This is a genomic window from Rhizobium laguerreae, from assembly GCF_019778565.1.
Lineage (GTDB): Bacteria > Pseudomonadota > Alphaproteobacteria > Rhizobiales > Rhizobiaceae > Rhizobium > Rhizobium laguerreae.
Map to the genome: position 1 here is coordinate 225580 of NZ_JAAXQT010000002.1, position 55845 is coordinate 281424.

56 protein-coding genes (2 of these 56 cut by a window edge) are annotated in these 55845 nt (G+C 60.9%); 26 read left to right on the forward strand and 30 right to left on the reverse strand.

Annotated features, from left to right (window positions below):
* Positions 1–582, forward strand: the 3' portion of a protein-coding gene (locus HFO71_RS08015) for a zinc-dependent alcohol dehydrogenase family protein (RefSeq protein WP_221987793.1). It extends 429 nt beyond the left edge of the window; the window shows 582 of its 1011 coding nt (coding positions 430–1011); the start codon falls outside the window, past its left edge; its stop codon occupies positions 580–582.
* 15 nt (positions 583–597) lie between these two features.
* Here HFO71_RS08015 and HFO71_RS08020 read toward each other — a convergent pair whose 3' ends face one another.
* The 11 genes from HFO71_RS08020 to HFO71_RS08070 all read right to left on the reverse strand — a co-directional run bounded on the left by HFO71_RS08020 (position 598) and on the right by HFO71_RS08070 (position 10169).
* A complete protein-coding gene (locus HFO71_RS08020; protein ID WP_221987794.1) occupies positions 598–1620 on the reverse strand; it encodes a LacI family DNA-binding transcriptional regulator in 1023 nt (340 codons plus the stop codon).
* A 176-nt stretch (positions 1621–1796) separates the two neighbouring features.
* Positions 1797–2657, reverse strand: a complete 861-nt coding sequence (locus HFO71_RS08025; RefSeq protein WP_221987796.1) for a Pnap_2097 family protein — start codon at positions 2655–2657, stop codon at positions 1797–1799.
* Between the two features lie 2 nt (positions 2658–2659).
* Complete coding sequence (locus HFO71_RS08030; protein WP_221987798.1) at positions 2660–3934, reverse strand: MSMEG_0569 family flavin-dependent oxidoreductase; 1275 nt, start codon at positions 3932–3934, stop codon at positions 2660–2662.
* An 11-nt stretch (positions 3935–3945) separates the two neighbouring features.
* Positions 3946–4233 (reverse strand): MSMEG_0570 family nitrogen starvation response protein, encoded by a 288-nt coding sequence (locus HFO71_RS08035; RefSeq protein ID WP_221987800.1) that lies wholly within the window; start codon positions 4231–4233, stop codon positions 3946–3948.
* Positions 4226–5395, reverse strand: coding sequence for an MSMEG_0565 family glycosyltransferase (locus HFO71_RS08040; RefSeq protein WP_221987801.1), 1170 nt, complete (start codon positions 5393–5395; stop codon positions 4226–4228). The genes HFO71_RS08035 and HFO71_RS08040 overlap by 8 nt, the downstream gene beginning before the upstream one ends.
* Entirely contained in the window at positions 5392–6366 is a 975-nt protein-coding gene (locus tag HFO71_RS08045; RefSeq protein WP_221987803.1) for a sll0787 family AIR synthase-like protein, read from the reverse strand. Before HFO71_RS08045 ends, HFO71_RS08040 begins: the two co-directional genes overlap by 4 nt.
* 2 nt (positions 6367–6368) lie before the next feature.
* A complete protein-coding gene (locus HFO71_RS08050; protein ID WP_221987805.1) occupies positions 6369–6911 on the reverse strand; it encodes an MSMEG_0567/Sll0786 family nitrogen starvation N-acetyltransferase in 543 nt (180 codons plus the stop codon).
* Positions 6908–8026: an MSMEG_0568 family radical SAM protein gene (locus HFO71_RS08055; RefSeq protein ID WP_221987807.1), complete on the reverse strand. Its 1119-nt coding sequence runs from the start codon at positions 8024–8026 to the stop codon at positions 6908–6910. The genes HFO71_RS08050 and HFO71_RS08055 overlap by 4 nt, the downstream gene beginning before the upstream one ends.
* Positions 7953–8999, reverse strand: coding sequence for a Nit6803 family nitrilase (locus tag HFO71_RS08060; RefSeq protein WP_221987808.1), 1047 nt, complete (start codon positions 8997–8999; stop codon positions 7953–7955). The genes HFO71_RS08055 and HFO71_RS08060 overlap by 74 nt, the downstream gene beginning before the upstream one ends.
* Before the next feature lie 77 nt (positions 9000–9076).
* The gene (locus HFO71_RS08065) at positions 9077–9559 is read right to left on the reverse strand and encodes an MSMEG_0572/Sll0783 family nitrogen starvation response protein (RefSeq protein ID WP_168256627.1); all 483 of its coding nucleotides are present in this window, start codon (positions 9557–9559) and stop codon (positions 9077–9079) included.
* Positions 9560–9953: 394 nt separating this feature from the next.
* Positions 9954–10169, reverse strand: coding sequence for a hypothetical protein (locus tag HFO71_RS08070; protein WP_221987810.1), 216 nt, complete (start codon positions 10167–10169; stop codon positions 9954–9956).
* Positions 10170–10243: 74 nt separating this feature from the next.
* On the opposite strand from HFO71_RS08070, the gene HFO71_RS08075 reads away from it, so the two are divergent.
* Together HFO71_RS08075 and HFO71_RS08080 are read left to right on the forward strand one after the other, a co-directional pair.
* Positions 10244–10894, forward strand: coding sequence for an esterase/lipase family protein (locus HFO71_RS08075; RefSeq protein WP_221987813.1), 651 nt, complete (start codon positions 10244–10246; stop codon positions 10892–10894).
* 74 nt (positions 10895–10968) lie between these two features.
* A complete protein-coding gene (locus HFO71_RS08080) occupies positions 10969–12114 on the forward strand; it encodes a right-handed parallel beta-helix repeat-containing protein (RefSeq protein ID WP_221953996.1) in 1146 nt (381 codons plus the stop codon).
* A gap of 44 nt (positions 12115–12158) precedes the next feature.
* Here the strand turns inward: HFO71_RS08080 and HFO71_RS08085 are convergent, their stop codons facing one another.
* The gene (locus HFO71_RS08085; RefSeq protein WP_221953995.1) at positions 12159–13493 is read right to left on the reverse strand and encodes an O-antigen ligase family protein; all 1335 of its coding nucleotides are present in this window, start codon (positions 13491–13493) and stop codon (positions 12159–12161) included.
* A 535-nt stretch (positions 13494–14028) separates the two neighbouring features.
* On the opposite strand from HFO71_RS08085, the gene ku (HFO71_RS08090) reads away from it, so the two are divergent.
* Complete coding sequence (ku, locus tag HFO71_RS08090; RefSeq protein WP_221987816.1) at positions 14029–14835, forward strand: non-homologous end joining protein Ku; 807 nt, start codon at positions 14029–14031, stop codon at positions 14833–14835.
* 178 nt (positions 14836–15013) lie between these two features.
* On the opposite strand, the gene ku (HFO71_RS08095) is transcribed toward ku (HFO71_RS08090), so the two are convergent.
* Genes ku (HFO71_RS08095) through HFO71_RS08105 form a run of 3 tightly spaced genes read right to left on the reverse strand, consistent with a single transcriptional unit; the run spans position 15014 to position 16424 of the window.
* On the reverse strand, positions 15014–15868 hold the full coding sequence (gene ku, locus HFO71_RS08095; RefSeq protein WP_221953993.1) for a non-homologous end joining protein Ku: 855 nt from the start codon (positions 15866–15868) through the stop codon (positions 15014–15016).
* A gap of 18 nt (positions 15869–15886) precedes the next feature.
* Positions 15887–16117 (reverse strand): DUF2188 domain-containing protein, encoded by a 231-nt coding sequence (locus tag HFO71_RS08100; protein WP_077977567.1) that lies wholly within the window; start codon positions 16115–16117, stop codon positions 15887–15889.
* Positions 16118–16163: 46 nt separating this feature from the next.
* A complete protein-coding gene (locus HFO71_RS08105; protein ID WP_168259427.1) occupies positions 16164–16424 on the reverse strand; it encodes a hypothetical protein in 261 nt (86 codons plus the stop codon).
* A gap of 141 nt (positions 16425–16565) precedes the next feature.
* Between HFO71_RS08105 and HFO71_RS08110 the strand changes: the two genes are divergently transcribed.
* From HFO71_RS08110 to HFO71_RS08120, 3 genes are all read left to right on the forward strand, one after another.
* Complete coding sequence (locus HFO71_RS08110) at positions 16566–16994, forward strand: OsmC family protein (RefSeq protein ID WP_077977570.1); 429 nt, start codon at positions 16566–16568, stop codon at positions 16992–16994.
* Between the two features lie 87 nt (positions 16995–17081).
* Entirely contained in the window at positions 17082–18533 is a 1452-nt protein-coding gene (locus HFO71_RS08115; RefSeq protein WP_221953992.1) for an FAD/NAD(P)-binding protein, read from the forward strand.
* A gap of 212 nt (positions 18534–18745) precedes the next feature.
* Positions 18746–19651, forward strand: coding sequence for a DMT family transporter (locus HFO71_RS08120; RefSeq protein WP_131642135.1), 906 nt, complete (start codon positions 18746–18748; stop codon positions 19649–19651).
* Here the strand turns inward: HFO71_RS08120 and HFO71_RS08125 are convergent.
* From HFO71_RS08125 to HFO71_RS08140, 4 genes are read right to left on the reverse strand one after another with little or no spacing between them, the layout of a single operon-like run.
* Positions 19617–21299 carry a VOC family protein gene (locus HFO71_RS08125; protein WP_245006887.1) on the reverse strand — a complete coding sequence of 561 codons (1683 nt, stop codon included), beginning with the start codon at positions 21297–21299 and terminating at the stop codon, positions 19617–19619. The genes HFO71_RS08120 and HFO71_RS08125 overlap by 35 nt on opposite strands.
* 21 nt (positions 21300–21320) lie before the next feature.
* Positions 21321–22916 carry a response regulator gene (locus HFO71_RS08130; protein ID WP_221953990.1) on the reverse strand — a complete coding sequence of 532 codons (1596 nt, stop codon included), beginning with the start codon at positions 22914–22916 and terminating at the stop codon, positions 21321–21323.
* A gap of 4 nt (positions 22917–22920) precedes the next feature.
* Positions 22921–23346, reverse strand: a complete 426-nt coding sequence (locus HFO71_RS08135; RefSeq protein ID WP_017958959.1) for a response regulator — start codon at positions 23344–23346, stop codon at positions 22921–22923.
* On the reverse strand, positions 23333–25639 hold the full coding sequence (locus tag HFO71_RS08140) for a sensor histidine kinase (RefSeq protein WP_221987818.1): 2307 nt from the start codon (positions 25637–25639) through the stop codon (positions 23333–23335). Before HFO71_RS08140 ends, HFO71_RS08135 begins: the two co-directional genes overlap by 14 nt.
* 28 nt (positions 25640–25667) lie before the next feature.
* Between HFO71_RS08140 and HFO71_RS08145 the strand changes: the two genes are divergently transcribed.
* The 3 genes from HFO71_RS08145 (at position 25668) to HFO71_RS08155 (ending at position 27697) form a co-directional block, all read left to right on the forward strand.
* A complete protein-coding gene (locus HFO71_RS08145; protein ID WP_168283523.1) occupies positions 25668–26045 on the forward strand; it encodes a response regulator in 378 nt (125 codons plus the stop codon).
* Positions 26046–26525: 480 nt separating this feature from the next.
* A complete protein-coding gene (locus tag HFO71_RS08150; protein WP_025393134.1) occupies positions 26526–27230 on the forward strand; it encodes a response regulator transcription factor in 705 nt (234 codons plus the stop codon).
* A 29-nt stretch (positions 27231–27259) separates the two neighbouring features.
* Positions 27260–27697 carry a response regulator gene (locus HFO71_RS08155; protein WP_025393135.1) on the forward strand — a complete coding sequence of 146 codons (438 nt, stop codon included), beginning with the start codon at positions 27260–27262 and terminating at the stop codon, positions 27695–27697.
* 106 nt (positions 27698–27803) lie between these two features.
* Here HFO71_RS08155 and HFO71_RS08160 read toward each other — a convergent pair whose 3' ends face one another.
* The 4 genes from HFO71_RS08160 to ybaL form a co-directional block, all read right to left on the reverse strand.
* Positions 27804–28511 (reverse strand): sensor histidine kinase, encoded by a 708-nt coding sequence (locus HFO71_RS08160; protein ID WP_221953988.1) that lies wholly within the window; start codon positions 28509–28511, stop codon positions 27804–27806.
* A gap of 157 nt (positions 28512–28668) precedes the next feature.
* Complete coding sequence (gene secD, locus HFO71_RS08165; RefSeq protein ID WP_221987820.1) at positions 28669–31218, reverse strand: protein translocase subunit SecD; 2550 nt, start codon at positions 31216–31218, stop codon at positions 28669–28671.
* 83 nt (positions 31219–31301) lie between these two features.
* Positions 31302–31682 (reverse strand): hypothetical protein, encoded by a 381-nt coding sequence (locus HFO71_RS08170; RefSeq protein ID WP_131642133.1) that lies wholly within the window; start codon positions 31680–31682, stop codon positions 31302–31304.
* A gap of 54 nt (positions 31683–31736) precedes the next feature.
* Positions 31737–33557, reverse strand: a complete 1821-nt coding sequence (ybaL, locus tag HFO71_RS08175) for a YbaL family putative K(+) efflux transporter (RefSeq protein WP_131642132.1) — start codon at positions 33555–33557, stop codon at positions 31737–31739.
* A gap of 34 nt (positions 33558–33591) precedes the next feature.
* Here ybaL and HFO71_RS08180 point away from each other — a divergent pair, with 34 nt between their 5' ends.
* Positions 33592–33891, forward strand: a complete 300-nt coding sequence (locus HFO71_RS08180) for a helix-turn-helix transcriptional regulator (protein WP_168256637.1) — start codon at positions 33592–33594, stop codon at positions 33889–33891.
* A gap of 82 nt (positions 33892–33973) precedes the next feature.
* On the opposite strand, the gene HFO71_RS08185 is transcribed toward HFO71_RS08180, so the two are convergent.
* On the reverse strand, positions 33974–35395 hold the full coding sequence (locus tag HFO71_RS08185) for an ArnT family glycosyltransferase (RefSeq protein WP_221987822.1): 1422 nt from the start codon (positions 35393–35395) through the stop codon (positions 33974–33976).
* A gap of 637 nt (positions 35396–36032) precedes the next feature.
* Here HFO71_RS08185 and HFO71_RS08190 point away from each other — a divergent pair.
* The 13 genes from HFO71_RS08190 (at position 36033) to visR (ending at position 48296) form a co-directional block, all read left to right on the forward strand.
* A complete protein-coding gene (locus HFO71_RS08190; protein ID WP_131642129.1) occupies positions 36033–37667 on the forward strand; it encodes a globin-coupled sensor protein in 1635 nt (544 codons plus the stop codon).
* 61 nt (positions 37668–37728) lie between these two features.
* Positions 37729–38025: an STAS domain-containing protein gene (locus HFO71_RS08195; RefSeq protein ID WP_003545491.1), complete on the forward strand. Its 297-nt coding sequence runs from the start codon at positions 37729–37731 to the stop codon at positions 38023–38025.
* On the forward strand, positions 38022–38387 hold the full coding sequence (gene cheY1, locus HFO71_RS08200; protein WP_017958972.1) for a chemotaxis response regulator CheY1: 366 nt from the start codon (positions 38022–38024) through the stop codon (positions 38385–38387). Before HFO71_RS08195 ends, cheY1 begins: the two co-directional genes overlap by 4 nt.
* A 17-nt stretch (positions 38388–38404) precedes the next feature.
* Positions 38405–40684: a chemotaxis protein CheA gene (locus HFO71_RS08205; protein ID WP_221987823.1), complete on the forward strand. Its 2280-nt coding sequence runs from the start codon at positions 38405–38407 to the stop codon at positions 40682–40684.
* 4 nt (positions 40685–40688) lie between these two features.
* Positions 40689–41156, forward strand: coding sequence for a chemotaxis protein CheW (locus HFO71_RS08210; protein ID WP_020048469.1), 468 nt, complete (start codon positions 40689–40691; stop codon positions 41154–41156).
* Entirely contained in the window at positions 41153–42061 is a 909-nt protein-coding gene (gene cheR, locus HFO71_RS08215) for a protein-glutamate O-methyltransferase (RefSeq protein WP_221967621.1), read from the forward strand. The genes HFO71_RS08210 and cheR overlap by 4 nt, the downstream gene beginning before the upstream one ends.
* Positions 42058–43101, forward strand: a complete 1044-nt coding sequence (gene cheB / locus HFO71_RS08220; RefSeq protein ID WP_017958976.1) for a protein-glutamate O-methylesterase CheB — start codon at positions 42058–42060, stop codon at positions 43099–43101. The genes cheR and cheB overlap by 4 nt, the downstream gene beginning before the upstream one ends.
* Positions 43102–43491, forward strand: a complete 390-nt coding sequence (locus tag HFO71_RS08225; RefSeq protein WP_003545503.1) for a response regulator — start codon at positions 43102–43104, stop codon at positions 43489–43491.
* Positions 43488–44042, forward strand: a complete 555-nt coding sequence (gene cheD, locus HFO71_RS08230; RefSeq protein ID WP_077977589.1) for a chemoreceptor glutamine deamidase CheD — start codon at positions 43488–43490, stop codon at positions 44040–44042. The genes HFO71_RS08225 and cheD overlap by 4 nt, the downstream gene beginning before the upstream one ends.
* A 16-nt stretch (positions 44043–44058) precedes the next feature.
* Positions 44059–44448, forward strand: a complete 390-nt coding sequence (gene cheT, locus HFO71_RS08235; RefSeq protein WP_017958978.1) for a chemotaxis protein CheT — start codon at positions 44059–44061, stop codon at positions 44446–44448.
* Between the two features lie 207 nt (positions 44449–44655).
* Positions 44656–46347, forward strand: coding sequence for a flagellar basal-body MS-ring/collar protein FliF (fliF, locus tag HFO71_RS08240; RefSeq protein ID WP_077977590.1), 1692 nt, complete (start codon positions 44656–44658; stop codon positions 46345–46347).
* A 447-nt stretch (positions 46348–46794) separates the two neighbouring features.
* Positions 46795–47541: a transcriptional regulator VisN gene (gene visN, locus HFO71_RS08245; RefSeq protein ID WP_026154436.1), complete on the forward strand. Its 747-nt coding sequence runs from the start codon at positions 46795–46797 to the stop codon at positions 47539–47541.
* Positions 47542–47549: 8 nt separating this feature from the next.
* Positions 47550–48296, forward strand: a complete 747-nt coding sequence (visR, locus tag HFO71_RS08250; RefSeq protein WP_028740340.1) for a transcriptional regulator VisR — start codon at positions 47550–47552, stop codon at positions 48294–48296.
* 89 nt (positions 48297–48385) lie between these two features.
* Here visR and HFO71_RS08255 read toward each other — a convergent pair whose 3' ends face one another.
* The 6 genes from HFO71_RS08255 to motA form a co-directional block, all read right to left on the reverse strand.
* Entirely contained in the window at positions 48386–48829 is a 444-nt protein-coding gene (locus tag HFO71_RS08255) for a hypothetical protein (RefSeq protein ID WP_017958982.1), read from the reverse strand.
* A gap of 5 nt (positions 48830–48834) precedes the next feature.
* Positions 48835–49914: a flagellar biosynthesis protein FlhB gene (gene flhB, locus HFO71_RS08260; protein ID WP_026264917.1), complete on the reverse strand. Its 1080-nt coding sequence runs from the start codon at positions 49912–49914 to the stop codon at positions 48835–48837.
* A 233-nt stretch (positions 49915–50147) separates the two neighbouring features.
* Positions 50148–51188: a flagellar motor switch protein FliG gene (fliG, locus tag HFO71_RS08265; protein WP_077977591.1), complete on the reverse strand. Its 1041-nt coding sequence runs from the start codon at positions 51186–51188 to the stop codon at positions 50148–50150.
* A gap of 28 nt (positions 51189–51216) precedes the next feature.
* Entirely contained in the window at positions 51217–51804 is a 588-nt protein-coding gene (fliN, locus tag HFO71_RS08270) for a flagellar motor switch protein FliN (RefSeq protein ID WP_077977593.1), read from the reverse strand.
* Between the two features lie 65 nt (positions 51805–51869).
* The gene (locus tag HFO71_RS08275) at positions 51870–52820 is read right to left on the reverse strand and encodes a FliM/FliN family flagellar motor switch protein (RefSeq protein WP_131642127.1); all 951 of its coding nucleotides are present in this window, start codon (positions 52818–52820) and stop codon (positions 51870–51872) included.
* The gene (gene motA, locus HFO71_RS08280; protein WP_011650470.1) at positions 52821–53693 is read right to left on the reverse strand and encodes a flagellar motor stator protein MotA; all 873 of its coding nucleotides are present in this window, start codon (positions 53691–53693) and stop codon (positions 52821–52823) included.
* 254 nt (positions 53694–53947) lie between these two features.
* On the opposite strand from motA, the gene flgF reads away from it, so the two are divergent.
* Positions 53948–54682 (forward strand): flagellar basal-body rod protein FlgF, encoded by a 735-nt coding sequence (gene flgF / locus HFO71_RS08285; protein ID WP_077977596.1) that lies wholly within the window; start codon positions 53948–53950, stop codon positions 54680–54682.
* 115 nt (positions 54683–54797) lie between these two features.
* Positions 54798–55845 carry the 5' portion of a flagellar protein export ATPase FliI gene (fliI, locus tag HFO71_RS08290; protein WP_168256642.1) on the forward strand. 353 nt of this gene lie beyond the right edge of the window, so only the first 1048 of its 1401 coding nucleotides appear in the window; the start codon lies at positions 54798–54800; the stop codon falls past the right edge of the window.

Genomic DNA, 55845 nt, shown 5'->3' on the forward strand with positions numbered 1-55845 from the left:
CCGCTGGCCTGCTGTATCCACGCCATCGACAAGGCAAAGATCCGTCCGGGCGACAGCGTCGCTATCCTCGGCGGGGGAGTGATCGGCCTGCTCATGGTGCAACTGGCCCGCCTGGCTGGGGCAGGCGAGATTATTTTGATCACGCGGCAGCAATCGAGACGCCAAACCGCTCTGCGCCTGGGGGCGACGCACGCCTTCGACCCGGCCGGTTCAGACACAATCGCTTCCGTTCGAGAGGTCACCAAAGGCGGTGCCGACGTGGTCATCGAGTGCGCCGGCGTCAGCGACACGCTTCAAAACGGGCTGAAAATGGCGCGGCGCGGTGGCACTTTTGTGCTTTTCGGGGTGACGCCGGCGGGTGTCGAGGTGCCGGTTCTGCCCTTCGATCTGCTGGTCAACGAAGTCGATATCAGGCCGGCCTACCTCAACCCTTTCACTCATTCGCGTGCTGCGGCAATGGTCGCGAGCGGGGTGTTGGAACTGGACGCATTGGTCACCAAAACCATAGGTCTCGAGGAGGTCGCCGAGGTGGTGGGCAGCGCGCCATTGCCAGGCGAGATCAAGGTCATCGTCCGGCCCTAGCTTCGGGGTCCGACCTCAGTTGCGGACGAGACCGGTGGAATCGCGCTCGATCAGCGTGACCGGCACTTTTACGATCGCGCCTTGCCGAGATTCGTCTCCCGTGTGGTGCTCGTCGATCAGCGCTTCCAGCAGCCGTGCTGCCTGCCGCCCGACGTCGCGGATCGGCTGTGCGACCGTTGTCAGCCGTGGAAAGACGTAGGCTGCCTCCGGCAGGTCGTCGAAGCCTACGACCGAATAGTCGCTCGGAACGGAAAATCCGCGATCCAGGATGGCATGGATTGCCGCAATCGCCGAAACGTCGGTCGTGCCGATGATCGCGGTGACCTCAGGTCGAGACGCCAGCAGCTCCCGCGCCAGCCGGTAGGTCTCTGCAAAGCTGTGCTCTTCGGCCATCGCCACGATGGCGGGCGCGATGGCGTCTTTCGCCATCTCGGCCGTGATGCCTTGCAGGCGAAGCTGGATCGGCTGGCTGTGGGCCGGCGCGCCGACGATGGCGATTGCCCGATGGCCGAGATCGATCAGATGGCGCGCCATCAGCCGTCCGCCTTCCTCGTGATCGGCCATGACAGCATCGTCGGCAATGCCGCTCAGCTCGCGGTCAATGGCGATGATCGGAATGCGAGCGTCCCGTAGCACCCCGAAATGCTCGATGCTGCCGAAGGCGCTTGCCACGATAACGCCATCGACGCGCTGGGCGAGCAGCATGGAAATATAGCGCACCTCATGGTCCATATTTTCCGCCGTGCTGCAGATCAGCGTCTGATAGCCGTGCTGGAACAATTCCTGTTCGATCGCATGGGCCAGGATGCCGAAGAAAGGCACTTCAATCGACGGCAGCATCAGTCCGATCATCCGGCTTGGTGCGCCGCGCAGCATACGGGCACCCTTGCTCGGCGTGTAGTTCAGCGTTCGGATAGCCGCCTCGACGCGATCCCTGAGCTCAGGCGAGGCGTAACCGCTGTTGTTGAGCACGCGCGAGACCGAAGAGACTGACGTTCCTGCAAGTTTAGCGATATGTCGGATGCTGGTCACGTGCACGCATTTCTTTCTCTACAGCGCCGCGCGTCTGTTCAAAGGCGCAAAGGGCACTAGCACAGGAGCGGTCGAACATTCATGAGACGGGCTGCTGAAGTTCACCTTCATTTCATCGTCCAATAGATCACTAGCGGGACGCCGCATCAAGCGCGCCGCTGGTGCGGACTCCCGTCCATGCCTTAGCGAAGACACGTCCACATACCGAATACTTTGGCGATCACCTTCCCATTTTCGCGTCGTAGTTGCCCATGGGCAGCTTGTTGTTCGTCAGAAAAATCAAGGAGGTCGAAGAAAACGCTTTCATTTCGTTCGATATTTCCGAGGAAGAAAACGTCTTTTCGGACGACTGGCCCTTTGCGGGGAAACCAATTTTCCAGGGCGCGATCGGCCAATGCCTGATACTCGGCAAAGTAAAACAGGCCTGCGCCGTTGAACTCCTGCGAGGCGCTGGGATTAAACTGAAAGGTTCTGAGCGCTTTGTTGGCGAGGACCGGAAACCCGAAATGCGTTCCCAACCGCCCATTCCGAATGTCTGCAGCCTTCTCAGCCAGACGGCTGGGCTGGAAACGCTCTCCCTGCGGTCCAGGCAACGTCACACGGGCTATCGAGTGATTGTTGTCTTTGATCGTTCTGTGAACGAAGGTTGAGATGAGTTCGACCGCGCCGACGCTTCCTCCGTGGACGGACAACTCGTGTCGGGTCGACGTCCGGGTTCGCGAGACTGCGGACAGTATCGAGTGGATGCTCAAAATGTCGTTCGCCTGCACCACGTCGAAACCTGCATCCGTCAGCGACGTTGTACAGATCGCGGCATAGGCCTCCTCTCCATCGGCCGTTCTGAAATCCGCATTGTCGAGCCCGAGATGACAGGCAAGCATCAGCCAGTGACGATGGCCGAGTTCCTTCATCAGCCAGGTCTCGGACAGCCCGTTTCCATTCAAATGCGGCATGCCCAGCAGTATATGCGGATTAAGGGCACGTTCCATCAGGTCGCGTGCCGAAAGTCCTGCGGGCGGAAAATCGAGAAGGGCCGCGCTCATGATCAGGCGCTGACCGATTGCTTGAGAGACGATGTCTGTGCCGAACGTCGAGCCGCAAGATGCCCGACCACATGTTCGGCATCCCTGCCGACGCCGAGGAACCGGCCCGAGCCCCAGGTCCAGAGCCAGGGAAGTCCCAGCACGTAGACGCCGTCGACGGCAGTGACGCCGCGGCGATGAACGGGATAGGCATTGCCGTCGAAGATCGGCAGACCGACGAAGGACCAATCCGGGTTGAATCCCGTGGCCCAGATGACCGAGGTGATCCCCTCCGCCTTCAGGTCGAGTTCGGCAATCTCCGCCTCGGGCTCCCAGACAGGGACATAGGGGGATCCAGCCGGAGCATCGATGCCTTTTTCGGCGATATGCCGGTCAATCAGGGCATTGATGCCGTTATAGACACGGTCGGCGCCGTCGAGATTGGCCTTCAGGTTCGGCTCGAACAGCATCCGGCCGGCGGCGATGCCGGACATGCGGCCGTATAGCGCCATGCCCTCCAGTGCGAACTTGCGCAGATCGATATCGCGTCCGCCGTCGCGTCCTGTCAAGTAATGGTTGGTGTCGTGCTTCTTCTTCGTCATGCCATCATGTTCGACCGTGATGTCGTATTGGCCGATATCGGAAAGCCAGTCGACCACATCGCGGCCGCGATAGAACCGGGCGCAACGCGGCGCGTTGCCGGTGACGAGATGCACCTTGCGGCCGGCAAGATGCAGATCCTCTGCAATCTGGCAGCCGGACTGGCCGGAGCCGACCACGATGACGCCGCCATCCGGCAGTTGATCGGCATTGCGATAGGCGGCGGTGTGGATCTGCATGATGTCCTCGGGCAGGCGCTCGGCAGCACGCGGAATGGCCGGACCCGCATAGAGGCTGGTGGCGATCACCACGGCATCGGCGGTCACTGCACCAGCCGAGGTCTCGAGCCGGAAGAGGCCGCCATGCTTTTCGAGCGACGTCACGCTGGTTTGCTCGAGGACCGGCGCCTCGACCTTCTTCACGAAGCGATCGACATAGGCGAGAATCTCGTCCTTGACCATGAAGCTGTGCGGATCCGTGCCGTCATAAGGATGGTCGGGAAGCTGGCATTGCCAGTTCGGCGTCACCAGGCAGAAGGCGTCCCAGCGTTCGTTCTTCCACTTATGCGCAACGGTCTTCTTCTCGAAGACCACGTGATCGATGCCCTGCCTCTTCAGATAGTGAGAGGCCGAGAGCCCGGCCTGGCCGCCGCCGACGACAACCGCACTGTAATGGCTCTTGAGGGATGGTGTGGTCATGATGGGTCCTTTCAAAGGATGAAGCTTTCGCAGCGGACTTCGGCCTCTGCGTCGGTGAGATAGGGAGTGGCGGCCTGTTCGATGCGCGACAGCTGGCCGAGCGCCAGCGAGCAGGGATAGCCGTATTTCGCCTTGACCCTGTCGCTGGCGATGGTCAGTGCCGTGCGGCTGCGATCGAGAAAGTCGGACAACGGATAGTTTTGGCCCTCGGCGAAATAGTCCTTGATGACCAGGGAGGGCGAGTAACAGGTCTCCCTGCGGCCATCCGGCCAGGCAATGACGAACCGCATTTCAGGCATGGTCGGGCTCCAGCAGCGTGTGATAGCGGGCAAGATGGGCTGTTGCGGTTTGCTGCCAGCCATGGCGGGCTGCCACCGCGAGACCACGGGGAATGATCTGCTCGCGGATCGGTGCGACCAGCGCCAGCGCCATGCCTTCGGCAATCGAGACCGGATGATGCGGATCGCACCAGATCGCATCGCCGGGACCCAGGTATTCGGTGAAGGGCGCAATCGAGGATGTCACGACCGGAATGCCGCTGGCCATGGCTTCCAGAACGACGAGGCCGAAGCCTTCCTTGAGCGAAGGGAACACCAGCGCATCCGCCAGCCGGTAGAGGCTCGGCATGTCGGCATCCGCGATCGCGCCGGTGATATGCACCGCCGCGGCGTCCCGCCCGAGGCAGGCGAGGCAAGAACGGAACTCCTCCTGATAGTCGCCATGGTCCAGGAGAGAGACGCCGCCGGCAATGACAAGCTGGGCATCCGGCCGAATGGCGCGGACCTGGCGAAAGGCTTCGAGAATACCAAGGGTGTTCTTTCGCGCCTCGATGCCGCCAATACTGAGGAAGATCGGCCCGCTTCCGAGCTGCAGTCTGTCGCGCAGAGCGACCTGTTCCCCGCTCCAGGCAGGCGAGAAGCGGTTGGTGTCGACGCCATTGCCGACCACTGTCGCCTCGATGCCGCGCCCGTCTCTCAGCCTGCCCTGCCAGAGGCGGCTGACGGCGAAGAAGATATCGGCGGCATCGATCGCGCGATCCTGCAAAGCCATCAGGCGCGGATCGGCGAACTGGTCGATGTGGTGGACAGTGCGGGCAAAATTCGGGATCAGGCCCTCCAGCTTGAGCGTCGCCAGCGCATTGCCGGAAATGCCGTCATGGGCGTGAAAGAGGTCGAAGCCATCGGTTCCCCTTCTCCGGAAATAGTCGACATAATCTGCAATCCGCTGCTCGACCATTTGCGTCATGTCGGCGGGTGCCGGCGGCACGGCAATGCAGGCCGTGCCGCAGGAGGGTTGGCGAAAGAAGCCCGTCCCTTTGGCATCCGGCGCGTGCAGGACCACTTCATGGCCAAGCGAGGTCAGCGCTTCCGAAAGCTGCATGGCATGAACCACGCCGCCACGCGGATTGGTGGAATGGGTCAGCATGGCAATGCGGAGCGTTCGGTGCGGCGGGAGGCTCATGCTGCGACATCCTGTCGGCCGAGCTGCAGCAGGGGTGTTTCGGCATGATTGCGCACCACTGCACGGCTCTCGCCGTCGACCAGCGCGACTTCGGCGCCGGCTACGACCGCGCCGATGACCGCAGCGCTGATGCCGCGCGCGGTGAAGCGGCTGACGACATCGGCCACATGTTGCGGCGCGACGGAGAGCAGGTAGCCGAAGCTCGGAAAGCTGACGAGCCAGCGATCGAGGCTGACACCGGCGGGCAGGGGAATGGCGGTGACGTCGATATCGATGCCGACATGCGAACATTCGGCCAGCATGATGGCCGTGCCGACGATGCCGCCTTGGCTGATATCCTTCGCAGACTGAGCCAGCGCGGCCTCGGCGATCTCGGGCAGCAATTCGAGGTCGCCGCGCAGGCGTGCCGGCGCGGCATCGGTGGCGGCTTCCCAGTTATTGAAAGGTTCGTGGTATCGGCCGCGATGGTCGATGGCTGCAACCAGCACATCGCCGGGTTTCGCGTCGAAGCTCGTCAGCAGCTTGTTGGCGCGACCGAGAATGGCGACCGACAACTGGCCGCGGTCGCTGCGGATATTGGTATGGCCGCCGACGATCGGTACGCCAAAGGCGCTGGATGCCGCCCGCATGCCTTCCAGAATGGGTGTCGCGCCTGCCTCGCCATTGGCCCAGACGGCATCGACCACGGCGATCGGCCGGCCGCCCATGGCAACGACGTCGGAGATATTGACCATGACGCCGCACCAGCCGGCGAACCAGGGGTCGGCGGCGACGAACTCGTTCATGAAGCCTTCAATGGCAAAGAGCAGATAGCCGTCGCCGTCGGGCAGCGCGGCGCAATCGTCGCCGACGGCAATCTGCTGCCCCTGAAGGCCGAGCCTTGCCGCGATCGTGCCGATATCTTGCTTGGCGGCGATGCCGCTGCTGGTCGAGAGTTTTGCCGCCAGGGCCTTGATGTCGATCGCCGCCATTCTCACGCCGCCTTTCTGGAAAGGGCGGTGAAGCCTGCCTCGGGTGTGGCGCAGGGCGGATAGTAGGCAAGGTCGGCCTTCATCCTGAGATGCGGCTTGCCATAGACCTCGAACTCCTCGATCACATCCCAGTGCAGCCTGCGGAACAGCAGACCGTTCTGCACCTGCACATTGGCGAGGAATGTGTGGCATCCGATCGCATTGGCGGAGGACACGGCAAGCTTGATCAGGGTCGCCCCCAGGGCGCCGATCTTGCGGAAATCCTGATGGACCGCCAGCCGCGAGCCCCACCAGAGGCCGGGTTCGGCCTGATGGATGCGCACCGTTCCGACCAGCTGGTCGGCGGCAATGCCGAGCATGGAGAGAGCAACGATCGGGATGGCGTGATCGTCGATCGCGTCGCGATCATCGCCCTCGAAGATCTGCTGTTCCTCGCAGAAGACGGCACGGCGCAGCGCGTGCGCTTGGCTGCGTTCCCAGGCGGAGGTCGCGAACTTCACCTGGAACTCGCTCGAGCGATAGGGAGCAAAGGTTTCGAACATCATTTGGTGAGCATCCTTTCATAGGTGGAAAGGGCGGAGCAGGCGCCGCATTTGCCGCAGCCGGCCTTGATGTCGACGGCCTTCAAGCCGCTGGTGACCAGCATCCTGGACAAGGGCCCGAGGATCGAGTGCATGAAGTCGGGCCTCGGTGCCGGATGGCTTTCGAGCGGCGTGCCGGAGATCGGCACGAAGGGCACGACGAAGGGATAGACGCCGAGCGTAACCAGCTTTTCGCAGATGTCCAGAATGGCTTCACGGCTGTCGCCGAGCCCCGCCAGGATATAGGTCGAGACCTGGCCGCGCCCGAAGACCTCCACTGCGGCCTTGAATGAGGCCATGTATTTGGCGATCGAGACCTGCGCCTTGCCCGGCATGATGCGGGCACGCACCTCCGGCGTAACGGCCTCCAGATGCATGCCGAGGGCATCGACGCCGGCCTCCTTCATGCGGGTGAACCATATATCGTCTTCCGGCGGCTCGCATTGCGCCTGGATGGGAATGTTGACGGCCGCCTTGATGGCGCGGGCGCTGTCGGCGAGGATCGCAGCGCCGCGGTCGTCGCCCTTCGGCGTGCCGGTGGTCATCACCATATGCTTGACGCCGTCCAGTTCGACGGCGGCCTTGGCGACTTCCGCGAGCTGCTTTGGCGTCTTGTGGGCGATGGTGCGGCCGGCGGCCAGCGATTGGCCGATGGCGCAGAACTGACAGGTCTTGGTGCGGCTCTGATAGCGGATGCAGGTCTGCAGCACGGTCGTGGCCAGCACGTCCTTGCCGTGCAGAACGGCGATCTGCGAATAAGGAATGCCGTCGGCGGTCGAGCGCTCGTAGAAGCGTGGGCGCAGGGGAAAGGAGACCTCGCCCAGCACCGTGCCATCCCGGCTGATACGGCTGCGGCCCATATCGTCCGGCTTTTCCACCAGATAGGGGCTCTCGAACGCCGGTGCGGTGTGAACCGGCACCATCACCGTCATGCCGTCAATGGTCAGTGCCTTATGGTCGGAAGGTCCGGCACCACCGCGGCGGCTTTCATGTCCGGCCTTGGGATCAATGAGCCGGGCTCCGTAGGACTGCAATTCGTTGATCAGAATCTCGGTCGGCAGACGTGTCGTATTCTCCATCGGAAAGGGTCCTTGCTTCGGCTGTGGGGAGGGATGGCTGGGTGGGGGTGACCATCGGCGCAGTGGCGCGGCCATCCATGACAAGATGCAGCAGCTCGGGTCGGGCATAATGGCCGACCGAATCCATCATCCGCTTGCGTTTGATAATCAGGCTCATGTCGAGATCGGCGATCAGGATGCCTTCGCCTTCCGTCAGCGGCGGCACGACGTGTTTGCCTTCGGGTGAGATGATCGCGGTCATGCAGCCGCCGCGCAGGGCCTTCTGCAGGCCCGCGTCGGAGGTGATGGAGGCGATCTGCCCGTCGGTCAGCCAGCCTGTGGCATTGACCACGAAGCAACCGCTTTCCAGCGCATGGTGGCGGATGGTGACTTCCATCTGGTCGGCAAAAATCGGCCCGACCATCGAGCCTGGAAACTGGGCGATATGAATGTCCTCGTGCTGCGCCATCAGGGCGTAGCGGGCCAGAGGATTGTAATGCTCCCAGCAGGCCAGCGCCCCAAGGCGTCCGACGGCGCTGTCGACCACCTTCAGGCCGGAGGCGTCGCCCTGGCCCCAGATCATCCGCTCGTGAAAGGTCGGGGTGATCTTGCGACGCTTGAGGATGAGCGTGCCATCGGCATCAAACAGCAGCTGGGCATTATAGAGCGATCCGTGGTCACGCTCGTTGACGCCAAGCGCCACGACGATGCCATGCTCGCGGGCGGCTGCCGAGACGGCATCGGTGGCAGCGCTCGGCACCGTGACGGCTTCGTCGTAAAGTCGCACGTGCTCCTTGCCGGAGAGAACAGGCGGCAGCACGAAAGAAAAATAGGGGTACCAGGGGACGAAGGTTTCGGGAAAGACGATCAGCTCGGCGCCTTTGGCCGACGCTTCGCGAATTGCATCCAGCACGCGGGCCAGTGTTTTCTCGCGCGAGGTCAGATCCGGCGCGATCTGCGCGGCGGCAACCCGGACGCTCGGTTTTTTCTCCATGACGAAATCCTCGATTGACGGGTGGGGAGGCGGAGCGCCAAGGCTCCGCCCCTTATTCTTCGGAGCGCGCCTGGTGCTTAGAGCGTCCACGTATCAAGGATGAAGGCGCCGTCGCGGCGATGGATCAGGATCAGGTCGAGAACGTCGAGCGGACTGATCGGCGTGATGCCGGGTATCAGCGCGCCTTCGCCATGGCCGTAAAGCGCCTGAAGGGCAAAACGGCAGGCATAGACCTTGCCGCCCTCCTCCATGAACTTGACGATCTGGTTGTTGAAATTCAGATGGCCGGGAAAGGCCTCCGCGCCGAGCGTCGGAAAACCGCGCTGGACGCCGAGCGTCACGCCTGGGCCGTAGAGAAGGATCGAGGTCTCGAAACCCTTCCGCTTCAGGCGCGTCGCCTGCAACAGGTTGACAAATCCGATCGATCCTTCGAAGGCCACGGTATGGAAGGTGACGAGGGCTTTTTCGCCTTCGCCGGCCTGCACGTCCTCGAAAACCTTGTCCTCGTAATCGACAAGAAAGTCGCCTTTTTGATTGGCTGGCTTGGTCACTGGGGGCATGGATGGCTCCTTGATTGAAATCCGATCCCCTTCCGGGGAGCATCCATCCAATTGCAAGCGTCATGCCACATTGATTATGCATAAATAGCAGTCAAATCTACCAATAATGCATTCAATTATGCGATCAAGTACGAGAGTTAAAGTTTTAAAGCTGATTTTCTGGGCGATCGAATGCAAAAAACGAATGCATGAAAGCTCAAAACACATGCATTCAATTGATCGTCAATCAGTGTGAGGATACATATGAGCCGCTTTCGAGCGCTGGGTTTGGGGAAGCTCTTCGAGGTTGCCGCCGCTTCTGGTGCTGATCACATGGCCATGGATGCGAGAGAGAGCCCTGCATCAAGATGTCTTGCCGCATCAAATAGGAAAATTCTAACTATATCGAATGCAATCAATCAATGTATTTGAATGTATTGTGAGGGCTGTTCGGGCGCCAACGGAATAAGCCGCCAATTCCGTCGGCGGAAGAGCGGAGGCTGGCCTGCGCCTCTCCTGCGTCGAAAGGGAATGCTTGGATTTCGTTCTCACCGATCACGGCCGTGTCGTTCTTAGCTTCGCGCACGTGCGCGCCGGAACGAAACTGTTCGGATGTCTGGCTGTTCGGCATTGAATCGACACGCTTCACCTTGAGAGCTACAGGATAGAGCCTGATCGATAGCAGCCCCGTCAAGCGGACACATGATGAACGACACAGTCCTCCTTTTTCACGGCATTGCCCGGACGAAGAAAAGCATGGCAAAGCTCGCCGGCTTCCTGTCCGGCCACGGTTATCGGGTTGTGAATGTCGGTTACCCCTCCACCAGGTTTTCGATCGGCGACCTCGTCGACATCATCCGACCTGAGATCGACGGCGCTGCGAAGGAGGCAGGCGACGGTCGGGTCCATTTCGTCGGTTATTCGATGGGCGGGCTGATTGTCCGCGCTTTTCTCAGGAACTATCGCCCAGCCAACCTGGGGAGAGTTGTGATGGTCGGAACGCCGAACAACGGCAGTCAGATTGCCGATTTCCTCAAAAACTGGCCCTTATACAGGAAGGTCTATGGACCGGCAGGACAGCAGCTGATTACCGATCAAACCGCAATGACCGAGCTGTTTGGCACTGCGGATTATGAACTTGGCATCATCGCCGGAAACCGGACCATCGACCCGGTCTCTTCGCTTATCATCGGCCTCAGCGTTCCGAATGATGGGAAGGTTTCGGTGGAGAGCACCCGTCTCGACGGCACGTCGGCGCATATCGTCATTCCGGCAAACCACACTTTCTTGCCCGTCAACAAGGTGATGTGGAGCCAGACCCTGTCGTTTTTGAAAGATGGGCAGTTTACAAGCTGAATTTCCAAATATTCAAACATCCGCCACATGCCCTCTGCTTAATTCCCCGCGGCACCGGTATCGAAGGAAATGTAATGACCGCCATCCTGCGAAAGAAAGTTCACGGCGCGTCTACACGCGGACAGGTCATCGATGGTGCGCCCGATGTCGGCGTCGCCTATCAGGTGTTTTCCGATACGGTGATCGAAGACGTTATCGTCAAGAATTCTCCACGAGGCTTCAAATTTCACAATGGCAGGAATCTCACCGTCAGGCGCTGTGAAACGGAGAATGTGAACGGCGACGGCATCTACCTGACGAAGACGACGCACGTGTTGCTGGAGAATAATCGCATCGGCGCGGCGCCAGGCGAGGGAGCAGACTGCTGCCAGTTCGCCTATCAAAACAGCGACGACAATATCAGCTCCGATATCGTGATCCGCGGCAACCTCTTCCTGCAGTCGCCGGCGAGCGCATCGAACAAGGGCGCGCTGGTCTGCGACAAAACGCGAAAATACCTGGTCGAGTACAATTTTATCGGCGGCAAGAATTTCTCCTTTTCGTCGATCGGGGATGACGCCGTGGTGCGCAGCAACATCATGCGCGATGGCAGGATGAATGATTATTCCTTCGGCTACGGCGTAGGCGACAAGGCCGACCACGCCGGCCATCACATTTATGATAACTGGATCGAGAACACCAATCGTGGCGTCAGCCTGAGCGGCTTTTCGGATAAGGAGCTGGCATTTCGCAAAGACATCGATATCCACGATAACGTCATTAGCCAATGCGACATCGCGTTCTTCGCAAACCGTCGGTGGTCCGGCAGCCTTCGGCGCAACATATTCTTGCGGTGCGAACAGGACATCGTTCTCGAGAGAAACGGCAGAGCGACTGCGGGTGATATCGATGGCAACTACCGCAACGATGGCAGCTTTCTGAATGTCACCCCGCCGCCGCTTCGCTTCAAGCCCGATGGCAACGCTTCCGTTGCCTCCGGCGAATGGACATCCGAGCCCGACGAAATCCGCATCCAGTGGCGTAACAAGGGCATCGATATCCCAGGCGCCAACCGGCCCTCGATCGCGGTCGAGCCTGGCATGGAATTGTCATGCGTCTTGCTGGCCCGCAAGGCGCAGAATTGGATGCTGGCGATCGCCGAGACTGCCTATGACGATTTCACGCCGCGCGCATGGCAGGAACACATGCTGCCTTGGCGCAAGCGCTATCTCTCGATTTAATCGGCGATTGCCCGGCCTTGCTTAAGGCCGATGGCGCATTCCCTTCAAGTTTTGCGTAATATTCGGTTTGTCCGCAATTTCGGTCGCAGCTCTGAGAGCGCGATGACCATGTGTGGCCAGAGAATGAAAGGCGCAAGCATCATACCCGCCTCGGTCATGGCCCCAAGCATGATGAGGATGATGATGACAATCTCCTTTCGTCTGGCGCCGGATTCTGCCGGGTCGGGTTCGACGATTGTCATCTTCCTGAACAGGCGGGTCAGCAAGAACAACGCCCACGCCGTGATGCCGGGAATGCCGATGTTTAACGCTAGCTCAAGATAGGTGTTGTGGGTCGAGCGCGCATCGAAGGTGACCTTGACATATTCTTCCATGACCTGGGGCTGTCGGAACATCGCAAAGCCATAACCCGTCAGCGGCCTATCCCATATCAAGGGCAATAGCTGTTCCCAGATGTTGGTGCGCCCTGAGAAGGTAATGTCCTTGCCGAATGCTTCTGCAACGGCCGAGGCCACTCCTAGATAAACGAAGCTGGCGCCAAATCCCACGATCACAAACAGCAGGAAGACCACGAATGAACGGAAAAGGCGGTTCGGGTAGATGTGAATTATACGGACCCCGTACAGCATGACACTGCCGAACATCGTCAGGACAACAGCTGTCGAGGACCTTGTAGCCACGATCAGGGCGAGAAGGCAAAGCATGGCAGCCCAGCGGATAAGGGTACTGTAACGAAGCGGCCCGAGCTTCTCCGTCGACAACAGGCAGACAAAGCTGACCGAGCAAAACTGTCCCAACGTGTTCTTGTGATAAAAAGCACCCTTGACCATGCCTGCGTAGCTGCCACGCATGATGGCGAATTGGGGGAAAGCCGCTGTGTAGAGAACGTTTATAAATGCCGCTGCTATCGCAAAACGCCCAAGTATCCGGAATGCTTCGACATTGCCGTAGCGGGCACGGTACAGAAGGGGTGGGATTGCGAGAACAATGACCGCAGCCAATCCTTTTAAGGACGCTGCCTTGTCGATCGAGAAGACGATTGATGTCAGGCAGGAAATGCTGACAACTACGATGAACGGCGAGATCCTCGAGAACACACGCAGGAACTGCCGCTGCTCTAACAGAAAGTATAAGCCCGACAAAGGGATGAGGCTGTAAAGCAGCAGTTTCATCGGAAGCGGATCGACCGATGCCCCGTCTTCGAAGTTTGCGGGAAGGCCGTACCACATGCTCGTGGCTCGCCACAGAGCAGCATAAAATGCTATCGTAAGAACAAGTTTTGCCAGGACGTCGCGTCTGACGCGCCATCGGGGTACGGACCGCCGGTGGTAGCCCGGTGGATAGTAGTTTCTTGCCGAAGCTGCATCTTCTATCGTCATTGAAGGCTCTTATAAATTAAACTGGGAGAAACCCGGTTGTGCGTCGTCGAACGAATGGGAGCTTCGATCGAACGGTGCTGAGAAGCGATTTTTTCATCCTTCGGATTCTGCTTGCTGGAAGTGAATTCGTCTGGCAGTTTCGATAACTTTATCACTGGCTTGCGAACTGCCCGCTCCGACGGGCGACACAGCCATGGTAGGCTTTTCCCAATGACTTCAACAGCTTATTGCCTCAAGCAGTACGTCCCATCGCCACGCCGGGCGACTTTAAGCGATCTTACTCCTTGAATCCAGTCGCTAAAGACATTCCATGATGTCGCGCCGGATGCCGTTCGTTCATCCGGTACAAAAACTGTGGCCATGATGATTTCCCCATCTATCTCTGCCCCAAGAGGAAGACGCCTTATAGGCTGAGTTCCAAACTGCTGGACCACGCCGGCATTATCTAATCTGCAAATCCCTCCATTCTCGGAACCGAAACGCGCGATCCGCCGTTGATTGCCATGCCCAACCGTGTCCGGGAGACAGGACAGACATGGCACGTCAGACATTCTGGAAAGGTTATCTCAAGCTATCGCTCGTCACCGCCGCCGTCTCGCTGACGCCGGCGACGACCGAAAGCAACAAGGTCCGTTTCCACGTCCTCAATCGCCAGACCAAGAACCGCGTCGAAAGCCACTATGTCGACAGCATCACCCACAAGCCGGTGCCCGAGCGGGACCAGGTGAAGGGCTATCCGCGCGGCGAGGACGACTATGTGCTTCTCGAGGACGAGGAGATCGAGCAGGTCGGGCTCGAAAGCACCCGCACCATCGAGATCGACAGTTTCGTGCCGCGCGGCTCGATCGATTGGATCTGGTACGACAAACCGCATTTTCTGGCGCCCGAGGACAAAGTGGGGGTGGAAGCCTTCTGCGTCATCCGCGAGGCGATGAAGGCAAATGACGTCGTCGGCATCGCCCGCCTTGTTCTCTATCGCCGCGAGCGTGCGGTGCTGCTGGAACCGCTGGGCAAAGGTATCGTTCTCTGGACCCTGCGCTATGGGGACGAGGTGCGTGATCCCGTGGCCGAACTCGACAGCAAGGCCGAGATCGACAGCAAGCTGCTGACGCTGATGACGCAACTGGTGAAGGAAGAGACGAAGAATTGGATCCCGGCCATGGTGCAGGATCCGATCCAGAAACGCCTGAAGTCGATGATCCGCGGCAAGCAGAAGAGCCTGAAGAAGGCGGCGCCCGTGCAAAAACCTGCACCGGTGAAATCGACCGGCAACGTCATCAATATCATGGATGCGCTGAAAAAGAGCCTGGCGGCCGAAGGCGGCCAGAAGCCGCGCCAATGAAAAAGTGGCCAGCGATTTTGGGAAACGACATACATAAATCAAAGACTTAAAGCGCATCGCGGGAATCCACTTTGACGCGCTTCAGGTCCAGCCGGCTTCGCCGGCGCGATTAACCGATGCATTCGCGCGAGGTCGGGTGCGCCTGAGATTGCCCATCGCCCGCCGGGGCGAGGCCATCTCAGCTTGCCTTCTTGCTGCGGCTGTCGCTGCGCGCCGGTGCCTTCTTCTTCGCCAGGGCCTTCTTTGCTGGAGCCTTGCCGCTCATCTTGGCGCTCTGGCGCAGCGCTTCCATCAGGTCGACTACCTTGCGTTCCTGGGCGGGTTTCTTCTCCGGTGGCGCCCGGCCCTCGATCTTTGCCTTCACCAGCTCGACCAGGGCAGCCTCGTAGCGATCTTCGTATTCGCTCGGTTCGAAGCTGCCTTGCTTGGTGCCGATGATATGGCCTGCAAGCGCGATCATTTCCTTGTCGAACTTGATGTCGGGAATGTCCTTGAAAACCGTACCGGCCGAGCGCACTTCGTAGTCGAAATTCAGCATCGTCGCGACGATATAGTCGTCATGCGGACGGATCAGCAGCGTCCGGTTGCGCCGGAAAAGCACGGCTTCGGCCAGAGCCGCGACCTTGCCGTCGCGCATGGCGCGGGCGATCAGCGACAGCGCCTCCTCGTCATGTTCATGGACGGGCGCGAGATAATAAGGACGGTCGAAATAGAGCTTGTCGATATCGTCATAGGCAATGAAAGCCTTGACATCGAGCACCTTATCGCTTTCCGGGATGATTTCGGCAATCTCGTCATCTTCAATGACGATGTAGTCGCCATTCTCCATCTGGTAACCCTTGACCTGGTCGCCCCGCTCGACCGGTTTGCCGGTCTCGCTGTCGACGAATTGTCGTTCCACCCGGTGGCCGGTCCTGCGGTTGATGATGTTGAAGGAGACGCGTTCGGAGGAGGAAACGGCGGTGTAGAGCCCAACGGCGCAGGCAAGGTCGCCCACCTTCAGATGACCCTTCCAGCTTGCCCGAGCGGCCATTCCATCCTCCGCAGCAAATCAGAGCCGGCTGCCGCTCTTGTCGGTTTCGAGTTCTTGGAATTCCCAGCCGCCATCAGGCGCGGGATAGGCGAGGAGCGCATCGCCATCGCCGATCTTCTGGCGCGATGCGGCGTCCTTGGCATGGACAATTGCCTCGTCCGCTGTCGCATAAGTCTCCGAAAGTGTGTCGCCGAGCTTATAGGCCCAGCCATTGTCATGCGGCACGACCTGATAGGTGATATCGGCCATTTCGGATCTCCTCTTCTCACTCAAATAGGGTGCATGATGTCGTCGGCTAGTTCCGATTTGCTTTGCGCCGTTCGTCGAGCGCAATGATCTTCTCCAGCGACGCGATATCCTCGCTGGTGACGACGGGAACCGGATCGGCAGCGATGGCTTCCAGCACCTCCTGTGAGACGGCGCCGTTGCGGATCGCCCATTCCAGCGTTTCGCGGGTTTCCCGCTCGGCCTTCAGCTGCGCATAGAGCGCAACGATCAGCCGATCGCGAGCATCCATCCGCCGGCCTTGGTTACCCGTGCTGCGGATGTCAGGCATCGCAATCCACCTTTGTCACTGATTTCGTTCAGGTGTATTCAACTGATGACGGATGGAAAGGTTCCGAAACCCATGGGCGGCTTGCCATTGCCGCGCCGGGTGAAATCACCATCTGCAAGAGGTTCGCAAGAGGATTTCAACATGGCCGATCTCAAGGCTCGTCCCCGCCCGACTGGTGCCACCGCCGTTCTCGGCCGTACCGGTTTTCCGCACGTCACCTCCGCCACCAAGGGCGAGATCGATATCGTCACCGCGCCGTCGCAGCCGGGTTTCAATCCGCTCGATCTGCTCTATTCCTCGCTCTCGGCCTGTCTGGTGCTCAGCGCCCGCATCGCCGCCAGCCAGATGGGCGTTCTCGACAAGATCAGCGAGATCACTGCAGAGGTCACCGGCGAGAAGGCGACGGAAGGCCTTTCGCGCGTTGCCAAGTTCAACGTCGTTTTTTCGATCGAGGGCGATATCGACGAAGAAACCCGACAGAAAATCGCCCATGCCGCCGAAGACGAGATCTGCACGGTCAGCAACACCATCCGCGGCAATCCCGAGTTCTCGACGACGATATCGGGGTGAGGCTAAATCTACATAATAATTATAGACAATCGAGAGCGGAGGATTGCGTGAGTACTGCCCCGCTTCTATGCTCGGGCATCGAAAGCAATGATCCCGGCCACCATGCAGCCCAAGCCTCTCCCGACGTCTGAACAGCCCGTCGTTGCCATCATCGGCGGCGGTGTCTCCGGCGCTGGCGTCGCCTATCATCTCGCCAGAGCCGACTGCGGCGAGCGCCCTGCCATCGTGGTCTTCGAGCCGCGCGCCGAGCTTGGCCGCGGCCTTGCCTATGACACGGCCGATCCGGCCCACCGCATCAATGTTCCAGCCGCCAAGATGAGCCTGCAGCCCGACGACCCGGGCGAATTTCTGGCCTGGATCGAAGCTCGCGACGCCGTCGCCGGCGACCCTGAGGCCTCGCAGCCCGATGGCACGCTCTTCCCCCGGCGCCGGCTGTTCGGCGATTATGTCGCCTCGCTGCTGAAGCCGCTGCTGGAAGACGGTAGCGTGTGTCATTGCCGCGCTGCGGTGACGGCTGTCGAACGCCGTGCCGGTCGCTGGTCGATCCGCGACGATGGAGGCGGCGTGACGGAGGCCGATATCGTCGCGATCGCCACCAGCCATCCGCCGCCGGCAGCCCCCGGCCGGCTTGCGATCCGGCTTGCCGCTCATCCCCGTTTCGTCGCCGACACCACCAAGCCGGGCGCGCTCGAGGTGATCCGCCCGCAGGACCGGGTGCTGGTCATCGGCAATGGCCTGACGGCCGCCGATGTCATTGCCTCGCTTGCTGAGCGCGGGCATGATGGTCCGGTGACCGCGATCTCGCGCCGCGGTCTGCGGTCTCGCGGCCATCCGTCGGTACCGCAGGAGCTCTTCGGCGATTTCGTCTCCAGTGCAGCCCATTCCGCCGTGTCGCTGCTGAGAGGGATCCGCGCCGCCATAGGCGCGGCGAAGGAAGAGGGCATAAGCTGGCATGGGGTGATCGATCAGGTGAGGGCGCAGGGATACGATCTCTGGCAGGCGCTACCGGTTGCCGAACGACGCCGTCTCGTTCGCCATCTGCGTCCCTATTGGGATGTGCATCGTTTCCGGATCGCCCCGCAGGTCGAGGCCGCGCTCGACGCAGCTGTTGCTGCGGGCCGTCTCGATATACTGGCCGGCTCCGTCGCCGATGCGCGCATCGAGGGCGAGCTCATTCTTTGCACTCTGCAGCCGCGTCATCAGCGCCAGCCGTTAGAGCGAAGCTATGACGCCGCCGTTGTCACCACCGGGCCGGCGCATGGCGGCATTCTCGAAACCCAGCCCTGGCTCGCCGCACTCGCGGCAAGCGGCCACCTGTCGCTCGACCCGACCGGCCTCGGCCTTGCCTGCACCGAACGTTCGGAGGCGATCGGCCCGTCAGGAAAAGCAGATCCCTCGCTGCTGATCTCCGGTCCGCTGGCGCGCGGCACCTTTGGTGAGCTGATGGGACTGCCGCAGGTGAGCGAGCATGCGTTCTTCATCGCCGGCGAGATCGCCGAAAAGCTGCGGATCAGCGCGACGAATAGGCATCCTGCCTGATTTTCCACCGATATGTCGCTCTTCGGCTGTCCCCGGTGATCGACTTCTGATAGTCCCTTGGCCATCACTGCATAATTCCTTAAATCGAAATCGATTTAAGGATAAAATTATTCAGCAATTTAAAGTGTTACAGCGTCCTTTGCGCGTCTGAAAAGACGCGCGGCGCTGTATCCCGTCGGCCCGGCATTCGGGCGACCAGAAATATCGAGATCATGTCGCAGGCCGCTCCCACCCTTTCCGAAGCCTCGCCTTCCAATCGTTTCGCCCTTGCGGCGCTCCTTCTCGGCGGGGCGGCGATCGGCGGCTCGCCGATCTTCGTCAGGCTGTCCGAAGTCGGTCCGATGGCGACGGCCTTCTGGCGCGTAGCGCTGGCGCTGATCCCGATCGTCATCGTCTCGCTCTTGAAGACGGAAAGGGGGCCGAAGCCGCAAAGCCTTTCCGACTATGGCATGCTGGTTCTCCCAGGCGTGATGTTGGCGCTCGACCTCGCCGCCTGGCACCTTTCGCTCACCATGACGTCGGTCGCCAATGCGACGCTGCTTGCCAACCTCGCACCGGTTTTCGTCACGCTGATCGCCTTCGTCTTTTTCAGCGCGAGGATCAGCCGCGTCTTCGCGCTCGGGCTTGTCCTGGCACTGTCAGGCGTCGTCATCCTGAAGGGCGGACCGGCAGCCATCGGCAATGGCGACCTTCGCGGTGACGGCATCGCGATGATCGCCGCCTTCTTCTATGCCTGCTACATCCTGGCGATCGGCAGGTTGCGCAGCCGCTTCGATACGATCCGCATCATGCTGTGGAGCACGGCCTGCGCTGCCGTCTGCATCTTTCCGATCGGCCTGATCTACGAGGGGCATATGCTGCCCGCGAGCGTCTATGGCTGGTCGATTGTCTTCGGCCTCGCCTTTATCAGCCATGCCGGCGGACAGGTGGCGATCACCTATGCGCTCGCCTATCTGCCGGCGGCATTTTCATCGCTGACGCTGCTGCTGCAGCCGGTCGTTGCGGCAATCCTTGCCTGGGCGCTGCTCAACGAGGCGATCGGAACAATGCAGGCGCTCGGCGGCGCCGTCGTTCTTGCCGGCATCATGGTTGCCCGGACGTCTCGCGCGCCGGCTTAACCGCTTGCTGCTCCAGCGGCTGTGGATCATCACCCATCCTCTGCAGCAGCCACTTCTGGATGATCGGTACATCGGCATCGCCGAGGTCATGACCACCGGGGATGACGTCGGAATCGACGGTGGCACCCGAACTTTTCAGCCTCTCTTCCAAGTCGCTCGCATATTTGCCGTAGGCATCCGTCTTGCCGCTGATGACGAGCAGGTCGGTGCCCTTGAGATCGGCATGCGGATAGTCGCTGAGAACCGGCATGGAGCGTAGCAGTACCGCCTTGTGAACAAGGTTCGGGTGCAGGTAGAGCAGAGAGTTCAAGAGGTTGGCGCCGTTGGAATAGCCGACATAGACCACCTTCTTGGGATCGAGGCCGTAGGATTTGACAGCGCCTTCGATGAAGGCCGCGAAGGCTTCGGCCTCAGTCTTGATGTCGTTCTGATCGAAGGAGAAGGGTGTAATGCGCTTGTACCAGCGCGGAAAACCCTCTTCCGTCGCGCGCCCTCGCACGCCCATCAGGGTTGCTCGAGGCGCCGCCTTGTTCAGGAGCGGCATCAACGTCGTCTCATTGCCGCCCGAGCCGTGGAGGAGCACGAAGACACTGCCGTCGGGATTCGGCGGCGTATAGAAGCGATGGACGAACGGCAGTTCGCGGTAGTTGATGCGGGGCTGGCCGGGCATCGAAAACTGCGGCAGAATCACCTTCAGGTCGTCGAGATTGGTGATTGTTTCCGGCGGCGCGAAGAGCTTGGTGCCGAGGGATGCATGCTCTTCGTCAACAGTCATGCCGGGCTTGTCGGTTGCAAGCTCCACCAACGTGCCGCCAGGCTCGCGGGCATAGAGCGAGCGGAAATATTTGCGGTCATGCATGTTGGTCGGCGATGCCTCGGTCGTCTCCAGCGCCTTGGATACCGAACGTAGCGCGTCTTCATCAGGGGCCCGGAAGGCGACGTGATCGACCGTGCCGGTGCCTGGCGCACCGGACCAGAAGCCGCGTGCATCGCGCACGTCGATGACGTCGCCCGATTCCGAAACCAGCCTGTTGATCGTGCCGCGGTTGGTCTGGAAGCGGTAGCCGAAATGGCTCTCGAGGAAGTTGCGGCTTTCGGTGGGTTTTTCCGTCAGCATGGTCGCGCCGCGCACGCGCTGGATCGTATGCTCGGCCGGGATCGAGGCACCGTCCCAGGCGGACGGCGATGTCAGGTTCTTTGCGCCTGCGAGCTTGAGGATGATGTTGTCAGGGTCTTTCAGCCGCAGGACGGGCTCGCCGAATTCGTCGGCCGGTCCCTCGGATCTCAGACCGAAGCTCATGGCGCGCGTCAGCCAGTAGCCAATGCTGGCGGGGTCGATCGCCAACGAAATTTCGCTGATCTGGCCATAGCCGGCCCGGCCGGGCGCGCCATCTTCCCAAGCGAGGAAGGTGAGGAGGGATCCCGGCGTTCCCGCCGCATCGCCGTAGAAGAGATGAAGTTGCGTCGCGTCCTCGTAACCGGCCGTCTGTTTGACGAGCCGCATGCCGAGAAACCCAGCGTAAAAATCCACGTTCGCCTGCACCTTCCGGGTGATGGCCGTAACGTGATGTATGCCTGATACCATCGAGAGCAGTCCTGATTGAAGCGGCGTCGTCAGGAGCGCGAGTATGAGAGCTGCGAAGGTCATACCGTTGCCAATGACCATCGCTTAATTTTGTTCCGCACAAAGCGCAAGCGAATCGCCGCGCTGCAATAACTCCAAATGTTCGACATCTTCGAGCGCCTCTTCCAATTGCTGCAGGGTCGGCGGCTTGACCATATAGGCGCGTGCGCCGAGATTTTTGGCCCGGCGCATGTCGGTCTCGTCGCTCGATGTGCTGAGGATGCAGACGGGAATTCGCTTGAGGCGGGCATCGACGGAAAGCGCATGCAGCACCTCGAAGCCGTCCATGATCGGCATGTTGATGTCGAGAAGCATCAGGTCGATCTGCGGCACATTTGCGATGCCGGCGCGTTCTTCGAGCAGCCGCATAGCCTCGCGTCCGTTGGTGGCGACATGCAGGTTGAAATTCACCTTGTCCCGCCGCATCAGCTTGATCTTCAGAAGCTGGATGTCGGCCGGGCTGTCTTCCACCAGCAGCACTTCGGCGAGCCTGCCCGGACCTTCGGCTGGCTGCTCCGCCGGCCTGGCGCTGTGCGGGACGGGCGATGCGGCCGGCGGCGCGGGCCGCGCCTCGGCGAGCGGCACTTCCAGAATGAAGGTGGCGCCCGGCCCATTTTCTGCCTCGCACCAGATCGAGCCGCCATGCATCTGCGCGATGCGGCGGCAAATGGCAAGGCCGAGCCCGGTGCCTTCGATGCCGCGCCCGACGAGACGCTTGAACGGCTGGAAGATCAACTCGCGGTGCTCGGGGTCGATGCCGGGCCCGTTGTCACGCACGGTGAGACGGCAGGTATCGCCCTGCGCTTCGCCTGTGATGCTGATCTCCGGAACCTTCTGCTCGCAATAGCGGATGGCATTCGACACCAGGTTCTGCAGGAGCTGGGTCAGCAGCGTCGCGTCGCCCATGACCTCCGGCAGCGCCCCGCGGATGATGACGGCGCCGCGGCTTTCGGTCTGCTGGCGCAGATTGTCCTCCACTTGGTCGAGCACATCGGAGAGCGAGACCGGCTTGAGCTCCAGCCCGCCGGAGGCCTCGAGCTTGGTGAAGCCCGAGACCTTGACGATCAGGTCTTCCATATGGTCGGCGGCGCTGAGCACGTAATCGAGCAATTCCCGGTCTTCGGCCGGAAGCGCTGCAGAACCGTGCAGGATGCGGCTGAAGGATTTGATCGTCCGGAGCGGCTCCTTCAAATCATGAGCCATGGCGCGGGTGAAGATCTCAAGCGATTGCCGCTTCTGCTCCAGCTTCGCTTCCAGCATGCCGTGCATGATGGCGTTCTGAATGCAGCGATGCAGTGTCTCGGGCGAAAGCGCATCCTTCGTCAGATAGTCGCGTGCGCCGCTCTTCATCACCTCGACGGCCACAGTTTCGTTGCCTTGGCCGGTCAGCATGATGACGTTGGCGGCGGGATCATCCTCCAGGATATCGGCAAGAACGCCGAGCCCATCGCGCCCCGGCAGCGAATAGTCGAGCAGGATGCAGTCCGGCCGTTTCCGGCCGTTCAGCGCACGACCCTCTTCGCCCGTCTCCGCCTCCACGACGGTATAGGCAGTGCTGGAAACGCGGCCCAATATGCGGCGATAGACCTCGAGATCGTCGATGTTGTCGTCGATGATGAGAATAGAGCAGTGTTCCGCCAATCTGTCAGTCCTCGAGTGGCAGGATCGCGATTTCGAACCAGTATTCCTTCAGCCGCTGGATCGCCGCGAAGAGCCCGTCGAGATCCACCGGCTTCTGCACATAGGTATTGGCGCCGAGCGCATAGCAGCCTTCGATGTCACGTTCGTCGTCGGAGGTCGTGAGGATCACCACCGGGATCTTGCGCAAGCCGGCGTTCGACTTGATTGCCTCCAGCGTCTTGCGGCCGTCAAGGCCCGGCATGTTGAGGTCGAGCAGGATCAGCCCGGGTTTCGGCACCATTTCGGCGAGCATGTCGAGCGCTTCCTGACCGGAGGCTGCCCAGCGGATCGAGTTGCGCAGGTTGGTGCGCTTGAAGGCGCGCATTGTCGCTTCGAAATCGTCTTCGCTGTCCTCGACGATCAGGATCGGTTGCGTATCACGCTGCTGCATTCTGCCCCTCGCGCTTTTTTCCCAGAGTGAAGTAGAATGTCGTGCCGGTACCGACCTCGGATTCCAGCCAGATATCGCCATTGTGCCGCGCGATGATCTTGCGAACGAAGGTGAGGCCTGCTCCGGTCCCGTCGTCGGAATCCTGCGACTTTTCCAGCCGCTTGAAAATGCGGAAAATATCCTCGTGGAATTCCTGCGGAATGCCCTTGCCGTTATCCTTAACGAAAAACACGTTGCGGGCAACCGTGCCGTCCTTGCCGACGAACCGGTCAAGATAACCGATCGAGACGAGTGGCGCCGGTTTGTCGTTGTATTTGATCGCATTGGTGATGAGATTGCGGAAGACTTCGGTCAACCGCGGCGCGTCGCAAACCACCTCCGGCAGCCGGCCGTCGATGATGACCTTGGCATGCCGCTCCTCCAGCAGCAACTCCATCGTCGCGACGACATCCTTGACAATCAGGCCAATGTCGGTGCGTTTGACCGCCAGCTGCTGGCGCCCGAGCCGGGAGAAATACAGAAGCTCGTTGACGAGCTTCTCCATGCGCTGGCTGAGACGCACGAGCCGGTTCAGCCGGCGCACGCCGTCCGCATCGAGCTTGTCTTCATAATCTTCCAACAGGAAGCGGGAGTGGTTGTGGAGGCCGCGCAGCGGTTCCTTGAGATCATGCGAGGCGATATAGGCGAATTCATCGAGGTCGTGGTTGCTGCGCTCGAGCTCGGCCGTATAGGCTTCGAGCTGGGAAAGCGTCGTTTTCATCCGTTCTTCCTGCCGGACGCGATCGCTAATGTCGCGCACGATACCGACGAAGGTCTTGGTATGGCCGGTGACGACGGCGCTGATGGAAACATCGATCGGAAAGACGATGCCGTTCTTGCGTCGTCCGGAGACCATGCGCGTCGTGCCGATGATGCGCTCCTCGCCGGTCTGCCGGTAATGGGCGAGATAGCCGTCGTGCTCGGAATGGTAGGGTTCGGGCATCAGCATCTTGATGTTTTTGCCGATCGTCTCCTGCGGGGAGTAGCCGAACATGGCTTCAGCCGCCGGATTGAAATTCCTGATCGTTCCACGCTCGTCGATGACGATGACGGCATCAGGCGTGCCGCGCACCAACGCGCCGAAACGAACGCGCTCGCTTTCGAGGTTATGGGTGTTGCGCATGAAATAGAAGACGAGGAGCGCGATCAGCCAAAGTGTGGCAGCCGTAATGGTGCGGTTGGCGATCTCCTGCCAGAAACCGGTCTCGTCGTGCCTGACGGCGAAGAAGCCGAGCATCAGCAGCACGGTACAGGCAAAGGCGAAGAAAAGCGGCGCATTTCTGTTGCCGAACCAGAGCGCCGTCAGCACCAGCGGCACGTAGAGAATGCCGTTGGCGACACCCAGCGGCGTATACAGATCGACGAGAAGGCCGGTGAAGCAGACCGCGGCCGGGATCCACAGCGGGATCTGCGCCCGGTTTGCCGGCTGAATCCACCAGGAGCGGGCGAGAAGCCCGGAGCCGAAGATCACCATGCCGACCGCCGTATGCAGCGCCATCGCCGCATAAGGCCCCCAGCGGTAGCCCTGTTCGGCATCGGTGACATAGCTGGCCAGCGCGATCATGCCGAGGGTGATGACGACATAGCTCGTCAATTCCTGCACCACTTGGCTTCTCGACCTCTCCACCTGGAGTGAGAGCAGCAGCGAAAGATTAGCGATCAGGAAGACCAGCGCCGTGTTCGGCCCCATGCCGCCGCCGATCTCGGCGATGAAATCCGGCGAAACCAGGAAGCGCGAGATCAACACGTCGACATTGTGAAAAGTCCGCCCGATCATGACGATCTCCACGAGCCGGGCCGCGGCGATCGCCGCCGCAAGCCCCGCCGTGATCGCCGCCGTTGCTCGAAAGCGGCGGGCGGCGAGTGTCGAAGCGGCAAGTCCCACGCCGGAAAGCACGAAGCAGAGCGCGGTATTGAAGGCCATCGACGGAAAGCCGGGAACCAGCGAAATGACAATCTCGGCCTGCAGCAGCCAGCCGGTAAGCGCCGTCACGCCGAGAACGAATATCAGGCAGCCGACGGCAATTGCAAAGGCACGGTAGTGTCGCCTTGGCTGGTCCTGCAGGTCCACGTTGCCCTGATCCTGCACCCGTGTGTCCTCCTTCGGTTTGCGCGGCCATCTTTTCCGAAATCGAGGAATACTCAATAGGCAAGGCAGGGAGGTGCCGCGCTTTTTGCGAAATGATTTGCGATGAGGTATATCGAATTTTAGTGGAACCGCGGTATCGTGATGTCGAAGGACAGCGAGGTTCATTCGAACAATATCCAAATCACGGTGCTAGATGACCACCCTATTTTATGTCGACGACAGCAAGGATGACCTCTTCTATGTCGACTATATGAGCAAAAAGCAGCAGATAGACGTCGATCTATTCTGTTTTTCGACCGCCGAAATGGCGCTGGAGGCACTGGAGACGCGCGCGGCGGAAGGCAAGATCTCGCCTGATCTGCTGGTCGCCGATCTCTACATGCCGCTCGATAGCGGCATCGGCCTGATCACTCGGTTGCGCCTGGATGATCGTTTCAAGGCGATGCGGCTTGCTATCTGCAGCGGATCGGATGCTGCCGAGGACCGCGCGCGCTCACTCGATGCCGGCGCCGATGTCTATCTGGAAAAGCCACTTGACCTTGCCACGGTCATTCTCAATCTTGAGATGTAGAAAACGGCGAAAGCCGCATGGCCTATTCCTCCTCATTCGTCCCAACCATATGACAAACCGCAATTGACAAGGGCGAGGACGCATCACAAGATGCAACCGAAGCGAAGAATATGGAACGCAAATTAAGCGCTGAGAGAACCGATCAACCCGCGTTCGCCGCCACGAACATCAGCCAACCCCTTAGCTGAATGGGTCAATCGGCTCTCTCGCGCTTACGTCTGGCACTGCCTTCTCGCATTCATGGATGTTGAATGCAGGAAGAATACGATACCCAGGTAAGAACTACTGCCCCTCAGTAAAATCTGCCCGTGCATCACCTTTAGCTGAGATAATTGATGATTTCCGCCTTACATATCGAAAGTCCCCGTTTTCGATATCTCTCATCAATCGTCTCGCAATTTTTGTAGCTCTTCGCGTTTAAGACGTATATCCCAAGATTTCGGGATTAGAGGCATTGGCGGGAGGAGAGGAAGAGTGGGAATGAACAATGCCCAGGCAATTCCCTTTCATGCCGGACCGGAGCTGAGCCGGGCGATCAACCGCACCGATTTTTTCCGTCTGCTGAAATCCGCGGCGCAGCATTACAACTTCGACAATTTCGCGCTTGCCCGCATTTCCGAGGCTTCGGCCCCTTTCGGTGAACGCGATATCGTCATCACCAATGTTGCCGAGCGGCGTGTCGGTCTTTTCATCACGACGTTGAAGGAAGCGCTGGGCACCGTTCGGGCAAAGACCGCCCAGTTCCTGGCAACGCCGGTCCATGGCCGGAACGTACAGCCTGCAGATTATCCGTCCGATCTTGTTTTCAACGAGTTCCTGAGCGGCGTCTTTCTCTTCATCCCGCTGTTCACGCCGGAAGGGCGGCGATATTGCCTCGTCCTCAGCGGCGAGCGTCAGGAGCCGGATCAGAGTGAGATCGCCGACATGCTTCTCGACGCCATGCGTATTTTCGACAAGCTCTACGAGGAAATCCTGACGCCGGAAATGTCCGGACGGCTGACCCAGCGCGAATCGGAAATTGTCAAATGGACGAGCGAAGGCAAGACGTCGGCGGAAATCGCGATCATTCTCGGTCTTTCCGAACATACGGTCAATTCGCACATCACCGCGGCCGCGCGCAAACTTGACGCTGTGAACCGCGTTCATATGGTGGCGATCGCCTTGAGGAATGGTTTGGTTTCGTGAAGATGGTTTCGGATTGGGGAAATGAGACGATGATCACCGAAACGAGCCGAAGGAATGCCGTAAAGGTCCTCTTTGTCGACGACGAATTCATCGAATTCCGCGCGCTCAAGAAGAAGATCGCCGATCTCTCCGAGCCGGCCGTCGAGGTTGAATATTCGCAATCGATCGGTGACGCGCTGGAAAAGATCCGCTCGGCGCGCTTCGATCTCATCCTGCTCGACAATCGCCTTTTGCCCAATGCCGATTTCCGCGACACGGTGCCGGAGCTGCGCGGCATCGGTTACACCGGTCCGATCGGCGTCGTCTCGACCGATATATCGGGCGGCTATTTCCAGGAATTCCCGGATTACGGCGTCGATTTCCGCATCGGCAAGGACGAAATCGATGCCCAGGCACTGCAGCACATCATCCGCGAATATGTGACCTATGACGTCCCCGATTTCTGGAAGGACGATTACAGTATCTAAAGCGCGTCGCGATCTTTCGGATACGCTTGTCGCGCTTTAGTCGTCTTTGTAGTTCGCAATTCCGGACGCAAAACCGCTGCACACTTTTGCTGGAATTGCTCTAATCTCAGGCAACCGGAAGGCGGATGATGAAGCGGCTGCCGCTTTCATCCGAATGTTCGAGGCTGATATCGCCGCCGAGCGCCGTCAGAAACTCCCGCGCCGTGGTCAACCCGAGTCCGGCGCCCTGGACCGTTCCCGGCTTCGGCAATTTCCAGAAAGGCTCGAATATCCGCTCCCGATAGGCGGGATCGATGCCCGCCCCATTGTCGGAAATCCGGATGAACCAGTCCGTTCCCTCGCGCTCTGCGGCAATGGCCACATGCGGCGCCGCTTCGCTGCGATACATGAGGGCATTGGTCAGCAAGTGCCGCAGCACCAGACCGAAGAGGGCAGGGTCGGTCCGGATGGAGGGCAGGCCGTTGCTTGCAAGCGTCGCCTCGCCGACCGCCGTCTCGTCGGTCAATTCGCCCCAGACATTTTCGGCAAGCGCTTGCAGATCGATCTCTTCAGGCGTCACCTGGGGTGTGCCGCCGGCAAGGCTCATCAATGCCTTGGTGAGGCGCTGCGCCGTCTGCGCCTTTTCCATGATCATCCGCAGGCTCTGAAGCTGTTCGCCGTCGAGCGTCTCCTCGAGATCGTCGAGCAGTAGCTCGGCATACATGGCGATATGGCGGAGCGGCGATTGCAGGTCGTGCGAAGCGGTCGCGAGAAAACGCTTGATGCGCTCCTCGCTGTCTCCGGCAAAAGTGGGTTTCGTCGGGTAAGATGACATCTGGCGGTTTCCCCGATCTTTTTACAGCGCCGCGCATCTTTTCGGACGCGCGAAGGACGCTGTAACTCCTTGAAATGGCAGATAATGCAGTAGCCGACAATAGAAAGAGGGCGCCGGCTCTGCAACCGGCGCCCTATCAGGATGCGTTAAAGGGATTTTAGCTCGCGGTTTTGCGCGGGCGACCCTGTTCCGGCGGAATGATCTCGACTGCCTCATCGGTTGCCGGTGCGGCCTTGGCATGGCGGCGGCGCCAGTCGCCGAGGAAGAGCAGGATGGGTGCTGCGATGAAGATCGACGAGGCGCCGGCCACCAGAATGCCGAAGACCATCGGGATCGCGAAGCTCGAGACAGCACTACCTCCCCAGATCGCCATCGGCACCAGCGCGAGGAAGGCCGTCGCATTGGTGTAAAGGCTTCGCGCCAAGGTCTCGTTGATCGACTTGTCGATGATCTCGCGCAGCGGCATCGACTTGTAGAGCCGCATGTTTTCGCGCATGCGGTCATAGACGACGACTTTGTCGTTCACCGAATAACCGACAAGCGTCAGGATGGCGGCGATCGCTGTCAGGTTGAAGTCGAGGCCGGTGATCGCGAAGAAGCCGATCGCCTTGGTGACGTCGAGCACAAGCGTGACGATGGCGCCGACGGCAAATGGCCATTCGAACCGCGCCCAGATGTAGAGGAGCATCGCAAAGCTTGCGATCACCACCGACAGGATGCCGGCCCAGGCAAGCTCGCCGCTGACCTTCGGACCGATGACGTCGGTGCCTTCGACGGTGGCGCCCGGGTCGATCTTGGTGACTTCGGCCTTCAGCTTGGTCACCGCCGCCGTCTGCGCCTCTTCGCCGCCTTCCTGCCGTTGGGCACGAACGAGAATGCTGCTTTTGTCGCCGAAGGACTGCAGCGTGATTTCGCCGAGGCCGAGACTATCAAGACCTTCGCGGAACTTCGCTAGATCGGCCGCACCCTGGGTCTTGACGGCCATCTGGATGCCGCCGCGGAAATCGACGCCGTAGTTGAGACCGGGATAAATGAAGAGCACGACGGAGGCGATCGAAAGCAGCGCCGAGACGGTGACGCCGAAGAAGCGGGCCTTCATGAACTCGATGTGCTTGTCATAGGGGCTGAACGGGATCAACGGCCGGATGTTCAGCACCTTGAGCTTGCGGCGGCGGGTGATCTCGATCATCGCTACACGCACGAAGGCAACCGATGTGAACATCGAGATGATCAGGCCGAGCGCCATGGTCACGGCAAAGCCGCGAACCGGTCCGGAGCCGAAAAAGAACAGGATGGCCGCAGCGATCAGGGCCGTCATGTTGCCGTCGATAATGGTCGAATAGGCACGGCGGAAGCCGGTGTCGATGGCGGCGAAGGCGCTCTTGCCCTTGCGCGTTTCTTCGCGGATGCGCTCGTTGATGAGAACGTTGGCGTCGACCGCAAGGCCGATACCGAGAACGACACCGGCAATGCCCGGCAGCGTCAGCGTCGCACCAACCAGCGTTAGCGCCGATAAGGTCAGGATCGTGTGGATCAACAGCGCGATATTCGCCAGAAAGCCCCAGGAGCCATAGAGAACGAAGATGAAGGCTGCGACGAGGGCAAAACCGACGATGCCGGAATAAATGCCCATCTTGATGGCGTCGGCGCCAAGATCGGCTCCGACGGTGCGCTCTTCGATAACAGTCAGCTTGGCGGGCAGGGCGCCGGCGCGCAGCATGGCGGCCAGCGTTGTGGCGCTGTCAGCCGAGAAGCTGCCGGAGATCTGGCCGGAGCCGCCGGTGATCGGCTCGCGGATGACGGGCGCGCTCAGCACCTTGTTGTCGAGGACGATGGCGAAGGGATTGCCGACGTTCTGGCGGGTGATCTCGGCAAAGCGGGTGGCGCCGGCGCTGTCGAAGCGGAAGCTGACGATCGGCTCACGCGTATTCGGATCGAAGCTGACGCGGGCATCCGAAAGGCGGTCGCCGGAGATTTCGACGCGGTCGAGAACCGGATAGGACCTGCCCTCATCATCGTTCAGCATGGTCACACCGGGTCCGGGCGCATTGTTCGGCGACAGCATGTGGAACGACATCTTGGCGGTGGAGCCGAGAAGTTCGCGCAGGCGCGACGGATCCTGCGCGCCCGGAAGCTGGACGAGCACGCGGTTGGCGCCGATGCGCTGAATGGTCGGCTCGGAAACGCCGACCTGGTCGACACGCTGGCGGATGACTTCAAGGCTCTGCTGGACGGCGTTGTCGACATTGGCGGAGATGCCGGCCCGCGAGAAGCCGACGGTAATGGTCGCTCCGTTCGCCGTGACATCAAGATCCGCCTGGCCGGCGCTGAGGCCGGTGCTGATCGGGTTGGCAAGCGTCTTGAGTTCGGTGACGGCAGCATCGCTCTGCGCGGCATCGGCGAGCGTCACGACGATCTGGTTCTGGCTGCGGACCACGGCTTTCGGCTGGATGCCCTTCTCGCGCAGCACGCGGCGCGCGTCCTGAAGCAGCGATTGCAGCCGCTCCTTGGTGAGGTCGGCTTCGTCGACTTCCAGAACGAGGTGCGAACCGCCGCGAAGGTCGAGGCCGAGCGACACTTGCTCATGCGGCAGCCAGGCCGGCACGCGCTGGAGGACGGATTGCGGCAGGACGTTCGGCAGGGCGATCAATAGGCCGAGTAGGATGATCACCGTATAGGTGAGCACCAGCCATGGTGAAGTACGCATGTTGTATTCCTTGATATCGAGGGCCGGCGCTCGGGCGCTGGCGGCATGTCGTCAATGGTCGGAAGCGCCGATCGGCGCGAGCGTCAGGCAGCGACCGGCGGTGCGCGCGGCTGATGGGTCCTGGAGACTGCGGCATGAAGCGAAGCTTCAAATGCCGGAAAAGGGGCGGCAGTGGTCCAGCCGGAAAAATCGACGGCCGGGGCGGCGGCCAGGGCAAGCGGTCCGGCGTCATGCGCCGCCTGCTTCGGTGCAAGCTTGCGTTCAGTGGCGAGCAACCCGCGCACGGCATCGCGCGCAGTCAGCTGCGGCGGCTGCGGATCCCGATCGGAAGAGGAAAGCGTATTGGCGGCGGCGACCGGCGAGATCACCAGATTGCCGCCGAAAAGCAGGCCGAGATAGGCAAGGACGGCGACGAGGAGGGAGGCGGCGATACGGCTCGTCAGACGGCGCTGGTCCAGCTCCATCTTCCCCGTCTCGGTTATGTCACTCCCGTATCGGCTCAAAAGCGCGCCAATCTCTCATTCTCTTTCCGGCGGAGGGTCATCCGTCGGCATAATTGTATCAGGCCCATGCCCGTCTTCATAGGGCACACTCTCATGATGCACTTGAGCGAGCCGGTCAACCATGCCCAGCGCGATTTCACGCTCGCCCATGATGACCGTGTCGGCGCCATATTGCTTCAGCTCATCGACCTCGGCGTCGGAATGGGCGCGGGCGACGATGAGGATCGAGGGATTGACGCTGCGCGCCTGCTCGATGATGCGGCAGGCTTCGAAGGCGTTCGGGATGGCGATGGCAATGCTGCGGGCGCCAGAGAGATTGGCAAGGTCGAGCGTTTCCCGCATCACCGCATTGCCCGACAGAGTTTCGATACCCTGCGCCTTCAGCTCGCCGATGCGCTTGTCGGAGTCCTCGATGACGAGAAAAGGTGTGGCTGACGACTTGAGATTCTGTCCGACGATGCTGCCAACCCGCCCGTAGCCGACGAGAATGGCGTGGCCGCTGAGAGCGGTCGGGTGCACCTCGTCGTCTTCGGGCAGCATCTCCTCCTGCGCTGCTATCGCATCCGCAACGGGAGCAGGGTCTGCCACGACGTCTTCGCGCTTTGCGCCATCCAGCAGCGGCCGCATGCGGTCGCAGAGGAAGAACAGCAGCGGATTGAGGATGATCGAGATGATGGCGCCGGCAAGGATCAGATCGCGGCCCTCCTCCGGCAGCAGGCCTAGTTCGACGCCGAGGGCGGCGAGGATGAAGGAGAATTCGCCGATCTGGCCGAGGCTTGCCGAAATCGTCAGCGCCGTGCCGAGCGGCTTCTTGAAGGCGAGCACGATCAGGAAGGCGGCGACGGACTTGCCGATGACGATGATGAAGATGGTGGCGAGGATCGGCAGCGGCTTGTCGATCAGGATGTTCGGATCGAACAGCATGCCGACCGAGACGAAGAACAGCACGGCAAAGGCGTCGCGCAACGGCAGGCTTTCCTGCGCGGCGCGATGGCTGAGCTCGCTTTCGGCAAGCACCATGCCGGCAAAGAAGGCGCCGAGCGCCAGCGACACGCCGAAGAGCTTCGCCGCTCCGAAGGCGACGCCGAGCGCGATCGCCAGCACGCCGAGCCGGAAGAGTTCGCGCGAACCGGTATGGGCGATGCGGTGCATCGTCCAGGGAATGAGCTTGCGGCCGAAAACCAGCATCAGCGCCACGAACAATGCCACCTTCACCAGCGTCATGGCGATCATGCCGCCGATGCCGAGATCGAGGCCGAACAGGCTGCTCAGCGCGGCCGAGAGCGGCTCGACGGGAGCGTGACCCTCACCGCCGATGCTGGCTGCGGCCGGGATCAGAACCAGCGCCAGCACCATGGCGAGATCCTCGACGATCAGCCAGCCGACGGCGATCCTGCCGCGCTCGGTTTCGACCAGGCGCCGCTCCTGCAGCGCCTTCAAGAGCACGACGGTGGAGGCGACTGAAAGCGCCAGGCCGAAGACCAGGCTGCCGCCGGTCGACCAGCCCATGAAGGCGCCGAGCCCCCAGCCGAGCAATGTCGCGAAAGCGATCTGCACGATCGCCCCGGGCACGGCGATGCCGCGCACCGACAGCAGGTCTTTCAGGGAGAAATGCAGCCCGACGCCGAACATCAGCAGGATGACGCCAATTTCGGCAAGCTCCGGGGCAAGGCTCTGATCCGCCACATAACCCGGCGTATGTGGCCCCACGAGCACGCCGGCGATCAGATAACCGACGAGCGGCGGCATCCGCAGCCGATGGGCGAAGGCCCCAAAGATGAAAGCCAGCACGATGCCGCCGACGATTGTCGAAATCAAGGGCGTATCGTGTGGCATCCTTGTCTCCCGATCTGGAAATCCCGTCCGTAATATGACATATATGGTCTATATCGACCAATATGGGCAACTTGAAATCATGGGTCAAGGCGCAAGGGAAACAATTCTCACCCCCGCTCTCTGCCGCGCGGCGCGGGGCCTTCTGGACTGGACCCAGACGGAGCTTGCCGAGAAGGCCGCCGTCTCGCGCAGCACCATCCGCGATTACGAGGGTCGGCACCACGACATCCATCGCGCGACGGAGGCGCAGCTGCGCCTCGCCTTCGAGGAAGGCGGCGTCAAATTCGTGGAGATCGAAGGGAAGGGCACCGGCCTCTGCCTGCCCACTGCATAAAATGATGCAGCAATTCAAAGTGTTACTGGGTCGCACCTCTGAAAAGAGGCTTGGCGCTGTCGTCGGGGCAAGCTGAACATGCTCAGGGCGCCAGGCAGGTGGCAGAGACCTTGTAGATGGAAAGCGTCTTGCCCTTGTAGTTGCCCTCCGTCGGCAGCCAGTTCTTCAGCACTTCGGGCGTCTCGGTGGCGCAGGTGAAGGCCCCGTCCGTCAGGAAAAGCACCTTGCCGGTGATGTCGGCAGGCAAAGCGAATTCCTGCTCGTAGTAGCTTTCCGGAAGGCCGGCGGGCGCCCGTGCATAGATCCTGTAGGGTGCATCGCGGAGCGTATAGAAAAGATCGGCGACCATATCGCGATTGTCGGTGACGATGATATCGGTGCCGGCTTGAGTTGCGAGTGCGGCGGCCTCGCGGCTGACCTCGGCGCGGCCGAGATAGCGCTTCATCAGCGCGTCGCCGTTCGGCAGCAGCAGTTGATGCGGAAAGATTGTCGCCAGAGGAAAGAGCAGGCTGGCGATGCCGTTGATGGTCAGCGACAGCCTGAGCCCCTTCGGCCACTTCAGGTAAAGCAGCCAGACGGCAAGGATGGTGCCGGCAACATAGGCGGTCACCGCCCAGTTGGCGTAAGCCTTGGCGACCGTTGCCTGCAGCGTGATCAGCAGCACTACCGGCATCGACAGCCAGACCAGCATCTTTTCCCGATCGTCGCTCTTGCCCCTGATCATGCGGTACACCGCCCAGAGCATCGCAAAGAAGATGATCGGCCCGACAACGCCGAACTGGGCGGCGAAGAATTCAAGCCCGCGACGGAGATTGATCCCGAGTTCGCTCCAATGGGCGATGTCCTGCGTATGCCGCACCGTCGTGTTGTCGTGCTGCAGGTTCCACCAGAGGTTCGGCAGGGCGACGACCGCCGCGACCGCGACCGCGATGATGAAATCGCGAATGGCGATGCGCGCCGCCGGAATGAGGAGGAGGGCAATCGCGCCGCCCGGAACGACGAATAGCACGGCATATTTCGTCAGGAAGGCGAGGCCGACGCCAAGGCCCATGACCAGCGCCAGCCCGACCGAGCGCCGCTGCGTCAAGCCAAAATAGGCAAGCAGGGCGATCGCGATGAAAAACAGCAGGATCACGTCGGTCGAGAAGAACACCGAAGAAAGCGCCACACCGGGGAGCGTGATGTAGGTGGCGCCCGTCCAGCCTTCGATCTCCGGCCCGACGAAACGTTTTGCCGTCTTCATCAATACCAGTGCCGCGGCCATGTGGATCAGCGGTCCGAGCAGCCTGATCCAATAGATGGCGTTGGAGCCGGAAAGCTCGGTCATCGCCCGGATTACCCACGCAATCATCGGCGGCTTGGAATAATAGCCGAGGTCGAGGTTTTGTGACCAGAACCAGTACTGCGCCTCGTCGACGAAAAGATCCGTCGCATCGAAATTGAGCGTGACGACGCGCCAGAGCGTGAAGCCAAGAACGATGAGGAGACCAGATCTGGGGGACATGAACCGATAGTTCCGCTGACATGAAAGGCGCGAGTGCGATACACCAAAGGCGCCGGACTGCCAACGGGCAAGAGTGGAGATTGCGACGCGCTTTAGAACACCCGAAGGGCGCGGATATCGCGGTTTGCGGCGAGGGAATCGAGGCGGGCGACGGCTGCAAGCAGCGTCATTGCAATCAAGCAGGCACCCAATCCGAGAACAATCATTGCTCTGTCCTTGTCGACGTCATGTCTTGGTTATCGACCGGCATATAACACGGAGCTTGCGTGTGCCTTGTAGCAGCCATGCAACTCCGCAACAGTATTTGCTGCGAACGGCCTTGAATTGCTTCAAAAGCCTGCACGGCGAAAGGCTTATTAACCTTCAGGCAAGGAATTAACCATAAACATTGATGTACACGTCGGAATGGGAAGATGCACTCGTTCCCACCAGGCATGACGCCGTCCCGCCGTACCGGGTTGATCCGGTATCCATCTCTTCAGACAGCTCCGAAACATAGCTGATCAGGGGGTTTCGATCCGCCGGTTGTAACCGGTGGTGAGAACCGTCTCCACGCTTCGCGTTCAACGGATGCTGCGCAAGTTTTTGGCCGGGCCTTCGCCCGGAAAGTGGTTGGGGACAGGCGTTGAGGCAGGACATGCCATCAGATCAGGCTCGTGGAGCGCAGGCAGGCAGCTTGCGCGACCGCCTGCGCTTTGCCGGTCTCGATGCCGACCAGTGCGAGCTGGTGCGCCGCAACCGGACGGCGCTTGAAGCGCATCTGAAGGCAGGCCTCAGGGATCTCTTCCACAGGTTCCAGTCATTCCCCGACGCCTCGCGCAATTTCGAGAGCGAGCGCCAGGTCGAGCGCCTGCACGATCTGCAATCCTCGCATTGGGACGTGCTGACGGATGCGCGGTTCGACAGCCTCTATGCCGAGCGCGTCAAGGTTCTCTCCGATACCGAAAGCAAGATGGGCCTCGACCCGCGCTGGCACGTCGCCGGCCATGGCGTTATGCTGGAACATGTCGTTTCCGGTCTCGCCGAAGAGATCGCCGGCCGTCCGCTGCTGCCGTCGGCCAAGCGTCGCACCCGCGAAATCTCCGATCTGATGACGGCGATCATCCGCATCGTCATGGTCGATGTGGAAATTGCCGTCTCGCTCCGCTTCAATGCGCTGCGCGCCGCCCAGAGCCGCGCGCTCGCCGATCAGCGCGCCGACAACGAGGCCGAGATCATCAGGATCTTCGGCGATGTCATCGAAGGTCTTTCCGCACGCGACCTGACGCGGCGCGCCCCCATCGACGGTGACGGCGCTCATGCCGGGATCGCCGCCGCGCTGAACGGCGCGTTGGATGGCCTCCAGGCCGAGTTTACCACTATTACCGAGCGCACGGCCAAGGCCGAAGCGGAGACAGGCTCGCTTGCCGGTCTGTCGCGGCAGTTCGCCGGCACGGCTTCCGGCCAGGCCGACCGGCTGCAGCTTTCCGCCGCTGCCCTTGCCGGCATCGCCGGCAGTGTCCGGAATGGCGCCGCCGACAGCCGCGCTGCCGAACAGGCGGCCGCCTCGACGCGCGCCGCCGTTGAGGAAAGCGGTGAGGTCGTCGGCCGCGCGATCAGCGCCATGGCCGATATCGAGCAGTCGGCCGAAAAGATCGGCCAGATCATCGGTGCGATCGACGAGATTGCCTTCCAGACCAATCTTCTGGCGCTGAATGCCGGCATCGAGGCCGCTCGCGCCGGCGATTCCGGCCGCGGCTTTGCCGTCGTCGCCCAGGAAGTCCGCGCCCTTGCCCAGCGTTCGGCCGAAGCCGCCCGCGAGATCAAGACCCTGGTGACGACGACTAAGGCGCAGGTCGATGCCGGCGTGCAGATGGTCGGGCGCACACAGGATTCGATCGGCAGCATCGTGCGTCAGGTCACCGACATCAACGCCGCCATATCAGGCATCGCCACCCGAACCGGCGAACATGCCGCAAGCCTCGACAGCGTGACAGCCGACGTCAAGGGCCTGGGTAGCGAGGTGGCCGACAGCGCCGACCTTGCGGAGCGCTCGACCGAAGGCGCCGACCACCTCCACACCGTCATTCTCGAGCTCGGCCAGACGATTCGCGAATTCCGCATCGCCCGGGAAAACGCCACCGCCGGGCGCCCGGCGCCGGTGCGCGTGACACCGCCGCGCGCCCTTGAGGGCGCTACCCGCCCGGCACCGGTCGTGGACGAATACGAAAATGACGATTTTGGCCTTCCGCAAGCGTTCGCAAACGTCGGAGGTGGGCGGAATGTTTACTAACCTATCGGATGATTGCCTCAGCTCGTCTTCGGGCCGGGGATAAGGGGATAAGGAAAAGCTGATGGCAGCAAAGAAGAGTGGCAAGACGCTGGACTTGACGGCGGTGCTCGACCTCAACGAGGCTTCCGCCTTGCGCGATAAACTCCTCTCTCTCCGGGGCAGCGGTCTTTCGATAGACGCTTCCGGCGTCGAACGGATCGGTGCTCTTTGCGCCCAGGTTCTGATGTCCGCCGAGAAGACCTGGGAGCAGGACAAGCAGCCGTTCACCTTCTCCAAGGTGTCCGACGCATTTCAGAAAACCATGCAGCTGGTTGGCGTCAATATTGACCACCTGCTTGCCAAGGAGATTCGGCAATGAAGAAAAAAGTGCTGACCGTGGATGATTCCCGCACCATCCGAAACATGCTTCTCGTGACGCTGAACAATGCCGGCTTCGAGACGATCCAGGCGGAAGACGGCATCGAGGGCCTCGAGATCCTCGAAGAGTCCAATCCTGACGTCATTGTGACCGACATCAACATGCCGCGCCTCGACGGTTTCGGCTTCATCGAAGGTGTCCGCCGCAACGAGAAATATCGGGCGATCCCGATCCTGGTCCTGACCACCGAAAGCGACGCGGAAAAGAAGAACCGCGCCCGCCAAGCTGGTGCCACGGGCTGGATCGTCAAGCCTTTCGACCCGGCCAAGCTGATCGATGCCATTGAGCGTGTAACCGCTTAAACCCAGGATTTGCTCCTATGGATATGAACGAAATCAAAGAGATCTTTTTCCAGGAGTGCGAGGAACAGCTCGCCGAGTTGGAATCCGGTCTTCTGAAATTGAATGATGGCGATCGCGATCCGGAAACCGTCAATGCGGTGTTCCGTGCGGTGCATTCGATCAAGGGTGGCGCCGGCGCCTTCGGCCTTGACGATCTGGTCGCCTTCGCCCATGTTTTCGAGACCACTCTCGATTGCGTTCGATCCAACAAGCTTGAGCCGAACCAGGACGTCCTGAAGGTGATGCTGAAGTCGGCCGACGTGCTCGCCGACCTGACGAATGCTGCGCGCGACGGCGGCAGCGTCGATGAAAGCCGCAGCCGCGGCCTCGTCAAGGAGCTCGAGGCGCTGGCCAACGGCGAATTGCCGTCTCCCTCTGCGTCAGCCGAGGCGCCTGCGCCGAAGACCGCCGCAAAGGTTGCTCCGGCCGCTCCGGCGCCGACCCCCAAGCCGACTGACGACAGCGGCTTCCAGCCGGTCCCCTTTTCCTTCGACGATTTTAGCGGCGAAGACGATGCGGGCGGCATGCCGACCTATGAAGTCATCTTCAAGCCGCGCTACGAACTCTATTCCAAGGGCAATGACGCCACCCTGCTGCTGCGTGATCTCTCGCGCCTGGGTGAAATGACGATCTATTGCAATACGGATGACCTGCCGGGCCTCGAGGAACTCGATCCGGAAGGCGCTTATTTCTTCTGGAACGTCACGATCAAGACGGACAAGGGCGAGGACGCCATCCGCACCGTCTTCGAATTCGCCGAGTGGGATTGCGAACTGACGGTGAAGCCGGTCGAAGAAGCAAGGGCCGACGCCACCAGCAACGACGAACTGCCGATGGTGCCGGTTCCCTTCGATCTGTCGATCCTGGACGAAACGGGCGCAATGGAAGAAGTTTCCGCCTCGGACGCGCGGGAGACAGCCGCAGCCGTTGCCGCCGCCGAAACCGCCTCCAACGTCACGCAGATGGTCGCCGCTCGCGTCGAGAAGAAGGAATCGGCAGCCGCCGCAGCGGCCGCTGCAAGCGCCGCCGCCCAGAACAATGCCGCCGGCGCCGGCCAGACGATCCGCGTCGATCTCGACCGTGTCGATCGCCTCATCAACCTCGTCGGCGAATTGGTCATCAACCAGGCGATGCTGTCGCAGAGCGTCATCGAGAACGACACGACCGGCACCTCTTCGATCAATATGGGCCTCGAGGAGTTGCAGCAGCTCACCCGCGAGATCCAGGACTCGGTCATGGCCATCCGCGCGCAGCCGGTGAAGCCGGTCTTCCAGCGCATGTCGCGTATCGTTCGCGAAATCGCCGACATGACCGGCAAGTCGATCCGCCTGATCACCGAGGGTGAAAACACCGAAGTCGACAAGACGGTGATCGACAAGCTCGCCGAACCGCTGACCCACATGATCCGCAATGCCGTCGACCACGGCATCGAAACGCCCGAAAAGCGCGCAGCCGCCGGCAAGAACACCGAAGGCACCGTCCGCCTGACCGCCAAGCATCGTTCGGGACGCATCCTGATCGAGCTTGCCGACGACGGCGCCGGCATCAACCGCGAGAAGGTCCGCCAGAAGGCGATCGACAACGACCTCATCCCGGCCGATTCCAACCTGTCGGACGAAGAAATCGACAACCTGATCTTCCTGCCGGGCTTCTCGACGGCCGACAAGATCTCCGACATCTCCGGCCGCGGCGTCGGCATGGACGTCGTCAAGCGCTCGATCCAGGCGCTCGGCGGCCGCATCAACATCACCTCGAAGCCGGGTCACGGCTCGGTCTTCACCATGAGCCTGCCGCTGACGCTCGCCGTCCTCGACGGCATGGTGGTCACCGTCGCCGGCCAGACGCTGGTCGTGCCGTTGACGGCGATCGTCGAAACCCTGCAGCCGGAAGCGGCCGCGATCCACTCCTTCGGTGCGAACCACCGGTTGATCTCGATCCGCAACAGCTTCTGCCCGCTGGTCGATGTCGGCCGCATCCTGAACTTCCGCGCTACCCAGGCCAATCCGGTCGAGGGCGTGGCGCTTCTGGTGGAATCCGAAGGCGGCGGCCAGCGCGCCCTGATGGTCGACGCCATCCAGGGTCAGCGCCAGGTGGTCATCAAGAGCCTGGAAGCGAACTACACCCATGTGCCGGGCATTGCCGCCGCCACCATCCTCGGTGACGGGCGCGTCGCTCTCATCCTCGATGTCGACGCGGTCGTCGGTGCCTCGCGCGGCCAGTCGCTCAAAGCGGAAATGTCGTTAGCAGCGGTGGGATAAGGGAATGTCGTACACTGTAAAAAATCTGAACGAGGGGGATCGCGAGCTGATCGCGTTCCGCATCGGGGATCAGGAATTTTGCGTGAACATCATGTCGGTTCGCGAAATCCGCGGCTGGACCCCGGCAACCGCGATGCCGCATTCGCCTGGCTATATGCTGGGTGTCATCAACCTGCGCGGCGCGGTGCTGCCGATCATCGATCTTGCGGCCCGGCTCGGCATGAAGCCGGCCGATCCGACTGCCCGTCATGTCATCATCGTCGCCCAGGTCCGGCGCAAGGTCGTCGGCCTGCTGGTCGATGCCGTTTCCGACATCCTGACGGTGACCGAAGAAACCATTCAGCCGACGCCCGAGATCACCTCCGAGCTCGAGCGTCAATTTGCTCGCGGCGTTCTCGCCATCGAGAAGCGCCTGATCTGCCTGATCGAACTCGAATCCCTCTTTCCAGAGACCGAAAGCGAAGCCGCATGAGTGTAATGGGCGCAAAAGATCAGAGGCAGGGATCCGACGAGGTCCTGGCGAGCGGAGAATATCCGCTGACGCGCCGCGACCTCACCGAGATCGCTGCGATGATCTATTCAGATGCCGGCATCTTCCTCAACGAGACCAAGGCGTCGCTCGTCTATTCGCGCCTGTCGAAGCATATTCGCAATCTCGGCCTGTCCGGCTTCCGGGAGTATTGCGACCTCGTCGCTTCGCCGGCGGGTGCTGCGCCGCGTCGCGAGATGCTTTCGCATCTGACGACCAATTTTACCCGTTTCTTCCGCGAAAACCATCATTTCGACCATCTGCGCGACCACGTCCTGCCGGAGCTTCTGCAGCGGGCGAGATCGGGCGGCAGGGTGCGCATCTGGTCGGCCGCGTCCTCCGACGGGCAGGAACCCTATTCGATCGCGCTGACGGTGCTGTCGCTGATGCCGAATGTCGCCGATTACGACTTCAAGATCCTGGCAACCGACATCGATCCGAAGATCCTCGCGATCGCCCGGGCCGGCGCCTATGACGAGAGCGCGCTCGAAACCGTATCGCCCGCCATGCGCAAGCAATGGTTCAGCGAAGTCGAGGTGCGGGGCCGCCGGAAGTTCCAGGTCGACGACCGCGTGAAGCGGCTGATAACCTACAACGAACTGAACCTGATGGCGCAATGGCCGTTCAAGGGCAAGTTCGACGTCATCTTCTGCCGCAACGTCGTCATCTATTTCGACGAGCCGACGCAGATGAAGATCTGGCAGCGTTTCGCCGGTCTGCTGCCGGAGGGCGGGCATCTCTATATCGGCCATTCCGAACGTGTTTCGGGCGAGGCAAAACACGTCTTCGACAATATCGGCATCACGACCTATCGCTATACGGCCAAAGGTCTCGGGAGGAAGACATGAGCGCTCCGGCAAGGGTTCTCGTTGTTGACGACTCGCCGACGATGCGGGGGCTGATCACCGCCGTCTTGAGTTCCGATCCCGAGGTCAACGTCATCGGCCAGGCCGGCGACGCGCTGGAAGCGCGCGAGGCGATCAAGCGGCTGAACCCCGACGTCCTGACGCTCGACATCGAGATGCCGAACATGAACGGCCTCGATTTCCTCGAAAAGATCATGACGCTGCGTCCGATGCCGGTGATCATGGTATCCACGATGACCCATCGCGGCGCCGAGGCGACGCTTGCGGCGCTGGAGATCGGCGCGTTCGACTGCGTCGGCAAGCCGGCGCCGGGCGAACTCAGGCCTTTCGGCGACCTCGCCGAAAAGGTCAAGGCCGCCGCACGCACGCAACGCCAGTATTCCCAGCCCGTCGCCGCCGTCGCGCCACCACCCTCGGTCGCCGATTTCCGCGTCGGCCGCAAGATCGTTGCGATCGGCTCGTCGACCGGCGGCGTCGAGGCACTCATTGCCGTGCTGCAGAAATTTCCGGCAAATTGCCCGCCGACCGTCATCACCCAGCATATGCCGCCGACCTTCACCAAGAGCTTCGCCGAACGGCTGAACCGCCTCTGTGCACCGGTGGTGCAGGAAGCGACCGATGGCGCCCGGCTCGAAATCGGCAAGATCTATCTGGCGCCCGGCGGCGAACGCCACCTCCAGGTCAGCGGTGCCTCGGCGCCTTGCTGCCGTCTCATTGACCGCGCGCCGGTCAACGGTCACCGCCCCTCGGTGGACGTGCTGTTCGATTCGGTCGCGGAACTGGCGGGCCGCAATGCCGTCGGCGTGATTTTGACCGGAATGGGCCGCGATGGCGCCGCCGGATTGTTGAAAATGCGCCACGCCGGCGCCAGAACGCTCGGCCAGAACGAAAAAACCTGTGTCGTTTACGGAATGCCAAGGGTTGCTCACGAACTTGGCGCCGTTGAGCAGCAGCTGCCGCTGTCTGCCATCGGTGAAGAAATATTGAAAATGACAGCCGCCCGAAAGGAAGGGACCGAATAAATGTCGCTCGCGGAGAAAATCAAAGTTCTGATCGTCGACGATCAGGTAACGAGCCGGTTGCTGCTCAGCGATGCGCTGACCCAGCTCGGTTTCAAGCAGATCACGTCGGCCGGTGACGGTGAGCAGGGCATGAAGATCATGGCCGAGCAGCCGCACCACCTGGTAATCTCGGACTTCAACATGCCGAAGATGGATGGCATCGGCTTCCTTCAGGCGGTGCGCACCAACCCCAACACCAAGAAGGCGGCCTTCATCATTCTGACCGCCCAGGGCGACCGCGCACTGGTGCAGAAGGCGGCCCAGCTCGGCGCCAACAACGTGCTCGCCAAGCCGTTCACGATCGAGAAGATGAAAGCGGCCATCGAAGCCGTGTTTGGAGCCCTGAAATGATCACTGAGGGGGCAGCCCGCCGCGTGCACATCATTCAGGGCGAGTATAAGGTTCTGAACGATCCGAATGCGGTCCTCTCGACCATTCTCGGTTCGTGCGTGGCTGCGTGCCTCAGAGATCCTGTCGCCGGTGTCGGCGGTATGAACCACTTTCTGCTGCCCGGTTCGGCGACGTCGCCGACGTCAGGCGGCGATGCCACGCGGTACGGCGTGCATCTGATGGAACTGCTGATCAACGGTCTCCTGAAGCAGGGCGCCCGGCGCGACCGGCTGGAGGCAAAGATCTTCGGCGGCGCGAAGACGATCTCGACATTCTCCAATGTCGGTGAGCAGAACGCGGCCTTCGCCGTGCAGTTCCTGAGGGATGAAGGCATTCCGGTGGTCGGTTCCTCGACCGGCGGAGAGCATGGACGCAAGCTTGAATATTGGCCGGTCTCCGGTCGTGCCCGGCAATACCCCCTGACCGGCGCCGAAACGCAGAGAACCGTCGCTCTCGAGCAGCGCCCCGCCACTCCGCAGAAGCCCGTCGAAACCAGTATCGAATTTTTTTGATGGCGAGGATTTTCATATGACATTTACCCAGATGATGGAGCCGCCTGCGCCTGTCGAAGCGCTGAGCGACATCCTGATGCGCATCGTGTCCGAACTGCACGATGTCGCCTATCTCATTGAGCGTATCGAGCCGCAGCTTCTCGACCTCGGCGGCGCCGAAATCCTGAACTCGCCGGATGCCATGAAGGTCATGCAGGGCATCGATCTGGCTGTGCAGAAATCACGCGGCCTTGCAGAATTCATCGACACCATCACCGGCGAAATCCCGCACGGCTGGGCAGTCGACGTCGCAACCGCGCTCAGCCTCGTCAAGCTGGCGGAGATGCAAAAGGCATTGGGCGGCGCCACACGTCACGGCCACTCCCAGCCATTGAGCAAGGCAGCCGGCGACTTCGATTTCTTCTAGAACGACCCGTTTTTCTCCGAGTCACGGAAACGCTCTCTCTTTGTTCTAGCGCAATTCCGGACGCAACCGCTGCGCACTTTTGCTGGAATTACTTTAGGCCTTTTCGCTCCCGCACGCTCTCACGAAACGCTCGCACAAGTTTCGCCGACTATTCGTCAGATGAGGCAATAAGCCTGCTTTGTCTTTGACGGATCGTGCGAGAACAGAATGAATCTGTTAAATCAATTAGTTCAGATCTTTAAGAACTTCGGTTCCCTGGGCCGAACACGCCTGATGATTCTCGGAGGTGTCGGTGCCGTCTCCATCGCAATCGTCCTTGCGGCCGCCCTTTTCGTCAACAAACCGGCACAGGAAACGCTCTATGTCGGTCTGGACTCGCCGGATCTCAACCAGATCAGCATGGCGCTTGCCGAAGCCAACGTCGATTTCCAGGTTGGCACGGACGGCTCCAGCATCAGTGTTCCCGCGGGGATGACGGGCAAGGCCCGCCTGATGCTTGCCGAGCGCGGCCTGCCGAACAGCGCCAATGCCGGTTACGAACTCTTCGACAATGTCGGCTCCCTCGGCCTGACCTCGTTCATGCAGGAGGTAACGCGGGTTCGAGCGCTGGAGGGCGAAATCGCCCGCACCATCCAGTCGATCTCTGGTATCACCGCCGCGCGCGTCCATATCGTCATGCCGGAGGTCGGAAACTTCCGGAAGGCGGAGCAAAAACCGACCGCATCCGTCATGATTCGCGCGAGCGCCACCACCGGGCGGAGCGCGGCGACCTCGATCCGCCACCTCGTCGCCTCGGCCGTGCCGGGGCTTGATGTCGATGACGTGACGATCCTGGATTCCGCCGGCCAACTGCTCGCTTCCGGCGACGAGGCGAGCAACAGCTCGCTGAACCGCTCGCTCAACATCGTTCAGAACGTTCAGCAGGAAGTCGAATCCAACATAGACAAGGCGCTGGCACCCTTCCTCGGCATGGACAACTTCCGCTCCAGCGTCACCGCCGATCTCAACACCGACGCCCAGCAGATCCAGGAAACGGTTTTCGATCCTGAATCCAAGGTCGAACGCTCGGTCCGCTCGACGAAGGAAGCCCAGCAGTCGCAGCAGAAGCAGTCCGATAGCGCGACGACGGTCGAACAGAACATTCCGCAGGCGGCTCCCGAGGCCGGCGGCTCCGCCGGGCCTGAATCGCAGGACAAGTCCGACAAGCGCGAAGAGCAGACCAACTACGAAATCAACAGCAAGACGACGGCGACGACCCGCAGCAGCTATAAGGTTGAAAAGCTTTCGATCGCCGTGGTGGTCAACAAGGGCCGCATCGCCAAGATGGTCGGTGAGCCCGCCGATCAGACCAAGGTCGACGCCTATCTTGCCGAAATGCAGAAGATCGTCGCGTCGGCGGCCGGCATCGACGCCAAGCGCGGCGACGTCGTCACCGTGACGGCCATGGACTTCCTCGAGAACCAGTTGCTCGAAGACGCCACCGGCGGTGTCCGCGTCATGGACATGCTGAGCCGCAACCTTGCCGGCATCATCAACTCGCTCGCCTTTGTCGCGGTCGCCTTCGTGGTGGTCTGGATGGGCCTGCGGCCTCTGGTGCGCAGCATCAACGGCAACGGTAGCTCCGCGGCTTTCGGCGACGCGACGCCGGAAGCGGCCGGCCTCGAGCTTCCGGACTTCGCGCCTGCATCGGCAGCACCCGGCGGCGCTCTCATGGACGGCTTCGGGTCCGACTTCGGCTTCGACAGTACCGAAGACCTGCTCAGCCTCGGCGACGACGATGGAAACTTCAATCGCCGTGTCAAGGAAGGTCCGGAACGCAAGCTTTCCCGTATGGTCGAGATCAACGAGGAACGCGCCGCGAAAATCCTCAGGAAATGGGCGATCGACGAAGCAGCGTAAAGGAAAGGCCGGGCAACCGGCCTTTTTTCATATCGGTACCAAAGCTGGATTTCCTGACCGCTGTTGCTGAAAACCATGACCGGCTATGTGAGAGACTTGGGGCATGACAATCAGGGTTGGGAATTCGAACAACACTATAGACCCGACTCCTTAAATGCGGCTGTAACGCGACATGATGAGAGGGATTCGCGTAAAACGCGAAGCTGGTTGCGATACCGCCAGAATCACCTTAGCCTCCTTAGATCTTGAAGGCTGGAACGAGTGGTCGAATCAGTGCATTGGCGACAGCGAAAGTAAATCCCTAGAAGTCGGAGATGGTGATTTGCATCGGCTGGCTTACCCTTAGGTGATTCGAAATGGGATTCGAGCGGGACTTGACCTGAATCCTTTACAGAAAAAATGCTGTTGCACCGAGTTCGATCGTTTCTCAGCCGCAGGACATTGCCAATGGATATGAATGTAATTCAGGCGAGCAAAGGCGAGAGGCATATGGCGAATTTCGCGAGTGCGGTGGTGCCGGATCTGCTGCCGCGCGATGAGCTGCTCCAGCGCCTCCACGGCGTTGCCAGCACCGGCAGGTTGCAGTCTGGTCTGCGCGCTCTGACGGATTACGTGGGTGCTTCGCACTACCTTCTGGCGCGCTGCGATCTCCTTCAGGAAAGTGGCCTCGATTTCATCGTTTCGTCGGACTGGCCTTTCGATCTGGTCAGGGACATCGCCAATGATCTGGTCCGCGGCTATGCCCGCTCGACAGAGCTGGAAAAATGCATGCAGGTCTTCCAGCCGAATTTTGCTCTTCTGCCTGACAGTGCCGAGATTCCGGATGGCGCCAGCCGCCAATATTGTTCGGTGACCTTCAATGTCGGCCGGTCGCGGCTGGCCTTGATGTTCCTGTTCGGCGAGGGGTTCATCCTTTCGCCGGAGCGCCTGCGGGACGTAGGCCTGCTTGCAGGTTATGTCGCGAGCTTCCTGCGCTGCGGTGGTACGAAGGTCGATCGCGATTTCGAATTGACCGACCGCGAGCTGGAATGCCTGTTCTGGATCGCCGAAGGCAAGACCAGCGACGAGATCGCGATGATCCTCGGAATCTCTCGCAATACCATCAACAACTACATCACCAGCGTGATGCGCAAGACGGCGACCAAGACCCGGTCCGAGGCCATTGCCTTCGCCGTCCGCAATAATCTCGTATAGGGGGATCTATGGGCTATCCAGCAGGCAGGACGATGAGCAGCGCCGAGCAGCTGCGCACGGTGCGTGTGAACAGGATTTCCAGCCGGTCCGATCTTTTTCCGCGGCTGATCGCGATGCAGAAGCTCGCCGATGCGCAAGGCTTCGCGATCTTCCGCGTCAGCGGCTCGGGCCTTCCGGCAAAGCAGAGGCTTGTCTGCGAGCTTGAGAACTGGGGTTCTTCCAATGCCGGTTTCGGCAAGGCCTTCACGGATGCCTACGGCGATATTCTTCTCGATCATATCGACAAGTCGCTGCTGCCGCTCTCATGGGCCGGCGGTTACGACCGTGCGGCACCCGGTCCGGCAGACTTCTCGCCGTTCATGACGCGACTGCAGGACGGTATTCTGCCCTTCTCCGGACTTGCCTTTCCGGTGCGGCTCGGCGCCGTCGGCAATGGTTTCATCCTTTTCACCGGCGATGAGATCGACCCTTCGAGCGATACCATCGTCGAGCTGCACGGTCGCTGCTGCCACATCATGATGGACCTGCTCTCGCTCGACGAACGCCGCACGGCTGCCGCCGAGGCGCTCAGCGAACGCGAGATCGCCTGTCTGCAGCTTGCCGGCGACGGCCGCATCAGCGAAGAGATTGCCGACAAGCTCGGCCTGTCCGTGCACACCGTGAACGCCTATCTCGGCTCGGCGACCATCAAGCTCGATTCCGTCAATCGTATCCAGGCGATCGCTAAGGCGATCCGGCTCGGTTATATCAGCTGAACCCGCCCAGTCCTTGACCGCAACGGACGCTGTCAAGCTTTGACTTGTTGTCCAAGTCGAAATGAAAGCGCGATTGTCTCGAAAGAAAGTCAGCCGGCCAGCGCCTGAGGCGGCTGGTTCACGCTGTAACGCGCTTCCCGAAGGCTCTTTTTGAGGAAGATGGTATTCTCGTCAGGATCGGCCGAGGGCTCCTGGAAAGCGATATGGCTGATCTCGATGCCGGCGTGATCTTCGGCAAGGGTGAGCTGCGCGTAAACGGTGACGCCGCGCGGCTTGATTTCCAGATCGAGAACGACTTCGGGCTTGCCGCCCCACTCCAGAGTATAGTTGCCGCCAAGGCCGAAATTCACCGTGCCCGGATGAAAGAAAAGCTCCGCCGCCGAAGCGACGAGATCGGAAAGATTGCCGTAATACTCGAAGCGCAGCAGTGAAATAAGGTCAGAAGCATCCAGAAGGCGTAGTTCAGTGGCGACCGGGCTGATCGCGTCTGCGAGGATCTTTTCACGCTGGGTAGAGTGGGGGCATTTTTTCATTCGGCTTATCTTACCCGTTTGTTCTTGGCGTCCGCAGCGTAGACCCGGTGGATGAGCTCCGCTACCGCCTTATAGAAGACTGACGGGATGACACTATCGATCGAGACTTGCGCAAACATGGAGCGTGCAAGCGGCGGATCTTCGAACACCGGTATGCCGTTCTTCTCGGCGATCTCTCTGATTTTGAGCGCAATCAGGTCCTGACCCTTGGCCAGCACCACCGGCGCGTCGTTCTCTTCGCGCGCGTAACGCAGCGCCACCGCATAGTGCGTCGGGTTTGCAATCACCAGCGTCGCGCGGTCCACGTTGGCGATCATGCGCCGGCGCGCCCGGTCGCGCATCAGCGAGCGCTGCCGGCTCTTGACCAAGGGATCGCCCTGCGCCTGCTTGTTTTCTTCCTTGACCTCGTGCCGCGTCATCTTCAGTTCGGTGAACCAGTGATGGCGCGTCCAGAAAAGATCGGCGATCGCCACGATAGCCGTGGCGATCAGCATGACGATGATGATCTTGCGCATCGCCGCCGTCACGCGCACGAGGATCGTTTGCGGATCGGAGAACATCGCGTCGATCGAGCCGAAATATTCGCTCCTGAGCACGAAGAACAGGATCACCCCGACGACGACCACCTTGAACAGCGACTTTCCGAATTCGACCAGGCCGGGCACGCTGAAGAGCCGTGACCAGCCTTTGATCGGCGAGATACGCGAGGCCTGCGGGCGGATGCGCTCAAGCACCAGTGTCGGCAGATTCTGGAAGACGGAGGAGGCGACGCCGAACACCATGAACAGGATGAAGGCGGGCGCCAGCAGCGCGGCACTTGCCCAGCCGATCCGGACGAACAGCGCCAGGACATCCGGCCCCGTCTCGATCTTCCACTGGTCGGGCTGTTCGAAGATGTCGCGCAGCATTTCACTCATGCGCCCGACGCTGTCGGGAAGGAAGAATACGAGGTAAATGAAGGTCGCAAGGATGGTCGCAAAGATCGAAAGTTCGCGCGAAGACGGCACGTTGCCCTTTTCCGCGGCATCGCTTTGCTTTTTCGCGGTTGGGGCTTCTGTTTTGCTGTCCTTGTCATCGTCTGCCAAGTCGCGGCCCTCCGTCAAAGAAATAGGCCGCGCCTAATGCATGTCGCCCAAAAACGTGCAGCTCTTTTGGGATGACGACATGCATCAGAACAAAGACCTAAAGCGCGTCGCAAGAACCGAGTTCTATGCGACGCGCTCTAGAGCACGGTCTATTGTTGGAAGGGTAGTCGTCTGTGACACGGCGATCAACAGCCGCCTTTCGGCATGCCGGATTTGTCAACAGTCTCGACGTTTTAGGCGGCCGCCGAAGCGTCGCCTGCCTTTTCCTTGAGCTCGATCTGGCCGGAATTGGCCAGGCGAATCGCTTCCTGCGCCACGGCGCGGCGGGCAATCGCGATCTCGCGCGGATTGACGCCGCCCATGCCGCTCTGCAGATCCGATTCGATCATGCGGCGCTGGCGTGGGCTGATGGCGGAGAGAACCGATTCGCGGATCTCGGGCGGCGACCCGCGCAGCGCGACGGTGAGCACGTCTGTCGAGATGTCGTTGAGCAGCATGACGCGGCTGCGCTGCGGCATGTACATGAGGTCCTCGAACAGGAAGATCTTCGGGCGAACCTTGTTGACCGACTCGCGGCTGATCGATTCGAGCGAGCTGAGCAGCGTGTCGACCTGCGGCTTGTCGAGTTCGTTCATGAGATCGGCAACCTTCGTCGAGCCGGCTGCATTGCGCTCTGCCTCAACCTCGGCAAGCAGCGTCATGACCTGGTTTTCGATGATCTGCGCAGCCTTCGGGCTGACCGCCTTCATGTTGACCGTTCTGTTCATGATGTCGGCGCGGCGGTTGTCGGGAAGCTGCAGCAGCACCTTGGCGCCGAAGGCGGAGGGCATCATCGAAAGAATATAGGCGACGGTCTGCGGATGTTCGCGCAGCAGGAACTGTGCGATGAATGTCGGCTCCGCCTCACTGAGGCGATCCCAGATCGAGGTTTCGTAGGCCTGGAATGCGGTGCGGCGGCCGAGCAGGCTGTCGACCTCGTCGGGCGTCAGGCCTTCTTCAAGAATGGCCTCGATCGCCTTGGCGTTGTCCATCAGTCCGGCGCCCTCGGTGAAGAGGTCTTCGAACTCGGAGACGAGCAACAGGAGCTCGTCCGGCGGAATAGCGCGCAGCGACTGGGCGGATGAGATAATGGTCTGCAGTTCGGCCTGGGTGAAATATTTCAACAGCCGGCCGGCGACGCCCTTTCCCATAGCGAGAAGAACAGCCGCCGCCTTTTCAGCCTGGGTCAACGGTTTCCCGGCTAGTGCGCCGCCGAAATCGTCAAAGTCCATCATGGTCTAACCTCTCCGTCCCACACAGGGATCAGGCTTTTTTCGTACTCAAAACTTCAATCAGTTTCACACCGAATCGCGTGTCGTCGTTATCAAGCACCGTAATTTCGCCGCGGGCAATCCTGCGGCCATTCACCATGATCTCGACCGGTTCACCGATCTTCTTGTCGAGGGCGATCGTCGCCCCTTCATTGAGGTTCATCAGGCCGGAGACCTGCATGCGGCTGGTGCCGAGCATGATCTGGACGTCGATCGGGATGTCCATGATCAGGTCGAAGTTGGAATTCAAAGCGCTGCCGAGCGGGGCCGGCGACGCCTCGAAGGAGGGGTTGCTGCCGAAATCCATGCCGGCCGCCGGGTCGGCATCGCCGCCGCCGAAGTCGCCGCCGAAATCGTCGCTGCCAAACGGAGTTTCCGAAGTCTCGCCGCCAAAGGCCGCCAGGTCCGTTCCTGCTGCGAAGGGATCGCTCTGCAGGTCGCCGCCAAACTGCGACAGGTCGCCATCGGCATCCTGCTTCAGCACGCCGCGCAGATCGTCGATCGCCTGGTCGAGATCGGCTTCGCTGCCCGGAAGATCCAGGGAGAGGTCGCTGTTCTGCTGTGTTTTCTTCGTAGCCATGAAATCACTATTCCAGTTGAAACTTGCCTCAAACTGCCTTTGCAGCCCAAAGGCCAGAGAACCGATTAATTCATTAAATGACGGATGAGTTCGTCATCCGAGTTCATCGTATCCTTGACGCGGACCATGTAGTTTTCGCCTGAACGCCCGAACTCGCACACATACAATTCCTTGCTGTTGGCGCTGACTTCGACGCGCACCTCGCCGTGGTCGCGGAACGGAATGATGTCGCCGACCATCAGCTTCGATATCGTGCGCAGCGTCAGGTCCTGCAGCCTGATCTTCGCCTCGAGCGTGACATGTGAGCGGCGGACCTGGTCGCCGAGCTGTTCGGTCCATTCCGCTGAGTTGCTGCTGGCCTGGCGTTTCGGCTTCGGCGGCGTCACCTTGGTCTTGAGCAGTGCCGTCTGCGGAACGATCAACGAAAATTCCGAAACGATGCCGGCAAGCGTGATCGACATGTTGATGGCGGCCGCGAATTCATCCGGACGATCCTCCTGCGGCCGGGCGCGCATGTCATGGCCGTACGGAGCCGAAAGGCTCGGTTCGAAACCGCCCGGCGCGTTGACAGCCGATCGCAGCACCTTGGCGATCTTGTCGAAGACCATGACCGCCAGATCGAGCTCGATGATCGACAGCAGCCGGTCGGCCGGTTCCTCGATCGTATCGGCTGTGGCGCCAAGCAGATGCTCCATCAGCGTAATGACGAAGCCGTTGCCGCAGGCAAGCGTAATGTTCTGCGACCAGTTGCGCAGTGTCGCGTCGACGAGCGTGACGTTCGCGCTCAGGTCTTCGATGAGGTGGTTCTTATAGCCAATCTCGCAGCCGAGATAGTTGACCGTCACGTCGAGGCCGGTCTCGCTTTTGATGACGTCGGGAAAGAATTCGCTGTAGATTTCCCCGAAGGAGCTGCAGATCTTGGCGACCCTGCCTCTGTCGCCAAGCCCGCCTGTCAGCTTGGCGAGGAGGGCAGGATCCATTGCCGGTTTGTCATGCGAAGCATTGCTCATAGTCATTTAAGCCGCCTTGTTTTCGCCACCTGGGTTCATCATTTCCTGCTCAACCGCATCGATGGACGGACGCTCGTAAGCCGAGATCGTCTTGCGACCGTATTCGAGAGCGACCTGCGGTACCGAGCCGTTCATATAGGCAAGCAGCGTCTGCTTGACGATGACGTAGAGGCGGTGCTGCTTGTTGCGCACGACCTTGATCTGGGAGACCAGCGGCGAGCAGACGCAGTAGGACAAGAGAATGCCGAGGAAGGTGCCGACGAGCGCCGAGCCGATCAGGTGACCGAGCACTTCAGGCGAATCGTTGATGTGAGCCATCGCCTTGATGACGCCGAGAACGGCCGCGACGATACCGATCGCCGGGAAGGAATCGCCCATGATCTGGATCGCGTGGTAGGGCTTCATCTTGTCGTGCATGATGGTGTTGAGCTCTTCATCCATCAGCGCCTCGATCTCGTGGCTGCGGGCGTTGCCGATGATGATCAGGCGCACGTAGTCGCAGATGAACGCCGTCAGTTCCTTGTTCTTCAGAACGGTCGGAGCCGATTGAAAGATCGTCGATTCGGCGGGATTGTCGATATGGGCTTCGATTTCGTTTCGCGACTTGGTGCGCAGGTCGCGCATCAGCGAATAGAGCACGCCGAGAGTATCGAGATAGTTACGTTCCTTCGGTACGGCATGCTTGAAGGCTTCGCCGAGCGCCTTACCGGAATCCTTCACCACCTTCATCGGGTTCGCCATGATGAAGCTGCCGAGACCGGCGCCACCGATGATGACGAATTCGAAGGGCTGGAACAGAGCGTTCACGTCACCGCCCATCGCCATGAAGCTGCCGATGACACAGCCGCAAGTCACTATAAATCCGATAATGATGTTCATCGTCAGCCCAATCTGAACGTTGCTTTTCATTGAGACCGATAGGGTTTCTGCCTTGCGTGAGGCTGATGAAAGGCCCGCTCGCGAGGCATTTCCGCGTGCCAGCTTCGCGCAAGCATCTGCCGTCAGTCTAAAGGGGACGAATGGGTGCCCATGCCCGTTTCTGAGATGCCGCCTCAGCGAAATCCCGGCCGAACCGCATAAGACGACGCCCGGCTTTTCGTTCCGTTCATCGCCAATGCTTGGAGCTTACCGACATGCAATCCGGTCTTTATGTTTCTCTGTCGTCGCAGATGGCCCTCGAAAAGCGCCTGACCACCATCGCAGACAACATGGCGAACGTGAACACGACCGGTTTTCGCGCCACCGAGGTGAAGTTCGACGAGATGGTGGCAGCCACCAAGAACAAGCTGAACACCAAGGTCGCCTTCGTTTCCCAGGGCAACGACTACCTGAACGAGGGAAATGGCGAGTTGCAGCAGACCGGCAACATGCTCGATTTTGCCATCAAGGGCGATGCCTGGTTTTCGCTCGATACGCCGGCCGGCCGCGTCCTGACGCGGGACGGCCGCTTCACGATCAAGGATACCGGTGAACTCGTCTCGATCCGGGGATATCCGGTTCTCGACGCCGGCGGCGCGCCGATCCAGCTCAACACGACAGGCGGCGAGCCGGCCGTCGGCAGCGACGGCATCATCTATCAGGGCGGCCGCCAGGTCGGCTCGCTCGGCCTGTTCGAGGCCGATATCAGCAAGGGTTACCTGCGCTACGAAAACAGCGGCATCATGACCACCGACCAGCCGCGCGCCGTCGTCGACCGCTTCAATGTCGGCGTCGAGCAGGGGTATCTCGAAAACTCCAACGTCAACGCCATGCGCGAGATCACCCAGCTGATCGAAGTCAACCGCGCCTTCGAAAGCGTCTCGTCGCTGATGCGCGACAGCGAGGATTCCTTCAAGGAAGCCGTCCAGACGCTTGGGGGCAGCCGCTGATGCATGCCGCCCAAAAGTGTCCGGCGGTTTTGGGCGACATGCACAAGAACAAAGATCCAAAATGCGTCGCATGCAGCAAGCTGTACGCGACGTGTTTTAGGGCGGGATTTGAAGCATGAGCACCACGCTACTATCAGTGGACGGTCTTTCTCCGAAGCTGGCGCATCTGGCGGACCTCGTCGACCGATACGCATCGCCGGAGTTCGCGGTTGCCCACGGCGGCCGCGTGCAGACCATCGCTGCAGGCCACTACACGGTTCACGGTCTCTCCCGCCATGTTCGTCTCGGCGAGTTCGTGGCCCATAAATCGGCCACCGGCATCCATCTCGGCGAGGTCGTGCGTGTCGAGCCGGAACTGATCTATGTCTGCCCGATCGAACCCGGCGAACCGATCGGCATCCACGATACCGTCATCCGCAAGGGCGCCTTCCGCATTTCACCGACGGACAGCTGGTGCGGGCGCACCGTCAACTCGCTCTGCGAGCCGATCGACGGGCTGGGCCCGATCACCGAGGGCCTCGATCGCCGCTCGATCTCCAATACCGCGCCGCCCTCGATGACCCGCAAGCGTGTCGAGACCGGCTTCAAGACCGGCGTGCGCGCGATCGACATCTTCTCGCCGCTCTGCCTCGGCCAGCGCCTCGGCATCTTCGCCGGTTCCGGCGTCGGCAAGTCGACGCTTCTGTCCATGCTCGCCCGCGCCGATGCCTTCGACAAGGTGGTCATTGCGCTCGTCGGCGAACGCGGCCGTGAAGTGCGCGAATTCATCGAGGATACGCTCGGCAGCAATATGAAGAAGGCGATCGCCGTCGTCGCCACCAGCGACGAGAGCCCGATGCTGCGCAAGATGGCGCCGCTGACGGCGGTCACCATCGCCGAGCATTTCCGCGACAAGGGCGAGAATGTCCTCTTCATCGTCGATAGCGTCACGCGTTTCGCCCATGCGATCCGCGAGGTGGCGACCGCCTCCGGCGAACCGCCGATCGCGCGCGGTTATCCCGCCTCCGTTTTCACCGAGTTGCCTCGCCTCCTGGAACGCGCCGGTCCCGGTCCCGAGGGCGCCGGCACCATCACGGCGATCATCTCGATCCTCGTCGACGGCGACAATCACAATGACCCGATCGCTGATTCGACCCGCGGCATCCTCGACGGACATATCGTCC

Excerpts from the sequence above, each read along its gene's own strand:
- HFO71_RS08025 (WP_221987796.1), bottom strand. The coding sequence starts at position 2,657 with ATGAGCGCGGCCCTTCTCGATTTTCCGCCCGCAGGACTTTCGGCACGC.
- HFO71_RS08030 (WP_221987798.1), bottom strand. The coding sequence starts at position 3,934 with ATGACCACACCATCCCTCAAGAGCCATTACAGTGCGGTTGTCGTCGGC.
- HFO71_RS08035 (WP_221987800.1), bottom strand. The coding sequence starts at position 4,233 with ATGCCTGAAATGCGGTTCGTCATTGCCTGGCCGGATGGCCGCAGGGAG.
- HFO71_RS08040 (WP_221987801.1), bottom strand. The coding sequence starts at position 5,395 with ATGAGCCTCCCGCCGCACCGAACGCTCCGCATTGCCATGCTGACCCAT.
- HFO71_RS08045 (WP_221987803.1), bottom strand. The coding sequence starts at position 6,366 with ATGGCGGCGATCGACATCAAGGCCCTGGCGGCAAAACTCTCGACCAGC.
- HFO71_RS08050 (WP_221987805.1), bottom strand. The coding sequence starts at position 6,911 with ATGATGTTCGAAACCTTTGCTCCCTATCGCTCGAGCGAGTTCCAGGTG.
- HFO71_RS08055 (WP_221987807.1), bottom strand. The coding sequence starts at position 8,026 with ATGGAGAATACGACACGTCTGCCGACCGAGATTCTGATCAACGAATTG.
- HFO71_RS08060 (WP_221987808.1), bottom strand. The coding sequence starts at position 8,999 with ATGGAGAAAAAACCGAGCGTCCGGGTTGCCGCCGCGCAGATCGCGCCG.
- HFO71_RS08065 (WP_168256627.1), bottom strand. The coding sequence starts at position 9,559 with ATGCCCCCAGTGACCAAGCCAGCCAATCAAAAAGGCGACTTTCTTGTC.
- HFO71_RS08070 (WP_221987810.1), bottom strand. The coding sequence starts at position 10,169 with ATGCCGAACAGCCAGACATCCGAACAGTTTCGTTCCGGCGCGCACGTG.
- HFO71_RS08075 (WP_221987813.1), top strand. The coding sequence starts at position 10,244 with ATGAACGACACAGTCCTCCTTTTTCACGGCATTGCCCGGACGAAGAAA.
- HFO71_RS08080 (WP_221953996.1), top strand. The coding sequence starts at position 10,969 with ATGACCGCCATCCTGCGAAAGAAAGTTCACGGCGCGTCTACACGCGGA.
- HFO71_RS08085 (WP_221953995.1), bottom strand. The coding sequence starts at position 13,493 with ATGACGATAGAAGATGCAGCTTCGGCAAGAAACTACTATCCACCGGGC.
- ku (WP_221987816.1), top strand. The coding sequence starts at position 14,029 with ATGGCACGTCAGACATTCTGGAAAGGTTATCTCAAGCTATCGCTCGTC.
- ku (WP_221953993.1), bottom strand. The coding sequence starts at position 15,868 with ATGGCCGCTCGGGCAAGCTGGAAGGGTCATCTGAAGGTGGGCGACCTT.
- HFO71_RS08100 (WP_077977567.1), bottom strand. The coding sequence starts at position 16,117 with ATGGCCGATATCACCTATCAGGTCGTGCCGCATGACAATGGCTGGGCC.
- HFO71_RS08105 (WP_168259427.1), bottom strand. The coding sequence starts at position 16,424 with ATGCCTGACATCCGCAGCACGGGTAACCAAGGCCGGCGGATGGATGCT.
- HFO71_RS08110 (WP_077977570.1), top strand. The coding sequence starts at position 16,566 with ATGGCCGATCTCAAGGCTCGTCCCCGCCCGACTGGTGCCACCGCCGTT.
- HFO71_RS08115 (WP_221953992.1), top strand. The coding sequence starts at position 17,082 with ATGATCCCGGCCACCATGCAGCCCAAGCCTCTCCCGACGTCTGAACAG.
- HFO71_RS08120 (WP_131642135.1), top strand. The coding sequence starts at position 18,746 with ATGTCGCAGGCCGCTCCCACCCTTTCCGAAGCCTCGCCTTCCAATCGT.
- HFO71_RS08125 (WP_245006887.1), bottom strand. The coding sequence starts at position 21,299 with ATGACCTTCGCAGCTCTCATACTCGCGCTCCTGACGACGCCGCTTCAA.
- HFO71_RS08135 (WP_017958959.1), bottom strand. The coding sequence starts at position 23,346 with ATGCAGCAGCGTGATACGCAACCGATCCTGATCGTCGAGGACAGCGAA.
- HFO71_RS08140 (WP_221987818.1), bottom strand. The coding sequence starts at position 25,639 with ATGAACCTCGCTGTCCTTCGACATCACGATACCGCGGTTCCACTAAAA.
- HFO71_RS08145 (WP_168283523.1), top strand. The coding sequence starts at position 25,668 with ATGACCACCCTATTTTATGTCGACGACAGCAAGGATGACCTCTTCTAT.
- HFO71_RS08150 (WP_025393134.1), top strand. The coding sequence starts at position 26,526 with ATGAACAATGCCCAGGCAATTCCCTTTCATGCCGGACCGGAGCTGAGC.
- HFO71_RS08155 (WP_025393135.1), top strand. The coding sequence starts at position 27,260 with ATGATCACCGAAACGAGCCGAAGGAATGCCGTAAAGGTCCTCTTTGTC.
- HFO71_RS08160 (WP_221953988.1), bottom strand. The coding sequence starts at position 28,511 with ATGTCATCTTACCCGACGAAACCCACTTTTGCCGGAGACAGCGAGGAG.
- secD (WP_221987820.1), bottom strand. The coding sequence starts at position 31,218 with ATGCGTACTTCACCATGGCTGGTGCTCACCTATACGGTGATCATCCTA.
- HFO71_RS08170 (WP_131642133.1), bottom strand. The coding sequence starts at position 31,682 with ATGGAGCTGGACCAGCGCCGTCTGACGAGCCGTATCGCCGCCTCCCTC.
- ybaL (WP_131642132.1), bottom strand. The coding sequence starts at position 33,557 with ATGCCACACGATACGCCCTTGATTTCGACAATCGTCGGCGGCATCGTG.
- HFO71_RS08180 (WP_168256637.1), top strand. The coding sequence starts at position 33,592 with ATGACATATATGGTCTATATCGACCAATATGGGCAACTTGAAATCATG.
- HFO71_RS08185 (WP_221987822.1), bottom strand. The coding sequence starts at position 35,395 with ATGTCCCCCAGATCTGGTCTCCTCATCGTTCTTGGCTTCACGCTCTGG.
- HFO71_RS08190 (WP_131642129.1), top strand. The coding sequence starts at position 36,033 with ATGCCATCAGATCAGGCTCGTGGAGCGCAGGCAGGCAGCTTGCGCGAC.
- HFO71_RS08195 (WP_003545491.1), top strand. The coding sequence starts at position 37,729 with ATGGCAGCAAAGAAGAGTGGCAAGACGCTGGACTTGACGGCGGTGCTC.
- cheY1 (WP_017958972.1), top strand. The coding sequence starts at position 38,022 with ATGAAGAAAAAAGTGCTGACCGTGGATGATTCCCGCACCATCCGAAAC.
- HFO71_RS08205 (WP_221987823.1), top strand. The coding sequence starts at position 38,405 with ATGGATATGAACGAAATCAAAGAGATCTTTTTCCAGGAGTGCGAGGAA.
- HFO71_RS08210 (WP_020048469.1), top strand. The coding sequence starts at position 40,689 with ATGTCGTACACTGTAAAAAATCTGAACGAGGGGGATCGCGAGCTGATC.
- cheR (WP_221967621.1), top strand. The coding sequence starts at position 41,153 with ATGAGTGTAATGGGCGCAAAAGATCAGAGGCAGGGATCCGACGAGGTC.
- cheB (WP_017958976.1), top strand. The coding sequence starts at position 42,058 with ATGAGCGCTCCGGCAAGGGTTCTCGTTGTTGACGACTCGCCGACGATG.
- HFO71_RS08225 (WP_003545503.1), top strand. The coding sequence starts at position 43,102 with ATGTCGCTCGCGGAGAAAATCAAAGTTCTGATCGTCGACGATCAGGTA.
- cheD (WP_077977589.1), top strand. The coding sequence starts at position 43,488 with ATGATCACTGAGGGGGCAGCCCGCCGCGTGCACATCATTCAGGGCGAG.
- cheT (WP_017958978.1), top strand. The coding sequence starts at position 44,059 with ATGACATTTACCCAGATGATGGAGCCGCCTGCGCCTGTCGAAGCGCTG.
- fliF (WP_077977590.1), top strand. The coding sequence starts at position 44,656 with ATGAATCTGTTAAATCAATTAGTTCAGATCTTTAAGAACTTCGGTTCC.
- visN (WP_026154436.1), top strand. The coding sequence starts at position 46,795 with ATGGATATGAATGTAATTCAGGCGAGCAAAGGCGAGAGGCATATGGCG.
- visR (WP_028740340.1), top strand. The coding sequence starts at position 47,550 with ATGGGCTATCCAGCAGGCAGGACGATGAGCAGCGCCGAGCAGCTGCGC.
- HFO71_RS08255 (WP_017958982.1), bottom strand. The coding sequence starts at position 48,829 with ATGAAAAAATGCCCCCACTCTACCCAGCGTGAAAAGATCCTCGCAGAC.
- fliG (WP_077977591.1), bottom strand. The coding sequence starts at position 51,188 with ATGATGGACTTTGACGATTTCGGCGGCGCACTAGCCGGGAAACCGTTG.
- fliN (WP_077977593.1), bottom strand. The coding sequence starts at position 51,804 with ATGGCTACGAAGAAAACACAGCAGAACAGCGACCTCTCCCTGGATCTT.
- HFO71_RS08275 (WP_131642127.1), bottom strand. The coding sequence starts at position 52,820 with ATGACTATGAGCAATGCTTCGCATGACAAACCGGCAATGGATCCTGCC.
- motA (WP_011650470.1), bottom strand. The coding sequence starts at position 53,693 with ATGAACATCATTATCGGATTTATAGTGACTTGCGGCTGTGTCATCGGC.
- flgF (WP_077977596.1), top strand. The coding sequence starts at position 53,948 with ATGCAATCCGGTCTTTATGTTTCTCTGTCGTCGCAGATGGCCCTCGAA.